Below are 57,439 nucleotides of genomic sequence, written 5' to 3'. Positions count from 1 at the left end.
GGAGGAACCAGGCCTGGGCCTCGGGCGGACTCACAGCCTCCATTTAGCCCTGGTAGGGGCGGTGGAGGCAATGCGGGGATCCCGGGGCAGGGCCGGCTCGCCCTGCTTCGCTCCCACCCGACCCGGGGTGGGTCATTGTCCGCTTCCGGGATGACGCGTGCCATGTCCGAACACTCCCCCGAAGCCGGGCAGCACTCCCGGACGGCGCCCGCGGGTCTCACGCCCCCTCCCGCACTGGCGCTAGAGTTGCAAACCCCAGGGTCCGCCATGTCCCAGCTCCTCCAGGACGTCCGCCTCTCCCTGCGCCGGATGCGGCGCGAGTTCGCCTTCACCCTGGTGGTCGTCGCCACGCTGGCGCTGGCCATTGGGGCCACCACCTCCGTCTTCAGCGTGGTGTACCAGGTGCTGCTGCGGCCGCTGCCGTACGCCGCGCCGGAGCAGCTCGTCCGCCTGTTCCAGTCGAGTCCCCAGAGGGAGCGCATGGGCGTGTCGCTTCACGCCCTCCAGGCGTGGCGTGAGCGCACACCTTCCTTCCTGGGACTGGAGGGAATGACGCTGCGCGACTTCACGCTCACCGGGGACGGGCCGGCGGAGCGCGTGCGCGCAGCGCGAGCGACGGCGGGGCTGCTGTCGATGCTCGGCGTGAGGCCCGTTTTCGGGCAGACGTTCGGCCCCGAGACGGAGGTGGCCGGGCGCGACCAGGTCGTCCTGCTGTCCCATGAGCTCTGGCAACGCCGCTTCGGCGGAAGCCCGGACGTGGTGGGGCGGACGCTGCTCCTCAGCGGCAAGGTCTACACGGTGCTGGGCGTCCTGCCCGCGGGCTTCCGCCTCGCTCCAGGCGTGGACGCGTGGACCCCGCTGGCCCTGGACCTCGCGGGAGGAGAGCGCCCGGAGGCCCTCTGGTTGCGAGCCCTGGGCCGCCTCCGTCCCGGCGTCTCGGTGGAGCGTGCGAGGGAGGAACTGGCGGGGGTGGCCGCGTCGATGGCTCACGAGGCGGCCTATGCGGAGGAGGCCCCCGGCGTGCGCCTGTTCCCCCTGCACGCGCAGGTGGTGGAGTCCACGCGAGAGCCGCTCTGGTTGCTGGCCGGCGTGGTGGCGCTGGTGCTGCTCGTGGCCTGCGCCAACGTGGCAAACTTGCTGCTGGCCCGGGCCAGCGCGAGGGAGCGAGAGGTGTCGGTGCGCGCCGCCCTTGGCGCGGGCCGCGCGCAGTTGATGCGGCAGTTCCTGGTGGAGAGCGTCCTGCTCGCGCTCGCGGGGGGCGCGGCGGGGCTGCTGCTGGCCCTGTGGGGCCTGGACCTGCTGCGTGCGCTGATTCCGGGCGAGGTACTGCCTCCCGAGTCGTTGCGGCTGGAGCCTCACATGCTGGCCATTGCCGCGGGGCTGTCTTTGCTCACCAGCCTCCTGTTCGGCCTGGTGCCGGCGCTGCGGGCCGCGCGTGCCGACGGGCGTGGGGCGCTCGGGGGCCTGCGGGGAGGCCGGGGTGCCACGGGGCAGGGGCGCGCTCGCGCCGTGCTGGTGGTGGTGCAGGTGGCGCTGGCGCTGGTGCCGCTGGTGGGGGCGGGGTTGATGCTGCGCACCCTCCACTCGCTGTACTCGGTGCCCCTGGGCTTCGAGCCTCGCGGTGTCACCGTCGCGGACGTGTTCGTTCCCAGGGAGAAGTACCCGGACGTCGAGTCTCGGCGCGGAGTCCTCGCCTCGGTGCTGGAGCGGGTGCGCGGGCTTCCGGGCGTGCAGTCCGCGGGCCTGGCCAGCACGGTGCCGCTGTGGGGACGTACCGGCCTGGCCTCGGTGCTGTTGCCCGGCGAGCCCGCCGCCGTGGCGGACACCCGGGAGCTGAGCCACTTCCGCACCGCGAGCGACGGCTACTTCGCCACCCTGGGCATGCCCATCAAGGAAGGGCGCGGAATCGAGGCCTCGGATGGTGCGGGCACGGCGCCCGTGGCGGTCGTCAACGAGACCTTCGCCCGGCGTTACTTTCCCGGCCGGAGCGCGGTGGGGCAGCGCGTGAAGCTGACGCTCGACGGCGAGTCCTTCCGCGAGGTGGTGGGCGTGGTGGGGGACGTCCACCACGACAGCGTCGACGAGGCGCCGGCCTCCGAGGTGTACCTGCCGGTGGGGCAGTTCGAGGTGCTGTACATGCTGCTCACCGTCCGGTCCACGCAGGGGCTGGACGTGCTGGCGCCCGTGCTGCGGCAGGAGCTCCGCGCGGTGGACCCTGACCTGCCGCTGGTCCAGCTCCGCTCCATGGTGGACCTGGTGGACGCGAGCCTCGGGAGCACGCAGGTGCTGGGCACGCTGCTGGTCGCCATGGCCGTGCTCGGGCTGGTGCTGGCGGGCGTGGGGCTGTACGGCGTGCTGGCCTACTCGGTGAGCCAGCGCACCCGGGAGCTGGGCATCCGCATCGCGCTGGGCGCGACGGACGGTCAGCTGGTGTGGCTGGTGGTGCGGCAGGGCGTCCGGCTCGCCGCGCTGGGCGTCGTCCTGGGGCTGGTGGGCGCGGCCATGCTCGCGCGGAGCCTGGCCAGCCAGCTCCATGGCGTGGACACGTTCGACGCGTTTACCTTCGGAGGGGTGCCCCTGCTGCTCGGGGCGGTGGCGCTGCTGGCGAGCTGGCTGCCCGCCCGCCGCGCCTTGAGCGTGCCGCCCAACGAGGCGCTCCGAGGGGACGGCTGAGCCACCGCGCACGGGCCCGGAGCCAGGCCCGCGCGCGTCACTCCCTCACGGTGTTACGGGCAGCGCACCACGCCGATGTCCGACTTGCGCGTCCCCGTGCCACCGCTGGCCGTGCTGCCCGAGTGGGCGCCGCAGGTGGCCCAGGCCCTCACCGCGGCGGGAGGGCTGAACGGGTTGAAGGGGCCCACCCAGAACGAGCCGCGCTCCACCTTCTCCGTGTTGCTGGCAGTGCTGCTGCCTCCGCTGAAGGCGGTGCCGAGCAGGTCCACGTAGGTGACGATCACCCGCATCGTGTGCGGCTCGCCCACCTGCCGCGAGCAGACCCAGGGGATGAAGCCCTTCCAGCAGAAGAAGCGCTCCGTCCGGGTGCCGCCGCTGACGCGCTCGGTGACGCTGCTGGTCCAGTTGAACAGCGTGTGCACGTTGATGGAGTAGCCGCGGATGCAGAAGCCGGAGGCGTTGCAGAAGGTGCCGGTGCCGACTGTCGCATGACGCAGGGCCTGCGCCGTGGGCCCCTCGCCTGGCAGGTCCTTGCCCTCCACGCCGCCCCTCGGCGGAAGTTGCACGTCGCCGCAAACCTCTGGACGCACGCAGACGGGCTCCCCTCCGACATAGATGTAGCCCTTGAGCCCCCCCAGGAAGGCGCCCACGGGGTTGACGACGTCATGGAGCGCCTTGGTCTCCGCGTCCGCGATTGCCGGTGCGCCGGCGATGACGTAGTCGCCGCTGACGCCTTCCAGCTCCCCCGTCTTGGGGTGGAAGTGGACGCGGGCGTTGAGCTTCTTCTGCGTGAACTCCGCGAAGGCCTTCCAGTCCTGGAACTGCAAGGGCTCGGAGCTCGCGGGCTGGAACACCACCTTGTCGCCGGTGGCGTCGAACTGGACGATGCCCGGCTTGTCGCTGTTGAAGAGGGTGGCGGTCGGCTGGCCCGGAAGGGCCTCCTCCGCGAAGGCGGTGACGGTGCCGGGCTCCGCTTCGGGCGGCGCCTCGTCTACCGTGCCCCCGCACGCGGTGGTGAGTGCCGTGAGCCATACGACGAGCTGCTTCTTGTGCTGGTACATGGTGTTTCCCCCATTTCCCGCGCGGATGGATGTGAGGCTTTTGCGCGGGCGGAGGCAGTATTGACGCATGTATCAGCGACAGCCAGTTTGTCTTTGACTTTCAGTACGACCCCGCTCGAGGGGGCCGTCCTGACTCACTCAGTCGAGAGGGGGGGGGGCTCCTGCCCGGCGGCGCCGCTGGCGTCGCGTGCACGGACAGGTGGAGTGATACCCACAACCCCGGCATGCCTGGCTTCACCTCTTGTGAATACCGTACAGTCCAGGATTCGCGGGGCGTTCAGCCGGTTCCGCGAGCCCTGGCTGGCAGTCGGGCACGGGCCCATTCCACGACGGCATCAGTGCGCGGTCCTTCCGCGCGGGTAAGAGGTCACGCTTGAACCGTACGAGCAAGAAGCTGCAGTCCTCCTGGCGTCTGTCGCTGGGCGGCGCCGCGCTGGCGATGTTTGCCGGCTGTGGTGACGCGAGCCCCGCGCCCCAGCCCCCGCCGGAGCCCACGGAGACGCCGCGCCTCGAGCAGGCACCGCACCCCGAGCGCCGCGGCATCGGCGCCGTGGAGCTGCCGCCGCGCGGCCCCTCGGCGCAGGTCATCATCGTGGACCCGCGCAGCTCGCTCATCATCACCGATGACATCATCGTGCAGAACTTCCCGCTGCAGCAGGTGATGCAGCAGCTGGTGACCCAGTCCGGCGTCCCGGGGCTCACCCCGCTGGCGCTCTTCCAGAACTGGTGGAGCACGGCGACGCCGCCCGGCTGTGTGCCGAACTTCAACAACTTCCCGTATCAGTGTCCTCGCATCGAGGGGAACCAGGCCACCGTCAATCCCTTCATCAGCCCCGGGGTGAACCCCAACGAGTACGTCCCCACCGCGCTCGTCAACCGCTTCGACCTGGCGCCACTCAGCGGGGACGACTGCGGCGAGTACCGCATCGTCTACGCGAAGCGCTCCGGCTTCACCAACCCGGGCAACCGCAACCTCCTCATCTTCGAGGCGGTGCTGCCCAACCCCACGCCGACCCTCGGGCTCGCGGGCTGTCAGCCGGTGGCGCAGTTCTGGGCGAACCTGAGCACCACGGCCAGCCCCGGCGCTCGCACCGCCATGCTCCTGAACTTCTACTTCACCGGCCTGCCGGGCTTCATGCCGGTGGTCCACTTCGAGAACTACGGCAACCGCGTGGGGCCTCCCATCAGCGGGCAGGTGCGCACCAACCAGTTCATGCAGCCGCCATGGACGCTGCGGGAGTTCAAGGTGACGCGCACGATGTGCGGCTCGGTGCCCTGCGCGCTGAACTTCCGGCCGGTGACGGTGGCGACCAACCCGGGTGGCACGCTGTTCGACCCTCTCTCCGGACACCCGCTGGCCCCCGCCTTCCAGAACACGGACTTCCCGGCGCAGGTGCCGAGCCTGGCCGTCAACGACATCAACCTGTTCAACCTGGCGACCACGACGCCGGTCAACAGCGGGCAGAGCAACGCGCAGGGCCCGGAGAACGACTACCTGTTCCACTTCGGCGGCGGGCCGAGCCCGTTCCGCACCAACATCCAGAACGAGCTCGCCCTGATTGGCAGCCCGCTGACGGCCCAGGACATCGTGGCGCGCTCGCTGGCGCTCTCGTGCGCGGGCTGCCACCAGATCAGCAACGGCGCCAACCTGGGCGGCGGCATCTTCTGGCCGCCTTCCGCGGGCTTCGTCCACGTGCTGGAGCAGACCGAGCCCGGCCCCTTCGGCCCGCGCTACCGCATCTCCCCGGCCCTCATGTCCACCTTCCTGCCGCACCGCAAGGCCGTCCTGGAGACGTTCCTCAATGGCAACTGCGGGGACACCGTCTGCCAGCCCTGGGAGACTCCCTCGGCCTGCTCGGCGGACTGCCCGTAGGACGGACGCCGCCGGGCCTCAGTGTGGGCTGACGTGGACGATGCAGCGGAAGCCGATGTGCGTCGTTCCACTCTCCACGGCCTGCGGGGAGCGCGCCGCGGGCCGGTAGCGGAGGCAGTAGTTCTGCGCGCACAGGTGGCTGCCTCCCTTGAGCACCCTGCGCGGAATCTTCACGTGCGGGGTGTGGGGATCGTAGCTGCGGTCGGAGGTGGAGGGGCCGCGCGGGTTGACGGGGATGCAGCACGCCTTGCCTCCGTTGCCCTGGTGCTGCTCCCGGAACCAGTCCGTGGTCCACTCCCACACGTTGCCGGCCATGTCGTGGAGGCCGTACGCGTTGGGGGGGAAGCTGCCCACGGGTGACGTGCCCTCGAAGCCGTCGGTGTTGAGGTTCTGCCACGGGAACTCGCCCTGCCAGATGTTGGCCATGACCTGGCCACCGGGCGAGAACTCGTCACCCCAGACGTAGATCTTCCGGTCCAGCCCGCCGCGCGCGGCGCGCTCCCACTCCGCCTCCGTGGGCAGCTCCTTGCCGGCCCAGGTGGCATAGGCCAGCGCGTCCTCGTAGCAGACGTGGACCACCGGGTGCCGCTCGCGCCCGTGCAGCGTGGTGCCCGGACCTTCCGGGTGCTTCCAGCAGGCCCCGGGGGTGTAGTCCCACCACTGCGTCAGGTCCTTCAGGCTGACGCGTTGGGGCGTCTTGTGGAAGACGAGCGAGCCGGGCACGAGCGCTTCCGGGGCCGCGCCCGGGTAGTCGTCGGGGTTCAGCGGGCGCTCGGCCACGGTGACGTAGCCGGTGGCCTGCACGAAGCGGGCGAAGTCGTCATTCGTCACCGGGTAGCGGTCCATCCAGAAGTCCGTCACCGTCACCTGGTGCGCCGGTCGCTCCTCGGGATAGTGGTGGTCCGAGCCCATCCAGTACGTGCCGCCGGGGATGAAGGCCATGTCTGGAAAGGGCGCGTCCTCGGGTACTCGCTCGTCGCTCCGGGGCCCCACGTCTCGCGCCGCGACTCCACTGCTGATGTCCATGCTCATCGCCCTGCCTCGTTGTGTCCGGAGAGAAGGGGCGCGCTCCGCCCCAGGCGGCAAGCTGCTCGCACGCACGGCGCGTCACCACCCGCCCGCCGGGGCGAGCGGGTGTACACGGCGGGCCACGCGGCTCCGCCCACGGGGCATCCGCTCGGCGTCATGGCAGTGGGGAAGGACGGGACCTACGCGAGCGCGCCCCGCTCAGGCTGGCACCCGGCCTGCCTGACTCCGGACGTGGGACGTGCCAACGAGGGATGCGAAGACCAGGCCCATGACGAGCTGCGCGGCCACCAGGAGCACGTCGAAGAAGCGCTCGGGGGTGGCGGACGTCCCGGGCTGGAGCAGCGCCAGCACGGCCTGGGTGCCGAGGAAGCCAGGCGCGAGCTGCAGCAACCCCGGCATGATGATGGTCGTCGCGGCTCTTCCCGGACGCCGGGCGTAGAGCAGGCCGGCGACGCCCAGCACGAACGCGGCGAGGATGGGGCTGCCACGCCCGCCGACGAGCAGCTTCGTCAGCTCCTGCGTTCCGAACGCCAGCATCACCGCGCCGACAATCCACGGAAGCTCGCGCTGCCGGCCCCCCATGCAGATGGTCAGCGCGACGCCGCCCAGCGCGACGATGGCCAGCACCACCGGCTCCGGCAGGGGAGACGTCTCGACTTGCGCGGGGAGGGCGGCGAATACGCCCCAGAGCCGGGTGGCGGCGACGATGCCCACGCCCAGCAGCAGGAAGCGCAGCAACCCATAGGTGAGACGCGCCAGGCCGGCTTCAACCGACTCGCTGACCAGCTCGAGCGACCCCAGCGTCACCACCATGGCGGGAATGAGCAGCGTGGCCCCACCGAACAGGGCGCGTGCGATGCCGAATGGGGGCAGCACGAAGGTGAGCCCGAAGGCGACCAGCGCTCCCAAGAAGGCCGCGAGGAAGCTCTTCTGGAGGTCGATGCGCATCGACCGGAGCGTGCCGAAGTGGATGACTCCGGCGAGGACGCCGATGAGGGCCGCGGCGACCATCTCCCACCACGCCCCTCCCACGCGCGCGGCGACGGCCGCGCTGTACACGCCATAGGCGGCGTAGACGAGCCACTCGGGATAGGCCCGGGGCAGGTGGACGATGCGCTCCAGCTCCGCGCGCGCGGAGGGGACTCCATGCTGCCCCGCCGCCACCGCGTGGGCGAGCGTGAGCATCTGGGAGGTGCGGCGGAGGTTCCAGTGCGGATTGAAGGGCAGGCGCTCCATGTCCATCCGCCGCCGCCCGCCCGAGACGACCTCCGTCGTCACCAGGCTCTGGAGGGTGAAGACCTCCATCCCCAGTCCCCACGCCTTCGCGGCGTCCTTCACGAGCGACTCCACCTTGGGGGCGGGCAGGTAGGCGAGGTGCAGCGCCCGGGCGAGGTCCAGCAGGAAGGCCACGGCGGCTTCCTCTTCGGCCGGGGAGAGGCGGGCGGTGGTGGCACTCATGCGAGGGACTCCCGGGACGGCCCCGTGTTGCTTCCACGCCGGGCCGTTCATGGCCCCACGGGGCAGGTCTGCTGAAGCTCCGTCCCCCGGGACGCGCCGTCATCGGCCCCGGGGAGGGGAGGGCCGGTGGAGCGGGCGATGCTCCCGGCCGGCCGGCGGTGGGCTCAGCGGGAGGGAGGCTCCAGCCGCGCCTCGTACCAGTGCCGTCCGTTCTTCAGGTGCACCTGCGTGTCGCCGGGCATGACCTCCACCCCCACGCTCTTGGTGCCCACCGTCACCAGCAGGATGGCCCGCATGTCGCCAGCGGCCACGTCCACTTGCCCCTCCAACTGGAGGTTCCGGGCCCGGGCCCGCAGCTCCCGCACCCGGGCTCCCGCTGCTCGCCAGGACACGTGGCCGGATACCTCCAGCCCATCGGCCTCGAACAGCGGAGACAGGATGGAGGGCAGCTTCCCCCGGGACGTCAGCAGCGCGACGAAGGGGAGCGCGTTGGAGAAGCTCCCGGTGAAGCGGGCCTCCAGGGCCCCCGAGGAGAGGGAGAGGGTGGCCTGCGGAAAGGACAGGCTTCCTTCCCACTTGCGGACATCCTTCCCCGGTACGTCCGCGGACACCTCTCGCAGTCGCAGGTGGGTGCCATCCAGCCCCAGGTGCTCGCCCCGCAGGCTGAACCGCCCGGCGTCGACCTCCAGGGAGGCCATCCCCTGCAGCCGCGTCTCCCCGCAGCGGGCGGACAGCAGGTCGGTGTCCACGTGCAGCCGGGCTTCGTTCCCACGTGCCCCGGGTTTCAGGTGGGCGTCGGCCTGAAGGAAGGCGCTGCCGGAGTCCAGTCGGAACGTGGGGGCCGTGCGGGCGTTGAGCGGGCGCAGGTCCACCGGGTGGCTGCGCGCCACATGCAGGTGGACCACGACGTCCCAGTGGGGCCGCGTGCCGGGAGCCTCCGGTGTCAGCTCGCGCGGCACTGCGTCGACGGAGACCGCCACCTCTGGAAGCTTCAGCAGCAGGCCTTCGGGGCCTTCCACCCGCACGGGCGTGAAGGCGAGCCGCAGCCGGGCGCGGGCCGGAGCGCCTTCCCTCGCCTCCACCCCACCGTCCAGCTCCCAGGAGGCGCGCGCGCGCACCGGCCCGAGGGCCAGCTCCGCGGGCGCACCGCGGCCTTCCAACCGGCTCCCCGGCAGCAGCCGGCCGTGCTCGACCAGGACGTCGGCCAGCAGCTCACCGCCCCCGCCGTGGAGCGACAGGTGCTCGGAGGCGGGCAGCCATGCGCGCAGCGCCTCCAGCGAGGCCACGGCGGCGCGCGCCTGGAACCGCCCGCGAGTGCCGCCGAGCAGCTGCATCCGCTCGCTTCCCTCCCGCGTGGCGTCCATGGTGAAGGCGGCCTGGGCCGCCTCCAGTGTCCCGACTTCGTGCCCCTCCACTTCCAGCGGGCCGCCCTCCAGCTTCAGCGCGTCCACCCTCAACGCGAGCCGCTCGCCGACGACGAGCCGCAGAGCGCCTCGCGCTTCTCCCTGTCCCCGGTAGCGCACCCCGTGCCAGACCAGCGCACGAAGCGCGTGGGCCTCCACGTCCCGCAATTCCACGTCCCAGGGCTTGTGCTCCTTGTGGGGAGGGAGGGTGTCCTCGGGGCGCGTGGGTCGGATCCCCGCGCGCACGCCGCGGGCTCGCAGCCCTTGAATTTCCACATGGCGGCGGAAGAGCGCGGACAGGGAGAGCTCCGCCTCCAGGGCGTCCACCTCGACCCGCCAGATGTTGCGTGGGTCCCGGTGCTCCACGGAGAAGCCCCGTGCATGCACCTTCCAGGGCCACGGTGCCCAGGCGGCGGTCCAGCTCATCCGCGTTGCATGTGTATCGCGGTGGATGAGCGATTGGACGAGGCCGGCGTTGAGCGCGACGTGGAGCAGCGCCTCCAGCAGCAGGATGACACCGAGTCCCCGGCCGAGCGCCCGCCTCCACCGGAATCGCGCCTGCCTGGCCATCGTCGCCGTCCGTCCCTGTCCGTGCGCGTGCTTCGCCCCGACCGGGGACGGAGGGAGCGCGGGCTCCGCCCCTGGCGGCAAGCTGCCTCCACGCCTTGCAGCAGGGAAGCTGCCCTCCGGGGAGGGCCCACGTCCGCGCCAGCACGCATCGTCCTCCGGGGAGGAACGGGCGGGCGGAGCCGGCGCCTCGTGAGGCACGGGGCCCGTACCCGCGCCCTGGGGCTCGGCCGCCTCGCTGGCCGAACAGATTGTCCATCCATGACGCAGCCCCCACCGTGGAGTGGAGGGCGCCCGCCGATGACCGCCCGCGGCCGGCCGACAGGGCTGGCTCCTTCTTCACGGACGGGATGCCGCCGGAACATGGACGCCACTTCCACACTCCCCGACTTCGCGCTCATGCAGGGTGGTCCGTTCTTCCGGCTGGAGTGCCGGGTCCACCTCTTCACACCCCAGCGCGACAAGGTGCTGGCACGTACGCTCGTCATCGTGGCGCTGGCCTGGCTGCCGCTCCTGTTCCTTTCGATGTTCGAGCGTGGCACGGCCCTGGGCCCCCTGTTCGGAGACCTTCAGATTCACGCCCAGCTCCTGGTGTCCATGCCCGCGCTCATCCTGTCCGAGCCCTATGTGAACGGGCGCATCCGGCTGGCGGTCCAGCAATTCCTCAGCTCGCACCTGGTGGGGGTGGGCAGTCGGCGGAGCTTCGAGCGCGCCGTATGCGTGGCAATCCGGTGGCGCGACAGCGCCTGGGTCGAGGCGGGCCTGGTGGCCGTCTGCCTTGGCCTCTCGTTGCTGGAGCGGATCGAACCCAACAGGGGCTGGGCCTTTGCGTTGTCGGGAGGCGAGCTCTCGCCGGCGGGCTGGTGGTACCTGGCAGTGAGCCGGCCGCTCTTCATCTTCCTGCTGCTGCGCTGGGTGTGGCGCGGCGTGGTGTGGGCGGGCTTCCTGTTCCGCGTCTCGCGGCTGCCCCTCGCGCTGATGCCCACCCATCCGGACACCATGGGGGGGCTGGGCTTCCTGCCCGTCTATCAAGCCTGCTTCGCGCCCCTGGTGTTCGCGCTGCAGATGGTGATGGCCGCGGCCACCTGGAGGACCCAGGCCGCGGGACTCGCCGCCGACCCCATCCCCCATATCATTCCCCTGGCCGTCATCGGGGTCATGGCCACCGTCGTGGTCTTCGCACCCCTGGTCTTCTTCATGCCCCAGCTCGTGAAGGCAAAGCGGCGGGGAGACCCTGCGTTCTCGGCGCTTGCGGCGTGGCACTCACGGCGGTTCGAGCGGAAGTGGTTTCACGAGCGCAGCAGCGAGGACGTGCTGGGCGCGCCCGAGTTCTCCTCGCTGGCCGACCTGGGGTCCACCTTCATCCTCGCACGGAAGATGCGCGTGTTCCCGTGGGACCCGCGCCCGCTGATGAGCGTCGCCGCCGCGGCGGTCCTGCCCATTGCGATCCTGCTGGTGATGGACCGGCATTTCCTCGAAGTCCTCAAGCTGCTCCGCCAGGGGCTGGGCTGAACCCGGGAGATGGGCATGCTGAAATCAATCGTCTTGTTCGCGCTGTCCAACGTCGTCGTCCTCTTCCTGTTCTCCGCGGGACTGGCACGGCACCCGGGAGAGCTGCGGGAGGCCTTCCAGCGGCCGGCGCTCTACGGACGGTCCCTGGCGGTGATTTTGGTGGTGGTGCCAATCCTGGCGTTCGCGGTGGTGTACCTGTTCCGCCTTCCTCCGGTGGCCGCGGGCGCCATCCTCCTCACGGCCATCTGCCCCGGCGCTCCCTTGCAGGTGAACCAGGCGAAGGCGCTGGGCGCCAGTGTGAAGACGTCCCTCAACCTCATCCTGCTGCTGGCCATCGGCTCCATCGTCACGGTTCCCCTCTGGATTGAGGTGGTGGATCGGTCCATGGGTCTCCAGCTCCAGGCCGGTCCTGAGCTGGTGTTCCGCCTCCTGCTCGTGAAGATCCTGCCGCCGCTGGCGGTGGGCATGGCCGTCCACCACTTCTTTCCGGAGGCCGCGAAGGTCCTGGCCGTGTGGGCCAACCGGGTGTTCATCGTGCTCCTGCTGGGCGTGGCGGTCCTTGTCATCTTCCTGGCCGGCCCGCGGCTATTGAAGCTGGGGTTGGGCCCGGTGCTGGCGCTGGTGGTGCTGGTCGTGGCCGCCACGTTCCTGGGGCACTGGGCCGGCGCGCCGCGTGCCGAGGACCGCAGGGCCGTGGCCCTGGCGGCCGGCTTCGCCCACCCGGTGCTGACGATGACCATCATCTCCCAGAGCTACCCGCGCTTTCAGGCGCTCGAGGTGGCGGCAGTGGTGGGCGCCATCATCCTGATTCGCATCCTGGCGCTGACGCCCTACAAGCTGTGGTCGAAGCGGCAGGGCCGCACGGAGCGCACCGGCCGGGTGCCTCCGGGCAGCGTGCCCACCTGACCTCCGCGGCGGTGGGCGCGCTGCTCACCCCTCCGGGGGCTTCTCGGGGCCCGCCATTCCGTCGCCGGCCCGCGTCAGCTCCTCACTCAGCTTCAGCAATCGCTGACGGTCCGCTTCCTGCTCCGCCGAGGGGACGGCCTCGTCCACCAGGGCGTGCAGCCGGTTCAGGCCGTCACGGATGAGCGCCCACTCCTCGCGCGAGTGCCCGGCCCGGTCGGCCAGGTAGGCCGTGACTCCATCCAGCGTCTGGGCATGAATCCGCTCGCTGCCTATCTTCTCCGTCACTCCCGACGTCTCGAGCATCCGCCGGGTCGGCTCCAGCACCCGGGACAGCATCAGCGTCACGTCGCGGTGCTCCAGGGAATCCTTCAGCTCGGCGAGCATGTCGGCGCCCGGGACGTCCAGGTCCACCGTCGCCTCCAGGTCCAGCAGCAAGGCGCGCACGCCCGGAGTCCTGTCCGCCCGGTCGATGATGGCGTCCCTCAGGGCGGTGGCGTTCGCGAAGAAGAGGCCTTCGTTGGGGCGGAGCACCAGCAGCCCGGGGATGGTGGCGGGCGTGGGCTGGCGCCGGACGTCGGCGAAGTCCAGCGTGCCCGGGGTCCGCCCCAGCTCGCTCACGCGGGGCTTGCTGGCACGCCAGACGAGGATGAGCACGGAGAGCCCCACCGCCAGCAGCAGCCCTGGCAGCACGTCCAGCACGAGCACGCCCAGCAGCGCGGCACAGGCCATCAGGAAGTCCGCGCGGCGCAGCCGGTACAGCCGGCGCAGCTCCGGCACGTCCATCATCCCGGAGATGGCCACCACGACGATGGCGCCGAGCGTGGCCTCGGGCAGGGTGCGGAACAGCGGCGTGAAGAAGAGGGCCACCAGCAGGGTGAGGCCCGCGGCCAGGATGGAGGACATCTCCGAGCGGGCTCCCGCCGCGTCGTTGGCCGCTGTCTTGGACAGGCTGCAGCCGATGGGGAAGCCCCGGAAGAGGCCCGCCCCCAGGTTCGCCGCGCCAATGCCGATGAGCTCCTGGTTGGCGTCCACCTCGTAGCGGTGCTTCGTGGCCATCATCCGGGCGGGGCCCACGGCCTCGGCGAAGGCCACCAGCGCGATGCCCAGCGCGCCTGGCAGCAGCGCGACCAGGTCCTTCCACGACACATCGGGGAGCCGGGGCCCGGCGAGTCCCGCCGGCAGCTCGCCCACCACCTTCACGCCCCGGGCCTGGAGCCCGAGCAACCCCGCAACGATCGTTCCCAGCACCAGCACCACCAGCGCGGAGGGAATCCGGCGTGACACGCGATCGATGCCTAGCAGCAGCGCGAGGCTCACCGCTCCGAGGATGGCGGTGACGAGGTGGGCCTGGGGCAGGTGGGTGACGAGGTGCCACAGCCGCTCGAAGAAGTTGCCCCCGCCGCCCTCCAGCCCCAGGAGCTTGGGCACCTGCTTGATGGCAATCACCAGCGCCAGCCCGAAGACGAAGCCGGTGAGGACGGACTCGGAGAAGAACTGCGACAGCCGACCGAGCCGTAGCACGCCCGCGAGGATGGAGATGACGCCCGCCAGCATGGCCAGGGCCGCGGTGAGGGCGATGAAGCGCGTGGAGCCGGCCGGAGCCATCGCCCCCACCGTCGCCGCGGAGAGCACGGCCACGGTGGCCGAGACGGCGACGATGAGCTGGCGCGAGCTGCCAAGCAGGGCATAGAGCACGAGCGCGGCCGGCGCGGCGTAGAAGGCCGTCTGGGGCGGCACGCCCGCCAGCTCCGCGTAGGCCATGCCCTCGGGGATGAGGAGCGCCGTCACCGTGAGGGCCGCCACCATCTCCCGCTTCAGCATGCGCGGGCGCCAGGCGGGCATCCACGCGAGGAAGGGCAGGTAGTGACTGAGGGGCTTCCGGTCCGCGGGAGGCGCGGTAGGAGAGGACGGCATGGGCGGCTCCTGGAACAGGTCCGCTTCAAGTTGTGGAGCAGCCGGCTGCGCGACAATCCGGCCGGTCGCCCTCGCGAGGAGGGAGGCGGTTGCCAGCAACGCCGTCCGCTACCTCCTCGCCCCGCGGGGCAGGGTGGATTGCGAATTTTCGGGGGAGTGGTCATCCCACGGCTTCACGGTGGACGGGGAAGGGCGGGGAGTCGGTATGGGGGCGCGGGCTTCGAGCTGGAGTGCGGCGCTGTGCGGGCTGGTGCTGGCGGGAGCCGTCGAGGCCAGCTCGCATGAAGACCTGGCCAAGGCGGTGCAGAACCCGGTGGCCAACCTCATCAGCGTGCCGCTGCAGGACAACGTGGACTTCGGCATCGACCCGGGTGACCGGGTGCGGAACACGCTCAACATCCAGCCGGTCATCCCCATGACGCTGACGGAGGACTTCAATCTCATCAACCGCATCATCCTCCCCGTCCTCTACCAGCCGGACCTGGCGGACGGGAGCGGCGGCACGTTCGGCCTCGGAGACACCTCGGCCACGTTCTTCGTGGCGCCCTCGAAGCCGGGGACGCTCATCTGGGGCGTGGGGCCCGCGCTGTTGCTGCCGACCGCCACCGATGACGTCCTGGGGACGGGGAAGTGGAGCATCGGGCCTTCGGCGGTGGCCCTGGTGCAGCCCGGCGACCTGTCCGCCGGCGTGCTGGCCAACAACGTGTGGTCCGTCTTCGGTGATGGGGACCGGGAGAGCGTCAACCAGCTCCTCGTGCAGTACTTCCTCACCTACAACCTGCCCGGGGGCTGGTACGTGACGTCCGCGCCCATCATCACCGCCAACTGGGAGGCGCCCTCGGGGGACCAGTGGCTCGTACCGTTCGGCGCGGGCGGGGGCAAGGTCTTCAAGGTCGGTCGCCAGTCGCTGAACGGCTCGGTGTCCGCGTACTACAACGCCGTGCGCCCGGACGTGCCGGGGGCCGCGCAGTGGCAGCTCCGTGTTCAACTCGCCTTCCTGTTCCCCAAGGGGAAGAAGGCCCCGTAGCCCGGCACCATCCGGGAACTCGCCACGGGGCCCTGGAGGAGAGAGGCGGATGACACCCTCCGACGACCTCACCGGCGCCTTCGCGCTCCTGTTGACGGGCGATGGAGGTGCACGCCCCGTTTCGCTCGACGACGCGCGGCCCGGGGACGGCCTGTCGTGGTTCCACTTCCCCCTGGAGTCGCCAGGGCTGTCACGGTGGCTCGAGGATCGCCTCGGTCTGCCGGAGCCGGTGCGGCGGCTGCTGCTCTCGGGCGCTACACACGTGCAGGTGGAGGCCATCGACCCCGATGGACTGGTCCTCCTGTTGCGCCAGCCGAGGACCCGCGCGGAGCCCGGCGTGAGGACCGGGCTGCGCGTGTATGCCACCCGCCACCTGTGCCTCACCCTGGCGGACCGGGAGGTGGCCTCCATCACGCTGTTGCGCCACGAGCTGGAGCAGGGGAGGGGCCCCCGCTCCACGGACTTCCTCCTCGGGCTCGCGGGCGCCGCGGCGTCGAGCCAGGTACTGCACGTCGTCGAGCTCGACGAGCGGATGGTGGACCTGGAGGCGCGGGTCGAGGCCCACGGGGCGGATGCGGCACAGCGGCTGCGCGACCTGCGGCGGGCCCTCATCGAGCTGCGCAGCGCGGTCTCCGCCAGCAGGGATGTCCTCATGCGCGTGGGCCTGCTGGACATCGACTGGCTCCGCGCGCAGCGCCGGCCCATGAAGGACCTGACCCGGCGCGCGGACAGCGTGCTGAAGGACTTGGACTCGCTCCTGGACCGCGCGCGCATCCTCCACGACGAGCTGAAGGCCCGGCAGGACGCGCGCATGAACTACACGCTCTACGTCCTCACCCTCATCTCCGGTGTCTTCCTCCCGCTGTCCTTCATCACCGGGCTGCTGGGTGTCAACGTGGGAGGCATCCCGGGCACGGCCTGGCCCGGCTCCTTCGTCGTGCTGTGCCTGCTGCTGCTGGCCCTGGCCGTGGCCGAGTGGTGGGCGCTGCGCCGCCGCAAGCTGGTGTGAGGCGTCACTTCCCCTTGGGCGGGAACTGCTCCAGGACATCCTTCACGGCCTCGCCGAGTCGCTCCTCGCGCCTCTGGGGCGAGGGGTTGTCTTCCAGCGCGGCCTGGGCCGTGCCGCGCCAGACGAGCTTGTTGGTGCCGGCGTCGACGACGTCGAGGATGAGCGTGCCCTCTTCGTACTCATCGACATAGGTCTGGGGGAAGGTGGCGCCCACCGACATGCCCGGCCCGTAGGGCGCGTACCAGGAGCCCCATCCATAGCCGTAGTACGAGTTCACCGTGTCCACATCCATCTTCTGGTCGATGGAGCCGTGCCAGCCGAACTTGAAGTCCGGATTCTCATCCACCTTCCGGTAGCCCCGGGACGCCAGCTGCGCATCCACCACCTTCTTCACCTGGGCCTCGGTGACGTCGTTGTAGATGCGAGGGTCCGCGCCCTCTGGCGCGGGCAGCCAGGCATACGTCTTGTAACCGTCCAGCTTGCCGACGGAGGCCGGGTCGTAGTGGGTGTTCGTCTCGATGCCGGAGCAGGCTGCCAACAGCAACAAGAGCAGCGGCACCGCAAGCCGGTGGTGCGGGGACATGACGCCTCCTGGGGGGCCCAGGTGGACCCGTGGGTTTCCTGACGTTGGGGGCGGGGACGCGAGTCCCCCAGGTGCACGGCTCCGGCCGCTCCCCTGGTCGGTACCGACTTCAGGGCTGGATCCGCCTCATGCCGGGAGGACTGTCCTGGGCCCGCGCGCGCGTCCACCCCGTGGGGCACTGGCCCGGGGCGTCACGCACCCTAGCTTCCTCGCACCCTGGATGCGCCAGTGGGGCAAGAGGATTTCATGAAGAAGAATGGCAAGCGGCAGGCGGGCAACGGAGAGGGTTCTCCCAACGACACACTCCAGCGCGAGGTGCTCCCCATACCGGACCAGCCCTACCAGGGCTTGCGTCCGTTCAGTGCCAGGGACCCGAGCGCGAAGTTCCCACCCATCGTCCCGCTGCGGCCTCCGAAGGGCGCGCCCAACGTCCTCGTGGTGCTGCTGGACGACGTGGGGTTCGGTGCCACCAGCGCCTTCGGCGGCGTCGTCAACACCCCCACCGCGGAGCGCCTGGCGGCCAAGGGCCTCAAGTACAACCGCTTCCACACCACCGCGCTCTGCTCGCCCACGCGCGCCGCGCTCCTCACCGGCCGCAACCACCACGCGGTGGGCTTCGGCGGAATCACGGAGACCGCCACCTCCTCGCCGGGCTACAGCTGCGTGCGCCCCAACCACTGCGCGCCGGTGGCCGAAGTCCTCAAGCTCAACGGCTACAGCACCGCGCAGTTCGGCAAGTGCCACGAGGTGCCCGTCTGGGAGACCAGCCCCGTGGGGCCCTTCGAGCGGTGGCCGACCGGCTCCGGCTTCGAATACTTCTTCGGCTTCATCGGCGGCGAGACGAACCAGTGGTACCCGGCGATCTACGAGAACACGACGCCCATGGAGCAGGACCGCACGCCGGAGCAGGGCTATCACTTCATGGAGGACATGACGGACCGGGCCATGGACTGGGTGCGCCAGCAGAAGGCGCTCGTGCCGGACAAGCCCTTCTTCGTCTACTTCGCCCCGGGCGCCACCCACGCTCCGCACCATGTCCCCAAGGACTGGGCGGACAAGTACAAGGGGCGCTTCGATGCCGGCTGGGACGCGCTGCGCGAGGAGGTCTTCGCGCGGCAGAAGAAGCTGGGCGTCATCCCCAAGGACTGTCAGCTCACCCCACGCCCCAAGGAAATCCCCGCCTGGGCGGACATGCCGGAGAAGCTGCGGCCGGTGCTCGCGCGGCAGATGGAGGTCTACGCGGGCTTCCTCGAGTACGCGGACTTCCACGTGGGACGGCTCATCGACTCGCTGGAGAAGATGGGCGTGCTGGAGGACACGCTCGTCTACTACATCATCGGCGACAACGGCGCCTCCGCCGAGGGCACCGTCAACGGCACGCTCAACGAGGGCTTCATCTTCAACGACATCCTGGGCGTGGAGACGCCTGAGTACCTCATCCAGAACATGCACAAGCTCGGCACACCCGAGGCCTACAACCACTACGCGGTGGGCTGGGCGCATGCCATGGACACGCCCTACCAGTGGACCAAGCAGGTGGCCTCGCACTACGGCGGCACACGCAACGGCTGCATCGTCCACTGGCCCAACGGCATCGAGGCCCGGGGCGAGGTCCGCTCGCAGTTCTCCCATGTCATCGACGTGGGGCCCACCATCCTGGAGGCCGCGAACCTGCCCCAGCCGGTGGCGGTCCACGGTGTGCAGCAGACTCCGATGCAGGGGACGAGCATGCGCTTCAGCTTCGACGACGCGAAAGCGCCGGAGCGGCATGAGACGCAGTATTTCGAGATGTTCGGCAACCGCGGCATCTACCACCAGGGCTGGACGGCCGTGACGAAGCACCGCACCCCGTGGGAGACCAAGGCGAGCGTGAGCCTCGAAGAAGACGTCTGGGAGCTCTACGACACGACGAAGGACTGGACGCAGGCGCGCGACCTCGCGACCTCGCGGCCGGACAAGCTGCGCGAGCTGCAGCAGCTCTTCCTCATCGAGGCCGCGAAGTTCTACGTGCTGCCGCTGGACGACCGCGGTGTCGAGCGCTTCAACGCGGAGCTGGCCGGGCGGCCCGAGCTCATCCAGGGCGACTCGCAGATGCTCTCGGGCTCCATGCGGCGGCTCGGCGAGAACTCGATGCTCAACATCAAGAACAAGTCGCACTCCGTCACCGCCGAGGTGGAGATACCGGCGGGCGGCGCGAGCGGCGTCATCATCACCCAGGGCGGCTCGTTCGGCGGCTGGTGCCTCTACGCGCGCCGGGGCCGGCTCAGCTACTGCTACAACTACGGCGGCCTGCGTCGGGACTACGTCGAGGCCACCAGCGAGCTGCCTCCGGGTACGCACCAGGTCCGCATGGAGTTCAAGTACGACGGCGGAGGCCTGGGCAGGGGTGGCGACGTGACGTTGTACGTCGACGGCAAGAAGGTGGGGCGCGGCCGGGTGGAGAAGACCCTGGCCTACGTGCTCTCCGAGGAGACGGCCGACGTGGGCATGGAGCATGGCTCCCCCGTGGCGGAGGGCTTCCACAACGGCGACAGCAAGTTCACGGGCCGGGTGAGGTGGGTGCAGCTCGACAAGGGCAAGGAGGACTTCGACCACTTCGTCTCGCCGCAGGAGCTCTTCAAGATCGCGATGTCCCGGCAGTAGGAGCCAGGAAAAGGCTCGTGGCTACCAGAGCGGGAAGCCACGAGCCGTCCTCGCCGCGTCAGAAGGCGAGGTTGACCTGCAGGGTGATGAGGTTCGTGGTGCCCGGGTCCTTCGCCAGCACGATGCCCGTGGCGGCGGCCGGGTCCGGCGTCTCCTGGTGCGCGACCTGGTAGCGCAGCTTGAGGGCCAGGTACGGCGCGTCCACGAACCACGCGAGCTGGGCCTCGGCGACGTAGAGCAGGTCGTCGTCCAGGTCCCAGCTCGCGTCCAGGTAGCTGAGCCGCACCCCTGCATCCAGCACCTTCTTGTAGAAGACATAGTCGGCCTGCACCCACGCGCCGAAGCTGGTGAAGCGGGCCACGCCTCCGGGCGGCTCGGTGCGGCGGAGGTACGCCTCTCCGAAGAAGCTGAAGCGCCGGGCCTGCACGAATACATCCGCCCCGCCCGTGGCGAAGCGGCGCACGCCCTGTCGCTCGATTCGGAAGATGCCGGCCTCCGGGTTGAAGTTCTCCTGGATCTGCTCCACCTTGCCGCCGGCGCCCTGCACGGTGAAGGAGACGTTGAGGGGAGGCTCCGTGTCACCCGACATGATGTAGGGCAGCTCTCCGTAGCCCGGCTTCCCCATGGGGAACCAGGTGAGCCGGGCGTTGAGCTGGTAGCGGCCGGGCTCCGACGTGACGGTGCGCAGCGGCGAGCCGCTGTAGATGCCCGCGTAGTATTCCAGGTGCTCCAGCGTGCCGAAGACGGTGAGGCCCTTGTCGCGGCCGGTCCAGAAGTAGTTGGCGATGGGGGCGAACTCGGGGAAGAGGATCTGCTGTGGCCCCCAGGACTCGTGTCGGCTCAGCGGGGTGTACTGCTGGCCCGCGCGAAGGCCGAGCGCGTCGATGGGCTGCACGTCCACATAGCTGTCCAGCACGTAGATGGGGAACGCCGCCATCTCCAGCGAGGTCCAGAAGCGGATCCACGGCCGGTAGAGGTTTCCCTTGAGGATGGGGCGCAGGAAGGAGAAGGCGGTACGGGACTCGGCCTCTCCGTTCAGGAAGACGGGCTCGATCTTGTACCCGGCCTGGAGCCCCAGGCTGAGCAGGTAGTTTCCGTCCGTGGACTGGAGGTGGAAGCCCTTCTCCCGGTCGAAGCCCCCCGTGAGCGACGGGCCGTCCTCCTTCGTCGCGTCGTCCTCCGCGGCCCACCCCGGCGACGGCGACAGCAGCGCCGACACCGCGAGTCCGCCCACCCAGCGTCTCCAGCTCATGCCCGTCTCCCCCGCCTGCGAGCACCGGGGGGCAACCCGTCCCCCGGGCCTGATGCGTGCGGCACGGTGGGGGCCCGGAGGCTCCGTGCCCATCAGACACGAGGGGCATCGTCTCCGGGGCGACGTGGAGACTGGCGAGGCGTGTCCCGGTGAATAGCGGCCATGCCCTCGGGGGCGGGGGAGGCCGCCGGGCGGGGGGACGCTGTCACGGGGCTCTTCGCTTGATGACCGAAGGAGAGATGGGGAAGCCACGCTGGCGCCGCAACGAACCGACGGCGGGGGCTGGGAGGCGGGAGGGGCCTCGGGCACACGGGCCGTCAGGTGCCATGCGCCGGGCCCGCCTGCCCTGGCGGAGTCTCGGCGCGCCTACCTTCGACCTCGGGGGAGTGGCGAAAGGACGGACGGCCATGCGACTCGACACGCGACATCCAGGCGGGAGCCCCGTGCACCGGCGCTGGGCCGCGGCTGGAGGCGGGTGGGGTTCGCGCCTGCGGCTGCTGTCGCTGGCGCTCATCGTCCCGGTGGTGGGGCAGGCGGCGGAGGCGGGCTCGGGCGACGCGAGGTCGCATGGGGTGCTGGAGCATGTCTTCGCGCTGCTCGGGCGTGACGCCTTCACCGCGCTCTTCCTGGTGGTGGCGCTGGGCTACCTGCTCGGCCGCGTCCGCATCCGGCGCATCAGCCTGGGGACCACCGCGGCCACGCTGGTGGTGGGGCTGGCGCTGAGCCTCATCTCGGTCTCCGTGTTCGGCGTGAGGCTGAAGGTGGATGCATTCGTCCAGACGCTCTTCTTCAACTTCTTCATGTACGCCGTGGGCCTGCGGGTTGGACCGCAGTTCTTCGCGGGGCTGGAGCGCGACGGCAAGCGCTTCGTCCTCACCACGCTGGTGGTGTGCCTGGTGGCGCCCGCGCTGGCGCTCCTGTGCGGCATCCTGCTCCGGCTGCCGGATGGCGCGGTGGCCGGCACGCTGGCGGGCGGAATGACGGCGTCGGCCGCGCTGGGGGCGGCCCAGTCGGCGGTGACGTCCGGGGCGGTGCCCGGTGGCGAGGGCGCGGCGGTGGGCGCCAACCTCGCGGCCTCCTTCGCCATCACCTACATCCTGAGCATGATTGGGTTCGTCGTGCTGGTGAAGTACCTGCCGCGCATGTTCCACCGGAACCTGGAGCAGTCGGCCCATGACATGGAGAAGGCGCTGGGCGGCGCCTCGAGCGCGCCCCCGCCCGGGACGGACAGCGCGTTCGACGTGGGCTACACGCCCCTGGTGGTGCGTGCCTACCGCCTCGAAAACCCGAAGGTGGAGGGCACGACGGTGGCCCAGGTGCATGCGGTGGCGCCCCGGGCGTCCATCGAGCGGGTCCGGCGCGAGGGCAGGCTGCTGACCCCGGGCGACGACTTCGCCTTGCGGCGCGGGGACGAGCTGGCAATCGCCGGTGAGGTGGGCGCGCTCATCCACCACCATGGCGAGGTGGGACCGGAGCTGGACGACCCGGCGCTGCGCGATGTCCCCGTGCGGACGGTGGAGTGCGTCGTCACGCACAAGGAATTGGCGGGGCTGATGCTGAGCGAGCTGGTGCCGCGGTTTGGCGCGGGCCTGTACCTGGACGCCCTGTTCCGCATGGGTGAGCAGCTTCCGCTGCAGCCGAACGCGCGGGTGAAGGTCCATGACGTGCTGCGGGTGACGGGCACGGAGCGGCGCCTCGAGATGGCGGCAGAGCAGGTGGGGGTGATGGTGCGGCCCAGCCTGACCACGGACATCGTCACGCTCGCGGTGGGCCTGGTGCTCGGGGCGCTGGCGGGCATGCTGGCCATCCCGGTGAAGGGCATCCATGTGGGACTGGGAACCGCGGCGGCGCTGCTGCTGGCGGGCGTCATCATCGGCACCCTGCGCGCCCGCAACCCGTCCCTGGGCGGCCCGGTGCCCGAGCCCGCGCGCGCCCTGCTGGAGGACCTGGGCCTGGCCATCTTCATCGCGGCGCTGGCGCTCAACTCCGGGCCGGACGTGGCCGGCTCCATCCAGGGCGGGACGCTGGTGCCGCTCATCATCTCCGGGCTCGTCGTCGGGCTGCTGCCGCCCATCATCGGCTACGCGGCGGGTCTGTACCTCTTCAAGCTGAACCCCGCCGTGCTGCTGGGCGCGGTGTGTGGCGCGCGCTGCAACACGGCGGGGCTGAAGGTGGCCCAGGACGAGGCGCACAGCGCGGTCCCCGCCATCGGCTTCGCGGTGCCCACGGCCCTGGGCACCGTGCTCATCACCATCGCTTCCTACATCCTGGTCATCGTGCGGTGAGCCGCGCCCGCGGCCGGCGCACGTGCGGGACGTGCGCCGGCAGGGGACTTCAGTGGTGGTAGCCGGACGCTTCTTCCCGCGTCATGGGCTTGCTCACCGGGTGCCGGCGGAAGTGCTCGATGCTGGCGGCCAGGTCCGAGACGAGCAGCGAGGCCAGGTCCCGGCTGACGCCGTGGCGCACCAGCACGCGCTGGACGACGACGTCCTGGATGTCCGCGGGCATCGGGTAGGCGGGCACCTGCCAGCCCCGCTCCCGCATGCGGTCGGCCAGGTCGTAGAGCGTGAAGCCCGGGTCCACGCCCTCCTTCAGCTTCCAGCACACGCCCGGCACGCCGCCCCTGCCGTCGTAGATGACCTCGAAGAAGTCGAGCTGCTCTATCGCCTTCGCGATGACGAAGGCGGTGTCCGAGCACGCCTGCTGCACGCGCCGGTAGCCCTCCTTCCCCAGTCGGAGGAAGTTGTAGTACTGGATGACGATCTGCCCGCCCGGCCGCGAGAAGTTCAGCGCGAACGTCGGCATGTCGCCGCCAAGGTAGTCCACCCGGAAGACGAGCTCGTCGGGCAGGTCCTCCTTGTCGCGCCACACCGCCCAGCCGCAGCCCAGCGGCGTCAGCCCGAACTTGTGGCCGGACGTGTTGATGGACTTCACGCGGGGAAGCCGGAAGTCCCACACCACGTCCCGGTGGATGAACGGCGCGATGAAGCCGCCGCTCGCCGCGTCCACGTGGATGGGGATGTCCAGTCCGGTGCGCCGCTGCAGGTCGTCCAGCGCGTTGGCGATGTCCTGCACCGGCTCATAGAGCAGGTTGAAGGTGATGCCCAGGGTGGGCACGACGCCAATGGTGTTCTCGTCGCAGCGCTTCAGCACCTCCTCCGGCGTCATCACCATCCGTCCGGGCGCCAGCGGCACCTGACGGAGCTCCACGTCGAAGTAGCGCGCGAACTTGTGCCAGCAGATCTGCACCGGCCCACAGATGAGGTTGGGTCTGTCGGTGGGCTTGCCCTCCAGCTCCCGCTTCTTGCGCCAGCGCCACTTGAGCGCCAGCCCTCCCAGCATCGCCGCCTCGCTGGAGCCGGTGGTGGACGTCCCCACGGTGTGGGCCGCGTCGGGCGCGTGCCACAGGTAGGCGAGCATGTTCACGCAGCGGGTCTCGATCTCCGCCGTCTGCGGGTACTCGTCCTTGTCGATCATGTTCTTGTCGAGGCACTCGTCCATCAGCCGGTGGACCTGCGGCTCGGCCCAGGTCTGGCAAAAGGTGGCCAGGTTCTGCCGCGAGTTGCCGTCCAGCAGGAGCTCGTCGTGGACCACGGCGTAGGCGTGGTCGGCGCTGTGCTCGTCCTCGGGCATGCGGTACTTGGGCATCGCGACGGACAGGTCGGGCGAGGCGTAGACGTCGTCGTTGAGGTGGTCCTGGACTTCTTCTCGTCCATGCAGGGGCATTGCGCCCTCCTTGGTGTGCCGCGTGAGCGGGTGTCACGGGATGAAGGTGGCGCCGATGTCTCCGGGGTGCGCGCCAGCCACGGCTGGCTGGAGGCAGGGCGGCGCGGGCGGAGGCTGGCCGCTCGTCGGCCCATGCGCTCCGGCGGCCCGTCCACACCGGGCATCCGAAGCAGTCCCTCCCTTCCCGCGCACCCTCTTGTTGTGGAGTGCACGCCGCGACACCACCGTGCCCCTGGAGAGGAGAGGTGTGTCCCATGTCCCTGCCCTGCTGCTGTCTCCGCCGCCAGTCGCTCTACCTCCACGCCATGCTCGCGCTCGTGCTGGGCTTCTCGGCCGCGGCCGGGGCACAGGCCGGCCGGGGGGAGCCGCTCCCGTCCTGGAATGACGGCCCCGCGAAGCAGGCCATCCTGGGCTTCGTCAGCCGCGTGACGACGGAGGGCAGCCCGGACTTCGTGCCCGAGGACGAGCGCATCGCCGTCTTCGACAACGACGGCACGCTCTGGCAGGAGCAGCCGGTGGTGCAGGGGGCCTTCCTGGTGGAGCGGGTCAAGGAGCTGGCGGCGAAGGACCCCTCGCTCCGGAACCGGCAGCCGTACAAGGCCGTGCTGGAAGGGGACTTCGCCTCCCTCAAGGGCGCGGATGAGCGGGAGGTGATGGAGCTGCTCGCGGTCACCCACACGAACCTGACGCGAGAGCAGCTCCAGGCCGAGGTCCGCGACTTCCTGCGAGCCTCGCGTCACCCGAAGCTCGGCGTGCCCTATACGCGGCTCGCCTACCAGCCCATGCGCGAGCTGCTCCAGTACCTGGAAGACCACGGCTTCCAGACGTGGATCAGCTCGGGCGGAGGCATCGACTTCATGCGCGTCTTCTCCGAGGAGCTGTACGGCATCCCTCCCGAGCGGGTCATTGGCAGCAGCGTGGAGGAGAAATACGGGACGCGCGGCGGCAGGAAGGAGCTGTGGCGCGAGCCCCGGGTGGACCATCTCAACGACAAGGAAGGCAAGCCGGTGGGCATCGACCAGCACATCGGCCGGCGCCCGCTGCTCGCGGCGGGCAACGTCCGCTCGGGGGGCGACATCGCCATGCTGGAGTACTCGCAGGGCCGCGAGGGGCCCTCGCTCCAGCTCATGATCAACCATGACGATGCACGGCGTGAGTTCAGCTACCAGGAGAAGGACGAGGCCTCCGTGAAGGCGGCGCGGGCCAACGGGTGGACCCTGGTGAGCATCCAGCGGGACTGGAAGGACGTCTTCGCTCCGGCACCGTGAAGACGGGAGGGGAAAGGGCTTCCCCTCCCGCCCGGACGCGGCGGTGGCGCCTACCGGCTGGTGATGCCGGCGGTGAGCTTGTCCATCACCTGGTCGACCGTGAAGCTCGCGGCCTTCTGCCTGGGAGGGAAGCTCTTGAAGGACTCCAGGAACTTCCCGACGATGGCCTGCGTCGGCACCGCCAGGAAGGCATGCTTGATGCACCAGTCGTAGTAGGTGTTCGAGGTGAAGTCCGCGCGCTCGAAGGGGTCGGTGCGCAGGTTGAAGATCTTCGGCATGCGCAGCACCGTGAAGGGCTCTCCCCAGACCTTGAGCGTTCCCGTGGCGCGCTGCTCCAGGAAGGTCATCTTCCAGTTGTCCATGCGCACGGCGACCAGGTCCCCGTCGTCGGAGAAATAGAAGAACTCCTGGCGCGCGGACTTCGGCTCCTGGCCCGTCAGGTACGGCAGGAGGTTGTAGCCGTCCAGGTGCACCTTGAACTTCTTCGCGCCCGCCTTGTGGCCCTTCAGCAGCCGGTCCTTGATGTCGGGAGCGCCGGCGGCGGCCAGGAGCGTGGGCAGCCAGTCGAGATGGCTCACGATTTCATTGGAGACCGTGCCCGCCTGGATGTGTCCGGGCCAGCGGATGAAGGCCGGCACCCGGTAGGCGCCCTCCCAGTTGGTGTCCTTCTCGCTGCGGAACGGCGTCATGCCGCCGTCGGGCCACGAGTTCATGTGCGGCCCGTTGTCCGTGCTGTAGATGACGATGGTGTTGTCGGCGATGCCCAACTCGTCCAGCAGGTTCAGCATGGAGCCCACCACCTTGTCGTGGTCGATCATCGTGTCGTGGTAGGCGGACTGCCACCGGCCCGCCTGGCCGCGGCTCTCGGGCTTCACGTGGGTGTACAGGTGCATGTGCGTCGTGTTGAACCACATGAACCAGGGAGCGCCGTCGGCGTGCCGCTGACGGATCCACTGCGTGCCTGCCTCGAGGAACTCGTCGTCGACGGTCTCCATGCGCTTGCCGGTGAGCGGCCCCGTGTCCTCGATCTTCTGCCCGCCCTCCGGATTGGCCCGGCAGCGAAGGACGCCGCGGGGGCCGAACTTCTGCCTGAACTCCGGGAAGTCCTTCGCAGAGGGATAGTCGTACCGCTCCGGCTCCTCCTCGGCATTGAGGTGGTAGAGGTTGCCGAAGAACTCGTCGAAGCCGTGCAGGGTGGGCAGGTGCTCGTCCCGGTCGCCGAGGTGGTTCTTGCCAAACTGGGCGGTGGCATAGCCGAGAGGCTTCAGCAGCTCGGCGATGGTGGGGTCCTCGGCCCGCATGCCATTCTCGGCGCCTGGCATGCCCACCTTGCTCAGGCCTGTCCGGAACACGCTCTGCCCGGTGATGAAGGCCGCGCGGCCCGCCGTGCAGCTCTGCTCACCGTAGTAGTCGGTGAACATCATTCCCTCTCGTGCGAGCCGGTCGATGTTGGGCGTCCGGTAGCCCATCATGCCGTGGGAATAGGCGCTGATGTTGTTCATGCCAATGTCATCACCAAAGATGACCAGGATGTTCGGCTTGTTGTTGTCCTTCGCTGCCATGATTGCCTCCTCCGTTGGGTTTGCCAGGTGCTCAGTGCGGTGAGTCCGTGGTGGCTTCGCTTCGGGCGTCGCCTGCCTCCTGGCGGGTGGCTGGGAACAGCTCCCTCCAGTCATCCTTCATGCTCACCACGGTCCAGTTCCGTTGCCGGGCCACGCGCAGGGCCTCGTCCAGCCGGCCCGAGTGGGACTGGCGGTCGTAGGCGTACTCGCGCTCCGCATCGTCATGGTGGAGGAGCAGCGCCAGATGCGGCCTGGCGCCAGCCTCCGTGTACTGGAACATCTGGAGATCGCCGTCCGAGTTGCCGAAGGCGAGGATGGGGCGCTGACCGATGTGCAGGTGGATGTTCACCGGCTTGCCCGGCCCGTCGTCTACGCTGCCAATCTCCGGGAGCTTGACGAGCACCGGTTGGCCGCCGCGCAGCTCGAAGCGCACCTGCCCGCTGCTGCCCACCACCCGCGCGGGCGGGATGCCGTAGACCTCCTCGGCGAACGTGCGCAGGAAGTCGATGCCGCCGCCAGAGACGATGTAGGTCGTGAAGTCGTGGGCGCGCAGGAAGGCGAGCAGCTCCAGCATCGGCTGGTAGACGCACTCGCTGTAGCGCCGGTGGAAGCGGGGATGCCGGGCGGTGCGGAGCCAGTCCCGGGCAATCTGCGCGAACGCGTCCGTAGTCATCCCGGCGTGTGTGGCCGCGATGATTGCCCCGACATCATGCTCCGTGAGCCCGGATGCCAGTCCGCCGCCCTCCAGGAGGGACTTGAACGGCTGCCGCTCCTTCCACTCCGGGTGCTCTGGAGCGAGCGCCCGGATGCGGTCGATGATGAACAGCCCCTGGAAGTAGAACGGCTGCTCGGCCCAGAGCGTGCCGTCGTTGTCGAACACCGCGATGCGCTGCTCGGGCGGGACGAACGTGGCCGCGCCCTCGGTGGTGACCGCGTCGACGAAGGTGAGCAGGGACTTCTTCGCGGCGCCGGTGTTCCAGGAGGCCAGTGGACTGGCGCGGGGCGTCAGGTTCTTGGAGCTGTCCAGCACCATGCAGTTGTCTCCGAGTTACGGCTGCAACCTCGGACACAGGGAGCACACGCCCCGGTCTCGTATCATCGGGCCGGAGGGCGGGAGCGCCGTGCTGCCGTGCGGTGGGTGGGCCCCAGGGTGTGGCTTGCGCCAGTACGGTGAACGATGGCCACGCCCTCCCGGACCCTGGCGGGCCACGGACGGCGTGCGCACCGTGCCCGGGCCGACGCGCGTCGCGGAGAGTAGTGGCGGTACACGCCTGGAGCGGCCCGGGAGCCCGGCGCATGTTCGAGTTGAAGGCGGAGACGGAGACGGAGCTCTGGGTTCGGCTCGTCCTGGCGGCCCTCGCCGGCATCACCCTGGGGCTTCCCTACCGCCGGCGGCCGGGAGGCGTCAGGACACATCTACTGGTGACGCTGGGCGCCGCGCTGTTCTGCACCACCGCGGTCCGCTTCGGCGCGCGCGCCGACGAGGATGTGCTCCGCGTGCTGCAGGGCATCACCTCCGGCATTGGCTTCGTGGGCGCCGCGAGTGTCATCAAGCGGCGCAACTACATCCTCGGCATCACCACGGCCGCGTCCATCTGGGTGGCCGCGGCCGTGGGCTGTGAGGCGGCGCTTGGCAGTCCCGTCCTGGCCGCCGTGTTCGCTCCCACCGTCGCCACCGTGAGCTGGCTGGTGGCGCTGGTGGAGCGCAAGGTCTTCCACCGTCGGCGCCAGGTGCGGCCCCCTCGGCCTCGAGGGAGCCGGCCTCCTCCTGAGCCCCGCTGAGACTGCAGGGCTCGACCAGTCCACCCGGCGACAGGACGTCAGAGCAGGAGTCCCAGGTTGATGGGCAGGTACTGGCCGTCCGCTTTCCGGGAGCCCTCCGGCGTGTCGAACTCCGGGCCGAAGATGTAGTGGTAGCGGGCCTCCAGGTAGACGCGGATGGGGCCGTAGAGCCGGTAGGTGACGCCCAGCCCGGCGTTGAGCCCGAAGTCCGTCGTGCTCCGCGAGCCGAGGACAGTCCCCGCGGGGACCACGTCGGGGTAGCAGACGAGCAGCCAGGGGTCGCAGTAGGGCACGACCTCCGCGCCGTCGAGGCGGGTCACCTCCACCCTGCGGTAGTACAGGCCCGGCCCTCCGGTGAGGTAGACGCCCAGGCGGCGGCCTGGGAGGAGGTTGACGATGGCGTTCAGGTCCCCGTACTGCATGAAGTGGTCACCGACGAGGCTGCTCTCGGTCAGGACGTCATCCTGCACCTCGTAGCCGCTGTACGAATACTCGGCCAGCAACCCCAGGCGGCTCGAGAAGTTGAGGCCAGCCCCGAGCTGGAAGCCCCAGCCCGCTTCGAAGCGCCCTCCTGCGTCGGAGATGGGGAAGGAGGGTCCGCCGCCCAGGCTGAACACGAAGCGGCTGGCGGCGGGCTCCTGTTCCACGAAGCCCGCTGTCTCGCTGTCGCTGGGAGCGTCCGCTCCCCGGGCAGCGGGGACGAGCAGGCACAACCCCAGAATCATCAGGGGCACCGAATGGAACCGACGCATGGTGCTTCCTCCCGGCACGGTGCCTGTCTTCACCAGATGTAGCGGAGGATGAGCTGCCCGTAGGCGAGCGTCGGATCGCCCGACTCCACCGTCTGGCCCTCCTCGCCGATGCCGCGTCGGCTGGCGGCACTGAGGGTCACCACGGAGCCCACGCCGAGCTGCAGATTGGGTCGGCCCGAGTAGTAGACGCCCAGCGCCACCGTGCTGGCCTTCAGCGTCTGGTCTTGCCGGCCAATCTCGTCCTCCTCGCCGGTGAGGAACTGGTACTCGCCCATCAAAGCCACGGGAACGCCGAGGGAGTTGAAGTCCGCCGCGAGGGCGAGCGAGAGGTTGATGCGGAAGGCGTTCGTATCCAGGGTGAGGCGCTGCCCCGCCTCCGAGTCGAACGGCTCACGCGTGCGCCACGCGTACTCGCCGGTCGCCGAGCCCTGCAGCGAGAAGACGGGGCCCAGGGCCTGGGCCACGTACCCGCCGCCGGTGACGGCCTGCTCCGAGGTGGGCTCCAGGAGGAACTGGCCCGTGTTGCCATCCACGATGTCCTCCAGCGTCAGCAGCGGGTTGTTCACGATGCTCCGGATGAGTGAGAGGACGGTGATCTCCTTGCCTTTGCTGTGGCCATACAGGGCCCGCAGGGAGACCTGCGTGCCGCTGGACTCGTTGCGCCACAGCCGCACCACCGCGCCCGCCTGGCCCACCAGGTTCACGGAGGCGCCATCCGTCAGGAGTGAGGCGGTGTTGGCGCCGGTGATGATGGTGCCCCGCGCGTAGCCGGTCAGCCCAAGCCAGGGGGTGATGGTCAGGCCCAGGTCGGCGGTCTGCTGGAAGCCGGTCAGCAGGATGTCCCGCGTGCCCAGCGTGCTGACGGGCAGGTCTGGCACGTCGTAGCGCGCCACACCCTCGCGGATGCCCACGTGCGTGGTGACGAACGCGGTCTGCTGGAGGATGGGGAACAGGAAGGTGTGCCCACCCAGCTTCCGCGTGTCCGCTGTCTCACAGGCCTCGCAGTCCACGGACGCCGCGGCGCCCCCGTTCTCGGTGGCTGGAGCGCTCTCCGCGGGAGCGGCGCCCAGGACCAGGCTCAGGCCCAGTCCCCATGCAAGGTAGATGGCTCTCATGGATGACAACGGTGGACAGGCCCCCCCACGCAGTCCATCGCCTCCGGGCGCCGCCGTTCGTCGCTGACAGCACAGGCCTCGCTTCACCGCGCGAACGACGGAGTCCTCACGTCGCTGGCCCATTGGGTGCGGTGTCCGACGCGGCCATCCCCCCTGGGGTCCACTTCACCGTGAGGCCACGAGACCTACCCTCTTTGATTCTGTTTGTCGGGGAGGGCGGCATGCCGTTGAAGGAATACGAGCCGGGAACAGCATTCACTGGAGTAACAGGCAGGACCATCGAGGAGTCCGAGCCCGCCTGGCCCAGGCCGTTGCGAGCCAGGAAGGGGGCGTCCAATGTCGTGTTCATCGTCCTGGATGACACCGGCTTCGGGCACCTGGGGTGCTATGGCTCGCCCATCCGCACGCCCAACCTGGACCGGCTCGCGGCGGGCGGCCTCCGGTACAACAACCTGCACACCACCGCGCTGTGCTCACCCAGCCGCGCCTGCATGCTGACGGGCCGGAACCACCACTCCAACGCCATGGCCTGCATCACCGAGGGGGCCACCGGCTATCCAGGGGCCAACGGCTCCATCCCCTTCGAGAACGGCTTCCTCTCCGAGCTGCTCCTGCCACACGGCTACAACACCTTCGCCGTGGGCAAGTGGCACCTGACCCCCGCCGAGCAGGTGAGCGCCGCCGGCCCCTTCGACCGGTGGCCCCTGGGACGCGGCTTCGAGCGCTACTACGGCTTCCTCGGTGGCGACACCCACCAGTACTACCCGGACCTCATCCACGACAACCACCAGGTGAGGCCGCCGAAGACGCCGGAGGAGGGCTATCACCTCACCGAGGACCTGGTGGACCACGCCATCGAGTTCATCGCGGACGCCCGGCAGGTCGCGCCTGACAAGCCCTTCTTCCTCTACTTCGCGCCCGGCGCGATGCACGCCCCCCACCACGTCCCCAGGGAGTGGGCCGACCGCTACAAGGGGCAGTTCGACGACGGCTGGGACGCCTACCGCGAGAAGGTCTTCCAGCAGCAGAAGCGGATGGGGGTGCTGCCGCCGGATACCCGCCTGTCCTCGCGGGATCCTGACGTTCAGGCGTGGGATGCGCTGTCCGCCGACGCGCGCCGCCTCTACGCGCGGATGATGGAGGTCTTCGCCGGGTTCCTCGAGCACACGGACCACCATATCGGTCGGCTCATCCAGTTCCTGGAGGGGACGGGCCAGCTCGACAACACGCTCATCATGGTCGTCAGCGACAATGGTGCCAGCGCCGAGGGCGGCCCGCACGGGTCGGTCAATGAGAACCTGTTCTTCAACAACGTCCCCGAGCGGCTGGAGGACAGCCTCCCCGCCATCGATGAGCTGGGAGGCCCCAAGTACTTCAACCACTATCCGTGGGGGTGGGCCTGGGCGGGCAACACTCCCTTCCGCCGCTGGAAGCGTGAGACGTACCGTGGAGGGACGAGCGACCCCTTCATCGTCCACTGGCCCAAGGGCATCAAGGCCCGGGGCGAGGTGCGTAGCCAGTACGCTCACGTGGTGGACATGTTGCCCACCGTGCTGGAGTGCCTCTCGCTGGAGGCGCCGAAGCAGGTCCGAGGTGTGACGCAGTCACCCATCCAGGGCGTCTCGTTCGCCCGGAGCTTCAACGATGCGAAGGCGGAGAGCCTGCATCGCACGCAATACTTCGAGATGTTCGCTCACCGGTCCATCTACCACGATGGCTGGCGCGCCGTCTGTCCGGTGCCCGGGCCGTCCTTCAAGGAGGCCGGCATGGACTTCGGTGAAATGGCCATCACCGAGGAGAAGCTGCGCGAGCTGGATGCGCACGGCTGGGAGCTGTACCACGTCGCCAAGGACTTCTCCGAGACGAAGAACGTCGCGGCGGAGCATCGCGACAGGCTCATCGAGATGATTGCGCTCTGGTACGTGGAGGCTGGCAAGTACGACGTGTTGCCATTGGACAGCCGCGGTGCCACCCGCCTGGCCGAGGAGCGTCCGCAGCTGGCCAAGGACCTCCAGCGCTATGTCTTCTTCCCTGGCACGTCGACAGTCTCCAACAAGATTGCGCCCCGCCTGCTCAACCGGCCGCACAGCATCACCGCCACGGTCGAAATCCAGAACGGGGCCGAGGGCGTCCTCGTGGCGCAAGGGGGGGCGTCCGGGGGGTACTCGCTCTACGTGAAGGACCACCGGCTGCACTACGCCTACAACTACGTGGGCCTGGAGCACCACCATGTGGCCTCCGATGTGACGATTCCGGAGGGCCGCCATGAGCTCCGCTTCGAGTTCGAGCCCACCGGCAAGCCGGACATCGCCCACGGCAAGGGTGCTCCGGGGCGGGCGCAGCTCTACATCGACAGCAAGCTGTCGGGTCAAATCCAGCTGCCGGTGACCATTCCGCTCGACATCGGCATCACCGAGGGCCTCACCTGCGGCCGGGATGAAGGCTCTTCCGTGACGACGGACTACCGCACTCCGTTCCCCTTCACCGGGAAGCTGGAGCAGGTGGTGGTCGATGTGTCCGGCAACATCATCGAGGACAAGGCGGCTGAGATGCGCAACCTCATGGCCCACCAGTGACGGTCCGCGCCCCGCGCCGGTAGGAGGTCTTCGACCTCTCTCCGGCGCGGGTGTCGTCGGTGCGCCGCTCGCCCCGCCCGGGAAGGATGGGTGTCCTTTCGCCCCGGACTGGCCACCCTGTCCGAGGTGCGAGAGCCGCCCGCGGCCGATAGGCGCCGGAGGGCATGGAGCCCGAGGGCGGTCCGCACGGCACGGGAAGGTGGAGCGGCATGGCATCGCAGGAAAAGAAGAGCAAGACGTCAGGCAATGGCCACGGGCGCGGCGGCAACGGCAAGGGTGAAGGGCAGGGCAAGCCGAACATCCTGGTCATCTGGGGAGATGACATCGGCCTCTGGAATGTCAGCGCGTACAACCAGGGGATGATGGGCTACCGCACGCCCAACATCGACCGTATCGCCAAAGAAGGCGCGCTGATGACGGACTGCTACGGGCAGCAGAGCTGCACCGCGGGCCGGGCCGCCTTCATCACCGGAATGAACCCGCTGCGCACGGGGCTCACGACCATCGGCATGCCGGGAGCGGCCTACGGAATCCAGGAGGGCGACCCCACCATCGCGGAGCTGCTGAAGCCCCTGGGTTACACCTGCGGTCAGTTCGGAAAGAACCACCTCGGAGACTCGAACCGGTTCCTGCCCACGGTGCACGGCTTCGACGAGTTCCACGGCAACCTCTACCACCTCAACGCGGAGAACGAGCCGGAGTGCCCGGACTACCCGAAGGACCCGGCCTTCAAGGCGAAGTTCGGTCCGCGCGGCGTGCTGCATTGTCATGCCACGGACCGCGACGACCCCACCGAGGATCCTCGCTGGGGCCGCGTGGGCCGGCAGCGCATCGAGGACACGGGCCCGCTGACGAAGAAGCGGATGGAGACGGTGGACGAGGAGTTCCTGGCCTCCTCGCTCTCCTTCATGGAGCGCGCGGTGAAGGACAACAAGCCCTTCTTCATCTGGCACAACTCCACGCGCACCCATGTGTGGACGTACCTCCAGGAGAAGTACCGCAACAAGACGGGCAAGGGGCTGTACGCGGACGCCATGACCGAGCTGGACGACCACGTCGGCGCGCTCCTGGGCAAGCTCGACGAGCTCGGCGTCGCCGACAACACCATTGTCGTCTTCTCCACGGACAATGGCGTGGAGAAGATGGGGTGGCCGGACGGCGGCAACGCCCCGTTCCGGGGGGAGAAGGGCTCCACCTGGGAGGGCGGCGTCCGCGTCCCCTGCGCCGTGCGCTGGCCGGGCGTCATCGAACCGGGCCGCGTCATCAACGACATCTTCGCCCACGAGGACTGGATGCCGACGTTCGTGGCGGCGGCGGGCGGCCCCGAGGACCTGGCCGAGAAGTGCAAGCGGGGCCATCAGGTGGGGAACAAGAAGTTCCGCGTCCACCTGGACGGCTACGACCAGCGCGCCTTGCTGGCCGGAACGGAGCCTGGCCGGCGCCACGAGTTCATCTACGTCCTCGACAGCGGCAACATCGCGGCGGTGCGGTACGACGACTGGAAGGTCGTCTTCAGCTACCAGGACGGCGAGGGCCCCGACATGTGGTTCAGCGGCAAGCGCTTCAATCCGGCCTGGCCGTACATCTTCAACCTGCGCTCCGATCCATTCGAGTACGCGACGCACTCGGGCCTGTACACGCAGTGGTACGGCGAGCGGATGTTCCTCTTCGTCCCGGCCCAGGGGTTGGTGAAGAAGTTCGCGGAGAGCCTCATCGACTTCGTGCCCAGCCAGGCACCGGGCAGCCTGAGCATCGGGCCCTTGAAGGAGCGCGTGAAGGAGAAGATGCGCGAAGCCCAGAACGAAGGGAAGTCCGAGGTGGGTGACCAGGTCATGTCGCTCGCCAATGAGGTGGAGCAGGCCATCCGCCGCTTCCAGCAAAGCCACGCCTGAGCAGGCCGTCCGCGACTTCAGCGGCGGATTGGGGCCCGGGAGCACGAGCGGTTTCGTGCTCCCGGGCCTTGCTGCTTCAGACGCGGCGCCACCCCCGCGCGAGCAGCGCGGCGATGATGATGCCTCCCACCAGCGCCAGCGCGAGCAGGCCGAGGAGCCACAGGAACACGCGGTCCACCAGCCCGGCGGCACGGTCGAAGGCATGGTCCGTCCACGCCACGGCCAGGCCATCCAATTGCTGGAGGGTCGCGATGCGCTCGGAGCGGAGTCCGTCCATCACCGCGGCTCGCTCCTGCCCCACGCCCGCGAGCACGGCCTGCCGCTCACCGGAGATGAAGGTCTGTACCGCCATGCGCTCCTGGTTCAGCGCGTCCACCACGGCCGCCCGCTCGCGGGCCACCAGCGCGGGGGTGTTGGCGGCCAGTCCTCCAAAGCGGTCGAGGATGTCCACCGTGCGGTTCAGCTCGCCCACCACCGCGTGCAGGGCAGGGGCCTCGGCCACCGTGGACATTATCTCCGCCGTCGCCAGCTCCGCCTGCCACCGGGCCTGCCGGGGCAGGCTGGAGGCATAGAGGTCCACCCGCGCGGTGATGTCGCGCGTGTCCTCCAGCAGGGCCGCTGCGGCGCCCAGCGGGCGGATGCGGGACCTGTCCGTGAGGTTGGCCAGCAGCGGCGCGGTGGACACCCGTGAGTGGACGGGCCCGGTGAGCGGATTCTCCGCGGCCCACTGGTGCACGCGCTCCCGGGCCTGGGAGACGTCCTCGTTGCCGGAGAGCTCCCGCCAGATGATCTCCACCTCCGCTTCGGCCTTCCGCAGCGAGTTCTGCGCCTTTTCCACCAGCTCGGGAGGAACGCCCTCGGCGCGTTTCGGGAGCACGTCCTGGAGCTGGGCCAGCAGGGCCCAGGCGTCGGCGAGGGCGGCCACCGGGTCTGGTTGGAAGAGCACGGCCTGCATCGTGGGCACCGCGTCGGTCTTGAACTCCAGCATCCGGAGCTGCAGCAACTCCGAGTCGGATTTCGCGGCGATGTCGTCCGCCGCCGTCTCCAGCATTCCCGGGAGTCGGCGGGCCAGGTCCCGCACGCGGACACGCAACACCCCCACGGACAGGCCCGACTCGCCCACGCGCTGCTGGAGCTCGGTGCGGGGTGCCGTGGTGGCGCACCCGGACAGGACGGTGGCCAGCACCGCCACCAACAAGAGGCGCGAGGAGGAAGGGGCGGGGGACATGGCGCGTGGCCATCCTGCGCATCCACGCACGTTCCGCCGAGTGCCCCGGGGTGCGGAGGGCCGTCGTGGCCTGAACGATGGCGGGGGACGGCCCTCGCACGCACGGAGGATGCCCGGGCGGCGGGGGCTCCTTCCTTCCGTTGCCCTTCCCGTGGGGACGGGTGGCATTCCGGGCGCCGCTCCACACCCTGGGGGAGAGGCTTCAGCGGCAGGGTGAGGGGGCGACACTTGGCGATGGGGCTCTGGACGGGACGCATCTGGCAGGGCGCGCAGCGGGTCGTCCCCGGCCTGCGGCTCGCGATGGACTACCCGAGGCGATGGCTGCGGCCGGACTTCCTCTCCGCGCTGACCATCGGGGCCATGCTCGTGCCCCAGGGCCTGGCCTACGCGCAGATTGTCGGCGTGCGTCCCGTGGCGGGCCTGTACGCGGGCGCGGCGGGCATGCTGGCCTACGCCCTGTTCGGCCCCTCGCGGCACCTCATCCTCGGCCCCGAGGCGGGCGCGGCCATCCTCACCGCCACCGCGCTCGCCCCGCTCACCGTGGGAGCCGACCCCGCGCGCTACGCCTCACTCGCCGCGCTCCTGGCGCTGATGGTGGCGGGCCTCAGCCTCCTGGCGGGACTGCTCAAGGCGGGCGGGCTCGCGGACTTCCTCTCCAAGCCCATCCTCATCGGGTACACCAACGGCGCCGCGCTCATCATCATCGGCAGCCAGCTCGCGCGAATGGTCGGCCTGGAGCGCAAGTCGGACGCATTCTTCGGACAGGTGTGGGAAGTGGGTATGGGGCTCCCGCGCCTTCACGTGCTCACGCTGCTGTTCGGAATGGCCATCATCGCGGCCCTGGTCCTGCTGCGGCGGTTCCTCCCTCGCATCCCAGGGCCGCTCATCCTGGTGGTCCTCACCACCGCGGTCGCCCAATTGTTCCAGCTTCGCCACGGCGGTCTCCAGGTGGTCGGCACCGTCGAAGCGGAGCCCCCGGCCTTCGGCTTTCCGGCACTCAGCTTCGCGGATGTGCGCGCGCTGCTACCGGCCGCCTTCAGCATCGCGCTGGTCAACTACGCCAGCTCCGTGCTGACAGGTCGCATCTACGCGGACCGGAATCACTACCGCCTGGACAGCAACCAGGAGTTCTTCGGGCAGGCCGCGGGCAACCTGGCCTCTGCCCTGGTCCAGGGCTTCCCGGTGACGGGGAGCGACTCTCGCTCCGCCGTCAACGACGCCATGGGCGGGCGCTCCCAGCTCGTCGGAGTCTGCGCCGCGGTGTTGGTGACGGTGTTCGCGCTGTTCCTCACGCCGCTGCTGGAGAACCTCCCCCTGGTGACGCTGGGGGCCATCGTCATCGTCGCCGCGGTGTATCTGATGGACTTCGCGTCCGTCCTCGCGCTGTGGCGCGTGCGCCGCGTGGAGGCCTTCCTGGCCGTGGCGACGATGCTGGGGGTGCTGCTGCTGGGCATCCTCCAGGGCATCCTCATCGCCGTGGCGCTGGCGCTGGTGGACCTCGTCCGCCGCGCCGCGCATCCCCACGACGCGGTGCTGGGCAGACGGGAGGGCATGCCCGGCTGGCTCGACCTCACCCGGCACAAGGAAGCCCGGGCGATTCCCGGGCTCATCGTCTATCGCTTCGACGCGCCCATGTTCTTCGCCAACGCGCGCCATCTGCGTGAGCGGGTCCGAGAGCTGGTGGCCGCCTCCCGCCATCCCGTCGAAGAGGTCATCCTGGACGCGAGCTCGGTCTACGACCTCGACGTCACCGCGGCGGACGGCCTGGAGAAGCTGCGCGGCGAGCTGGAGGAGCGGGGCATCGTCCTGGTCATCGGCGACGCCAACGCGCCCCTGCGCATCATGCTGCGGCGCACGGGACTGATGGACCGGCTGGGAAGCGAGAACGTGTTCCTCACCGTGGAGGAAGCGGTGCTCCGGTTCCTGGAGACGCATGAGGCGCGGACAGCGGCAGGCGGCGAGAGCGGGGCGTCGCCTGTTCCGCCCGCCGTGCATTGAGGGCGCGGGACCAGCGGGGGCTCGCCTCCCTGGCTGCCCTGCGGCAGGCGCAGGCTGTCCGCCTGCCGGCACGGTCCTTATCTAGAAACCGGCATGCTGACTCCGCCCTCTCATCCTGGCCTGGCGATGCGCGAGAAACATCCCGCCCAGCAGGGGGATGGACGCGGCCGGCTCCCGCCCCAGCGCGAGAAGCTGCTCCAGGCGCGCATCAAGGACCTGTCGCTGCGGCTCGCGGGCACGCAATTGGAGCGCGACATCATCCAGCTCCACGCGGAGCTGGAGTCGCGCGGCATCTCCTTCAAGCCGCAGTGCTACCTGTCGGACGAGTGGGGCTGCCCGTCCGGTGTCCCCGTCATCGGCGTGCCCTTCTACCTGGCGGACGCGGACCTGCACTCCATCGAGGAGGAGCTGGGCGGCGGCGTGGAGACGGAGGAGGAGATCCTCATGTACCTCCGCCACGAGGCCGGCCACGCCTTCAACTATGCCTACCGGCTCTACGAGACGGACGAGTGGCGCAAGGTGTTCGGCGACTACTCGCGGCCCTACCGAGACGACTACAAGGCCCGGCCCTTCTCGCGGCGCTACGTGCACCACATCTCCGGCTGGTACGCGCAGAAGCACCCGGACGAGGACTTCGCGGAGACCTTCGCCGTCTGGCTCACCCCCAACAGCGACTGGCGCAAGCGCTACCAGGGCTGGGGGGCGCTGAAGAAGCTCCAGTACGTGGAGGACACGGTGGCGCGGCTCGGCCGGGCGCAGCCGCTGGTCCAACTCGCCGAGCCGGACCTCACCACCGAGGAGATGGAGGGCACCGTCCTGGACCACTACCGCCAGCGCGAGCTGGACGAGAAGGTGGACCTGGAGCTGCGTGACGCCTTCGACCAGTCGCTGGAGGACATCTTCTACGGCCCGGGCGAGGCACCCGCCCGCGCGGAGACGCTGGTGCGCTCCGAGCGCCAGCGCCTGCTGGCCACGGTGAGCCGCTACACCGGCGTGAGCCGCAGCGTGGTGCGCGCCCTGCTGGACCACCTCGCCGAGCGCTCCGCCGCGCTCGGCCTCACCCTGCACCCTGATGACAGCCGCGAGGCGGCCATGCACATCGCCTCACTGGTGACGGCGCTGGCGATGAACCACCTCTACACCGACCGCTTCTACGAGGAATGACCATGGCGTCTGGCCCCCTTCGCATCGCGGTCCTCCACTACCAGCCCAAGGGAGAGGAGCCCGACGCCGTCGTCGGGCAGGTGCGCGCCGCCCTGAAGGAGGCGGGCCACACGACGGTGGACGTCGGCGTGGACGAGAGCGTCACCGACCTCATGCGCAAGGTGGCCTCCAGCCGGGCGGACCTGGTCTTCAACATCTGCGAGACGTTCGCCGAGGACTATCGGCTGGAGGTGAACGTGGCCGCCGTGCTGGAGCTGGCGCGCGTGCCCTTCACGGGCTCGGGCACGGCGGGGCTGCTGCTGGCGCAGGACAAGATCCTCACCAAGCAGCTCCTGCAGTTCCACGGCGTGCTCACCCCGCGCTTCGCGACGTTCGACGGGGACTCCTTCCAGACGAGCGCGGACCTCAAGTTCCCGCTCGTGGTGAAGCCGGCCCGCTCGGACGCCTCCATGGGCCTGGGCGTGGAGAAGGACATGGAGGGGCTGGCGCGGCGCGTACGGAAGATTCGCGAGGAGTACGACGACGAGGCGCTCGCGGAGGAGTTCATCGAGGGGCGGGAGATGTATGTGGGCGTGCTCGGAGACCATGCCCGGCCGGACGTGCTGCCGGTGGTGGAGCTGGACTTCGGGAGGCGCTGGAGCCGCAAGCGGATGAAGATCGCCAACCGGGAGGTGAAGTTCGCCCCGGAGACGGAGGGCAGCCCCCGGCTGGTGCTCCCACATGACCTGTCCGACGAGCTGCGCGGTCGCATCGAGCGGGCGGCGGTGACGGCCTTCCGCGCGCTCAAGCTGCGCGACTACGCCCGCATCGACTTCCGCGTGTCCACCCGGACCAACGAGCCGTACCTCCTGGAGGTGAACCCCAATCCCTACCTGGAGGCGCAGTGCGAGGTGGCGCTCGGCGCGCGCGAGCGGGGCATGTCCTATGCGGCGCTCGTGCAGCGAATCGTCGAGGCGGCCGCCCGGCGCCACGGCCTGTCACGAGGCAAGGCCGCCCATGCGTCGCCCTCGGGTTCTGGACACGCCACCGCGCACTGAGCTGCTCCGGCACGGGGGCCGGGCGTCCGGGAGCGCGGAATACCGCGTGCACGTGCCGGTTGAAGGGAGAGGGGCGGAGCGTTATAGCCGCGCCTGCACGGCTGCTCATGGTGAGCGTGTCGGGCCCGGACGAGGCGCGCCGTACCCGGTCAGGACAAGACGACGCGAACACGGGAGTCGTGCGCCATGTCCTGGATCCTTCTCATCATCGCCGGGCTGCTCGAGGTCTGCTGGGCCATCGGTCTCAAGTACACCGAGGGCTTCACCCGCCCCATTCCCAGCATCCTGACGGGGGCGGCCATCGTCGCCAGCATGGTGCTGCTGGGCCTCGCGGCGAAGACGCTGCCCATCGGCACCGCCTACGCGGTCTGGGTGGGCATCGGCGCGCTCGGCGCGGCGGTGCTGGGCATGGTCCTCTTCCATGAGCCCGTCACCCCGCTGCGCATCTTCTTCTTGTCGCTGCTGCTGGTGGCCATCGTCGGGCTGAAGGCCACGAGCGGCGCGGGCGACGCGCACTGAACCGATACACTTCTTAATGGGCGCGCACCGGGGGCTGGCGCTAAGGGAAGGCCCCATGAGTGATGAAGTCGCGGCCCCCGGGCGCCGGCAGGGCAGTCGGAAGTGGAGGTTCGCCCTGCTGGGCGTCGCGTTGCTGGCCTCGGTCGCCACGCTGCTGGCCTGGACGTCCACCGGCCACTTCCAGGCCTTCGGCGCGGCGCCCACGGGCTCCCGGCTGGAGCGGATGCGCGCCTCGCCCCGGAACCGGGACGGCGTCTTCGTGAACACCACCGTCAACCCCGCCGTGCGCAACCGGCCGGACCTGGGCACGTTGAAGGAGCTGGCCTTCGGCAGCCAGCAGCGGACGCCGCCGGGCCCGCTGCCGATGGAGCGCGACGTGGCCGCGGCCCTGGCGAAGCCCCCGGAGAGCGGGCTGCGCGTGACGTGGCTGGGACACTCGACGATGCTGGTGGAGCTTGACGGCTTCCGCATCCTCACCGACCCCGTGTGGGGCGAGCGCGCCTCGCCGTCCACGCTGGTAGGCCCCCAGCGCTTCCATCCGCCACCGCTGCCGCTGGACGCGCTGCCGGACGTGGACGCGGTGCTGCTGTCGCATGACCACTACGACCACCTGGACATGCCCACCATCCAGGCCATGGTGCCGCGAGGCTGGACGTTCTACGTGCCCCTGGGCCTTGGCGCGCACCTGGAGCAGTGGGGCGTGCCGCCCGAGCGCGTGGTGGAGCTGGACTGGTGGCAGGAGGTGTCGCTGGGCGATGGGCGCCTGCGCATGGTGTCCACGCCGGCGCAGCACTTCTCCGGGCGCGGCCTGTCGGACCGCAACCGGACGCTGTGGACGTCCTGGACGCTGCTCGGGCCCCAGCACCGCGTCTTCTTCAGCGGGGACACGGGCCTGACGCAGGAATTCGCCGAGGTGGGCCGGCGCTTCGGCCCCTTCGACCTGGCCATGTTCGAGGTGGGCGCGTTCCACCCGTCCTGGGGGGACATCCACCTGGGGCCGCACCAGGCCCTCCAGGCGCACGAGCTGGTGCGCGGGCGCAGGCTGCTGCCCATCCACTGGGGCACCTTCTCACTGGCCATCCACGCGTGGGACGAGCCCGCGGAGGTGCTGGCCGCCGAGGCCCGCAAGCAGGGCGTCGCGCTCGTCACCCCGCGCCTGGGGCACCCCGTGGAGCTCACGGGCGACGTCCCCTCGGCACCCTGGTGGCGTGAAGTCCGCGCGCCCTGAGCACCGTCCGTACACGGTCGAAATCGTGGCCGACGCCTGGGGGCAGGTCTCACACCTGCCGCGTGACACGTACCGTCCGGGGCGTCAGCGCTCGCCGTCGCCCGAGCGGGCCTCGGCGAGCGTGGGCGCGGGACGGAAGCGGGGCAGCAGCCTCGCGGCCAGCTCGGACATGGAGCGCGCCGGGTGGGCACCGGGCTCGGGGATGCGCGAGGTCAGCAGGCCCGCGCCCAGCCGGGCCACCGAGGACAGCACGAACAGCACGTGCAGGTTCACCCAGACCTGGCCGCCCAGTATGAACTGCGAGGGCAGGGCGGCGGCGATGGCACCTCCCAGCGCGGCGGCGGCGGAGTAGGCCAGCCCGCCCGCGGTGGCGAAGGCGGCGAGGTAGAAGGGGCGGCCCTTGCGCGGGGCCACGGTGAGGGGCAGCGCGAAGATGGCCAGGCCATGGCCGCTCCAGAGCGCGCCGGCCAGCAGCACGTCGAACAGCAGCGGCCACAGGGTGCCCGCGGACGGCAGCAGCCAGAGCACGGGGATGGCGCTGATGCCCAGGGAGCACGCCATCAGCACCGGCTGCGCGCCCACCTTGTCGATGACGCGCCCCCACAGCGGTGCGGTGAGGATGCGCATCCCCGCCACCGCCGCGGCGTGCAGCGCCATGATGACGAAGGTCATCTTGAGGTTCTGCAGGCTGTGCAGCGCGAAGAAGGGAGCGGACACGCCCACCGCCGCGTTCCAGGCCACCTGGTACGTCAGCACGCGCCGGGCCACCGGGTCCTTCAGCGGCACCAGCGCGCCCTTGAGCTCCAGGCGCGGGGCGGTGCCCGGCGGGGCCGGGTCATGTTGCGTGGCCATCAGCAGCGTCGTCACCACGCCCATGACGCAGGCGCCCAGGGCGAGGAGCGGCAGGCCCAGGCCCACGCCCTCGGGTGGGCGCAGCCGGTCCATCAGCAGGCCCGCCGTGAGGGAGGCCAGCGTGCCCGCCAGCGTGGTGAGCGCGGTGCGCCGGCCGAAGAAGCGGCCTCGCACGGAGCGCGGCACCAGCTCCCCCATCCATGCCACCCAGGCGTTGTTGCCCACCACGCCCAGCAGCGCCGAGGCGCCGGCCACCGTCAGCAACAGGTGCTGCTGCGCGGGGAAGGACAGGCCCAGCCAGGGCAGCACGGCCAGGGGGAACATGACCAGGCGCGACAGGCACACCGCCGTGAGCGCCACCCGCCGGTGCCCGAAGAAGGACGTCAGCCACGCCGCGGGGAACTGCACGAACTGGGCGAAGAAGGGCAGGGCGGTCATCACCCCCACCAGGAAGGGCCCCAGCTTGAGGGCGATGGCCCAGGCCGTGAGCACCGTGGCACCCGCGCACGCGGTGAACACCTCCGCGAACATGCCCTCCGCCACGGACGCGCCCAGGGTGCGGCGCAGCCGGCCGACGGCCGGGGTGGACGTGGGGCCCGGCCCGTCCGCCGGAGGCGCGCCCAGCAGCGGCGCGGCCGAGCCCGGCAGGGACGTGCCAGGGCGGAACAGCGGGACGGCGGACGCGAGCGAGGCGAAGCTGCTCAGGAGGTGACGGCGGAAGGCGGCGGGGCTCAACGCATTCCTTCTTCAATGGTGATGGGGCCCCTCGTCTGTCGCACAGGCACCCCGGGCCCTCAATCCGCCCCCCGGTGAACCCCTCGCGCACGCCTGCCTCCCAGGCGGGCACCGGCCGCGTATCCCACCTCGCCCGCCCGCCTGGAGGGGGACGCTGGATTCAGGTGCAGTTCACGCGGTCTTGAACTATATGAACGGACGAGGAGACGGCGCACATGGACCTGGCTCGGGAGCTGACGGACTTTCTGGGGGCGGTGGAGCAGCGGCTCAACAGCACGCTGGTGGATGGCGATGCCGGTCCGGATGTGAAGGGCGACACCCTGATGGAGGCGGCCCGTCACCTGTGCCTGGGCACCGGCGGCAAGCGGGCGCGGCCCATGCTGGTGCGGCTGTTCGGCGGCGCGGTGGACGTGAAGCCGGAGCGGCTGGTGGACGTGGCGGTGGCGGCCGAGCTGATCCACTCCGCCAGCCTCCTGCACGACGACGTGGTGGACGCGGGCATGTTCCGCCGCGGCCGGCCCACGGTGAATGCGCGCTGGGGCAACATCGTGGCGGTGATGAGCGGTGACCTCATCCTCTCCACCGGCCTGTACCAGCTGTCGCTGCTGGACTCGCGCCTGACGCGCAGCGCGCTCTCCGTCGTCTCCGAGATGACCCGCGCCGCCATCGCCGAGGTGGAGGCCCGTGGCGACCTGGACCTGCCTCTCAACCGGCTGCGCTTCATCGCCGAGGGCAAGACGGGCTCGCTGTTCGGCTGGTGCGGGAACGCCGCGGCCGCGCTCGCGGACAACTCCGAGGCCATGGAGCGCTTCGACGGCTTCGGCCGCCACCTGGGCGTGGCCTTCCAGATTGCCGACGACATCCGGGACATCCTCGGCACGGACGTGGGCAAGCCGCGCTACGCGGACGTGCACTCGCGCACGCCGTCCATGCCCATCCTCCTGGCGGTGGCCAAGGACGAGTCCCTGCGCCGCAAGCTGAAGGACGCGTGGGCCTTCTCCACGATTACGCCCGAGCGCACGAAGGAGATTGGCGCGGCCATCGAGGCCACGGGCGCGGTGGATGCCTCCATGGCGCGGATGAACGTGGAAATCGAAGCGGCGCTGGACAAGCTGGGCCACTTCGCCCAGGAGCCGGCCGGCGCGGAGCTGGTGGGCTGGGCGCGCAAGCTGTCCGCCGGCATCGCCGAGCAGGTCCAGGGGCGGGCTGCATGAAGGGCTACCTGTGGACGGGGGGACCCGGGAGCCCTACATCCGATGCGCCAGCAGTGGAGGGTCGGCTGGCGTCGTGGGAAGCCATCGCGGTGGACGCGGTGGGCAATGTCATTGAGTTCTGGGGCTTCAAGCGCAACCAGGGCCGCGTCTGGGCCCTGCTGTACCTGCGCGGTGAGCCCCTCACGGCGGGCGAAATCGAGCGCGAGCTGGACCTGTCCAAGGGCGGCGTCTCCATGCTGCTCCGGGACTTGGAGCGCTGGGGCGTCATCCAGCGGGTGCGGCTGCCGACGGACTCTGCATGGCGCTACGCGGCCGAGACCGACCTGGTGCGCATGGTGACGCACGTCATCGAGGAGCGCGAGGCGGGCTTCGTGGCGCGCATCCGCGCGGACCTGGCGGAGGCGCGGCGGCTGGCGGAGTCGGTGGGCAACCTGCCGCGCGAGCGGCTCCAGCGGCTGGAGCGGATGACCACGCTGGCCGAGCACGTGGAGCGCGCGCTGAGGCTGTTCATCAAGACGTCGCGGCTGGACGTGTCCGGAGTGCTGGCGGTCTTCCGTGACGAAGCCGGGGCGCCGCGCCGCTGAACGGTGTAGAGGAGGGCGGACATGGACTCGCACTACGACCAGGTGATGAAGGCGCGTGAGGGGGCGGACCCCTCGGCCACGCGGCTGTATTTCGCGTACTCCACCATCCTGGACCGGGCTGCTTTCGACGAGTGGAAGCAGCAGCACAGCTACGCCTTCTTCGAGCTGCCCGAGGGGCGGCTGGCGGAGGCGGTGGACGTGGACCTGGTCTACGACTTCCCCTCGCGCTGGTGGGGTGGGCGGGTGGCGGGGCTGACGGACGCGGCGGGCCGGACGGTGTACGGACGGCTGTTCGAGATTCGCGGCCAGGACTGGCCCATCGTCCAGCACAAGGAAGGCTTCGTGACGGGGATGTGCGTGGAGCGCTCCGTGCGGGTGCGCGTGGACGGGCAGGAGGTAGAGGCCACGGCGTTCGTCACGAACCCGAGGCGCACCTCACAGGACGGCCCGGTGAGCCCGCGCTTCGTGGAGGCGCTGGTGCGCGGCGCCCAGGCCGCGGGCCTGCCCTCCGAGTACGTGGAGCGGCTGAAGCGCGGCGAGTAGCCCGGGCAACCGTGCGGCGGTAGACAGCGGCGTGCCCCCCGGGCTTCCCAGGCGGCCGGGGATGCGCAGCTTCCGGCTCGCCCATGTTCCTCTTCTTCTCGAACAAGCTTGGCTGCTTCGGCAGCATCCTCGTGTCCGTTGCCCTGAGCGCGGTGCTGTACTTCCTCTTCCTGCGCTGAGCGGGCCGACAGCTCACGGCTTCCCGCGCCAGAGGTCGTCCGAGTCCTCTTCGCCGATGGGGTGCACCTTCACCACGCGCCCGTCATCCTCGGGGGTGCTGCGGACCTGCTCCGACTCGGCGGGGGTATGAGGGGCCCGCTCGGAGAAGTTGTCATTCTGGAGGTGGCGCTGGCGTTGCTCGCTCGTCCCTCCGTAGCCCTCGACGATCTTCTTCTTTGCCATCTCCCTGCCTCCAGTTGAGCGCCAAGCCCAACGCTGGGGGCGAGGGGAGGGGGTAGCAAGCGTCACACGGCACGCGGCCTCGGGCCCCTGGATGCACGCCTGCTGGGGGAGCCGCAGCCGATGGCGTCTCCAGCCGGCAGCCATGCCGCCGCCCTGGCTCGCCCCAGTGGGCAGGTCTTCGACCGCTCCTGGTCATGATCGCCATGCCTACATGAACAGACTGTCAGCTAGGGACTTCCGATCGCGCGCTGCTACGGGAACGGGCTTTCAGTGAATGGCACTGATTTTGCGACATGCCGTGCCTACATGAACAGGTCTTCAGTCATTTTCCAGGCCCTCTCCACGGCCTCCGTGAGCACCTCCGGCGAGACTCCGCAGGGCCAGCGCGACGTCGCGGACCGGCAATGCCTACCTGAACGAAATATCAGGCAGTTTCGTGGGGATATGGAGTGCCGTGCCTACATGAACGGACTCTCAGTCATTTCCCGGGGGCGTCCTGAGCGAGGTGAGTCCTCAATCACAGTCAAATAAATACATGTATCAATTATGTCTTTATTGTATGTGTTTGGGTTCGGAGTACGAGGTCACTTTCCTTCAATACGCACGGGAAGCCGGCGCCTAGCTTCGGTCAGACACTTCACCTGAGCCGAAGAGGCATTTATGAGCATCTTTCTTTCCATGGCGGCCTTTGCCCTGGCCGCATCGATTTCTCCTGGGCCCGTGAACATCGTGACCTTGAGCACCGGCGCCCAGTTCGGCTTGCGCGCGGCCATGCGGTACGTGATTGGCGCCACGGTGGGCTTCACGCTGCTGCTGGTGCTGTTGGGCCTGGGGCTGTACGAGATCCTGGAGTACTGGCCGTTCCTGACGGCTGCCATCCGCGCGGGCGGGGTCGCGTTCATCCTGTACATGGCCTATCGGCTGGCGGTGGATGACGGCGCGCTCGGCAATGCGAAGGCTGGGGCCGCACCCACCTTTCTCCATGGCGCAACCCTTCAGTGGCTCAACCCCAAGGCCTGGCTGGCCTCTGTGGCGGGAATGGGCGCCTTCGCGGCGAACAGTGAGCCGCTGCGCGTCTGGCAGTTCGCGGCGGTGTACTTCGTGGTCTGCCTGGGCTCGATGGCTTGCTGGGCCTACGCGGGGACCTTCTTGCGCACCTATCTGGCGAACCCCGCGCGGGTGCGCCTGTTCAACCGGGTCATGGCCGCGCTGCTCGCCGGCTGCGCCATCTACCTGCTCCTGTCCTAGCGAGCTCGGCTCTGGCCCTGGTATTGCCCTGGTGTGGCTGCCAGCAGCTGTTTGAACGCACGCTGAAGGTGGGCCTGGTCCGCGAAGCCAGCCTCATGGGCTACATCGGCAATCCGACGGCCCCGCTTGAGCTGGGCTCGAGCGAACTGGACGCGGCGGTTGACCAGGTAGGCATGGGGCGTCATGCCGAAGCGCTTCTTGAACGCACGGATGAGGTAGGACGCGGACAGCTCCGCGGCCCGGCAGATGTCATCCAGCTTGAGCGGGCGCGTGCAGTTGTCGCTGATGAAGTCCGCTGCACGCTCGATCCTGAAGTTCACCTGCCGCAGCGGTGATGCCGAGGGATTCAGGAACTGCTGCGTCTGCGCGAAGAAGGTGACGGCGGCGCTGTGCTTCTGGAGGGACTCGGACCCGGGGGCGGTCAGCACGTCGTAGAACCGATTGAACGCCGCGTAGAGCCCGGGCTCGGTCGTCAGGGTGCAGGCAAAGGGGTGGTAGCCCTGATTTTCGTTGAGCCCCAGCTCATGCTGGAGGCTGGCCAGCCAACGCGTGTCCACATGCAGCATTCGATAGGACCAGGGCTGGTCATGGATGGGGTTGCAGGCATGTACATCGCCCGGATTCATCACCACCACGGCCCCGGCGCCCACCGGCATGCGGGCGGCCTGGTTCAGATAGGTGCTCCGCCCGCCGGTAATCACGCCGATGGAGAAGGTCTCGTGGAAATGCCGGGCGTAGCAGACCTTGCGCCCATCGTGGACCTCCCGCGCCTCGATGAAGGGCAGCCGGTCATCGCGCCAGAACCGGGAGACGGCCGCCGTCTTCGACCCCGGGTTGCCACGGCTCACCTCGTTCATCCGGTCTCGCTCCTGGGCTCGCGTGGCACGCCTCGGGGAGTCTTCACCGAAGTGGGCAGCTTCCTCAAGGCTCAGTGAGGCGCCGCCACGTCCGCGGCTGCGACGGGAGTCCCCGTGCTCCGTGACACCTTGGGGAAGAACAGCCCCGCGGCAAAGGCCGCCACGGAGAAGGCGCAGATGAGCCAGAAGTTGATGGTGAGTCCCGTTCCGAGCGCGTGGCTGAGCGTCTTGAGCATCTCCGCGGGCACCCCCTCGCCATGCGCGGGACCGAGCAGCGCGTTGGCGGCGGAGACCGGGATGCTCGGGTCCTTGAGGAGCTGGGACACCATGACGCCGCCCATCAGCCCCACGCCGAGCACGCCGCCGATGGTGCGGAAGAACATGTTGCTGGCGGTGGCCACGCCGCGCAGCTCCCAGCCCACGCTGGTCTGGACCGCGATGAGCAGGGCGGTGGACGCGAAGCCCAGCCCCACGCCGAACAGGCCCATGGCGAGCTGCAGGAGGAGGACGGGGGAGTCCGGCTTGAGCAACAGCGCCATCAAGCTGGTGCCCACCACCGTCAGCCCGAGTCCCCCCACGATGAGTGGACGGAAGCCCATCTTGAGCAGCAGGCGCCCCGCGAACACGCTGGCGACCGGCCAGGCGACAATCATCGGGGTGATCATCCCGCCCGCCAGCGTGGGCGAGCCCCCGAGCACGCCCTGGACGTAGAGCGGCACGTAGGTGGTGGCTCCGAACATCGCCGCGGAGAAGAGCGCGCCGGCCACGGAGGAGATGGCGATGGCGGGCTGCTTGAAGAGGGACATCGGGATGAGCGGCTCGGACGCCTTGCGCTCCACCAGGACGAACGCGAAGAGCAGGACGGCCGCCAGGGGCAGCGCCCACAGGTTCTGCCCGATGCCCTGGACGCCGAAGAGCAGCGCCACCACGCCGCCGGAGAGCAGCGCCGCGCCCGCGTAGTCGAGCTGCTGCGGCCGGTGCTTCACCTGCTCATGGAAGAAGGTCATCAGCAGGAGCGAGGTGGCCACGCCCACCGGCACGTTGATGAAGAAGACCCAGTGCCAGGAGAGGTACTTCACGATGAGGCCGCCGGTGAGCGGACCCACCAGCCCGGCGACGCCCCACACGGCGCTGAAGGCGCCCTGCACCTTCGCGCGCTCCTCGAGGGTGTAGATGTCTCCGATGATGGTGAGCGAGACGGGCTGCATCGCTCCCGCCCCCAGCCCCTGCAGGGTCCGGAAGGCGATGAGCATGTTCATCGACGTGGAGAGTCCGCTGGCGATGGAGCCGACGAGGAACAGGCCGGTGCCGAAGAGGAGGATGGGCTTGCGGCCGTACAGGTCCGACAGCTTCCCGTAGATGGGCACGGTGATGGTGGAGGACAGCATGTACGCGGTGAAGACCCACGCGTAGTTCTGGATGCCTCCCAGCTCGCCGACCACGGTGGGCATGGCGGTGGAGACGACGGTGACCTCCAGCGCCGCCATGAAGAGGCTCAGGGCGAGGGCCAGGGTGGTCAGGGGACGGTGGGTCTTTCGCATGCTGTCGGGTCGGCGCCGGAGACGGGCCGGGCCCTTCTAACGGGTGCGGGCGAGAGCCGCCACCGCCAAGCAGGTAGCCTCCGACGTTCCACACGGCGTCAACGCGGCGGCTCGCTCAGCGAGTGTCCGTACCACCCTCGGCTTTTTCCCGGAGCACACGGGCTGCCCGTTTGATGGCGGCCCGGATGCGCACGTAGGTGCCGCACCGGCAGACGTTGTCGCTCATGGCCGCGTCGATGTCGGCATCGGTCGGGTCGAGGTTCTTCCGGAGGAGTGAGACGGCGGCCATGATCTGCCCGGGCTGGCAGAAGCCGCACTGCGCGACGTCTTCGGCAATCCACGCCTGCTGCACGGGATGGAGCCCCGGACCGCCCAGGCCCTCAATCGTGGTGACCTGGGTGCCCGCCACGCCGCTGACGGGCTGGATGCAGGGGCGGAAGGCCTCGCCATCCAGGTGGCTGGTGCAGGCGCCGCACACGCCCACGCCGCAGCCGTACTTCGGGCCTGTCACGCCCAGCAGGTCTCTCAGCGCCCAGAGCAGCGGAAGGTCCGCGGGCGCTTCCACCGACACCGTCTGGCCATTGAGGATGAACTGGTAGGCCGGCATGGTCAGGCTCCTGCATCGAGCAGCGGAAAGCGGGTGGGCATGGTGCCGGTCGCCCGGGCGATGGCATTCGTCAGTGCTGCGGCGGCGCTGGGGTAGCCGAGCTCCCCCACGCCACCGACGCGGTCGTCCGAGCGGACGAGGTGCACCGTGATTTCCGAGGGCGCGTGCCGCATGCGGAGCCACCGGTAGTCGGCGAAGCTGCCCTCGCGCACGGCGCCCGAGTCGATATGGATGCCCGCGCTCAGCGTGGTGGAGAACGCGTCGATGGCCGCGCCCTGGAGCTGGGCCTCGATGCCCTTCGGGTTGATGGGTAGGCCCACATCGGCGGCGATGACCACGCGCAGCACGCGGGGAGCCTCGCCGGTGATGTCGACCTCGACGAGGTGGGCGATGGCGCTGTCCCACTCTTCGAGGACGGCAACGCCTTGAGCGACTCCGGGCGGCAGCGTCCGGCCCCAGGCGCCTTCGAGCGCGACCTTCGCCAGCACGGCCTTGAGCCGGTTCGACGTGAGCTGGGAGCGGCGCAGCTCCACCGGGTCTCGCCCGAGCTCGCGGGCGAGCTGGTCGATGAAGACCTCGTTGGCCACGCCCACCTGGCTGGTGAAGACGGAGCGGAACGACGCCGTGGGGATGGGGAGGGAGACCTCGCGAAGCTCCTGGCCCACCAGTCCGAAGCGATAGGGCACGTGCTGCGTGAGCTCGAAGAAGAGCTTGCTGGTCACCTCGGGAAGGACAGTGCCGGCCAGGGCGGTGATGGCGTCCCCGAACCCATGGGGGAACTCCACGGTGGGAATGGCGGCGCGGTGGTTCCACCCGAGGATGGAGCCGCTCGCGCCCACATACGCGAGGATGCGGTGGTGGCTGGCGGGCCGGTAGCGGCCGTGTCGCATGTCATCGTTGCGGCTCCACATCAGCTTCACCGGCCGTCCGAGCGCGCGCGAGGTGAGCGCGGCCTCCACGGCGGCCTCGGCGAAGAACCGCCGACCGAAGCCGCCACCGGCCCGAGCCGTATGCACGGTGACGCGCTGAGGGGTGAGGGCCCAGCCCAGCGCCGCCGCGACCTCGCGCCGCACGAACTTCGGGTCCTGCGCGCCCAGCCACAGCTCGGCGCTGTCACCCGTCACCTGGGCGACGCAGCTCTGCGTCTCCATGGGCGCGTGGGCGAGGTAGGGGAAGTCGAAGCGCCCTTCCAGGGTGCGCGCCGTGAAGAGCGGCGGGAAGGGGCGCGCGCCGATGGCATCCCGCAGGCGCGCGCGGATGTCCGCGTCGGACAGGTGGCTCGCGGGGCCGGGAGCCCAGGAGATCTGCAAGGCGTCTCGCGCAGCGAAGGCCTGTGCGTAGTTCCCCGCGGCGACCGCCACTCCCGACGGCAGGCGTGCCACGCCCAGGACACCCGGCATCGCCAGCGCGGCCGAAGCGTCGAAGTCCCGCACCGTGCCTCGCAGCGTGGGCGGGCGGGCGACGACCACGGGCACGGCGTTGGGGATGTCCAGGTCGAGGGTGTAGTGCGCCGCCCCGGTGACGATGTCGTGGGCATCGATGCGGCCCGTGGGCTGGCCGACCACCGTGTACTCACTCGGGTTCTTCGGTAGCGGAGAGACGAGTAGCAGCAGCACGGCCGCGGCGTCCTCGGCCAGCTCGCCGTACCCCGCGCGGCGGCCATCGGGAGCAATCACCTCTCCATTCGCGGTGGTGAGGGTGTGCGCGAGCGCGTGCCAGCGGTTCGCCGCCGCGGTGACCAGCCGGGCGCGGGCCGTCGCGGCCGCGGCGCGGATGGGGCCCGAGAGGTAGCGCATCGTCGAGGACAGGCCGGTGAGCTGGATGACCCAGCGCGAGTCCGCGTCGGCGGTGTGCACCTCCACCGAGCCGAGGCTGGCATCCAGCTCCTCGGCCACGAGCATGGCCACACTCGTGGTGATGCCCTGGCCCATCTCGGTACGGGGCAGGGTGGCGTGGATGCGTCCATCGGTCTGGATGGCGATGTAGAGGTTGAGCGCGGTCTCGTCGGCCGCAGCCTCGGGTACCTCGGCTCGAGCGGCGTCCGCCCGTGGGATGTCGAGCCCCAGCCGCGCCGCGACCACCAGCGCCGGCGAGGCCACCACCCACGTGAGGAACCGGCGACGGTCCACCACCACGGAATCAGCCTCGTTCTCGTTCGGCCTGGGCGTGTCCGCCATGGCGAGAGCATGGCACACGCTCCGGAACAGCGAGAACTCCGATCCCGCAACGCCCGCGAGCTTCAAACTCCTGTCGCGAGGTGAACGTGATGCGTGGAGCAGCACGAGGCCACGTGGTAAGGCTCCGGGCATGACCGTTCGGCAGTTCGACGTGGTGGTCCTCGGCTCCGGTCCGGGTGGAGAAGGGGCCTCGATGAAGGCGGTGAAGTCCGGCCGCCGCGTGTGCTCGGTGGAACAAAGTCCCTTCGTGGGAGGGGCCTGCACCCACACCGCGACCATTCCCTCCAAGGCCCTGCGCCACGCCATCCAACGGCTCGTGGACGTGCAGGGGGACCATCCGGAGCTACGAGCGGAGCTGGCGCGCACCACCACCCTCAAGGACATGATGCGCGTGGCCTCCTCGGTGGTGTCCCGCCAGGTCCAGCTGCGCAGCACCTTCTACGAGCGCAACCGCGTGGACCTGGTCGTGGGCCGGGCTCGCTTCCTGGACGCCCACACGGTGGAGGTCGCCGAGCCACGCGGCTCCCAGGAGCTGCTGTCCGCGAAGGCGTTCGTCATCGCCACCGGCTCGCACCCGTACCGTCCGCCCGGGGTGGACTTCGGCCATCCGCGCATCTTCGATTCGGACACCATCCTGCGGCTGCGAGAGCCACCGCAGACGATGATCATCTACGGCGCGGGCGTCATCGGCTGCGAGTACGCCTCCATGTTCCGGATGCTCGGCGTGAAGGTGGACCTGGTGAACACGAGGGACCGGCTGCTCTCGTTCCTCGATGACGAGATCTCCGACGCGCTCTCCTACCACCTGCGCGAGCAGGGAGTGCTCATCCGCCACCAGGAGGAGATGGCCCAGGTGGAGGCGCGAGGAGACGGCGTGGTGCTCCACCTCAAGAGCGGCAAGCAGCTCAAGGCGGACGCCTTCCTGTGGGCCAACGGGCGCACGGGCAACAGCGCCGACCTGGGACTGGAGGCACTGGGAATCGCCATGGACTCGCGAGGCTGCATCCAGGTGAATGACGCGTACCAGACCTCCGTGCCCCACATCTACGCAGTGGGCGACGTGGTGGGGGCTCCTTCACTGGCGAGCGCCTCGTATGACCAGGGCCGCTTCGCCGCCACGCACATCGTCGAGGGGCGGCTGGAGCACAAGCTGGTCAAGGACATCCCCACCGGCATCTACACCAGCCCGGAGATCAGCAGCCTGGGCCGCACCGAGCGCGAGCTGACCAGGGCCGGCGTGCCCTACGAGGTGGGTCACGCCTTCTTCAAGAGCCTGGCGCGCGCGCAGATCACCGGGCGCACCGTGGGCATGCTGAAGCTGCTGTTCCACCGGGAGACACGGGAACTCCTCGGCATCCACTGCTTCGGGGACAACGCCTCGGAGATCATCCACATCGGCCAGGCCATCATGGCGCAGGACGGCCCGGGCAACAGCATCGACTACTTCATCAACACCACGTTCAACTACCCGACCATGGCCGAGGCCTACCGCGTGGCCGCGCTCAATGGCCTCAATCGCCTGTTCTGACGCGGGGGCGGACGACGTCCATGTCCGGTTCCCGCGCGGGCGTGTGCGCTCACACCCGCGGGGGGACGTGAATCACGGAGGTGGGGGCTCGGACCTTCAGTCCACGGCAGCCTGGTCCACATAGAAGACCACGCGCCCGCCGAGTGACGGGCTGGTGGAGCCCTGGTAGCCCTCGGTCACCGTCCACAGGTTGGTGCCGCTGCCGGTGGCGTGCATGCCCTCGGGCATCCGGGCCCACCTGCTGTCTCCCGACAGGTACGCGGTGCGCGACGCGCCCGTGGACACCTTGAAGAGTGCGCCGCTGTAGCGGGTGGAGCTCAGCCAGTACGACGTAGTCGCGGTCGTGGTCATGATGGGCGCCACGCCCTGCACATTGGGCTCGTTCATGATGTACGCCCGCTCGGGTGCCGCAGCGCCATTCACCGTCTTGAGTCGGTTCGTGGTGGCATCCACCGGCCAGCGGTAGAGCCGCCCGCCGAGCCCCGGAGTGGAGTCGTCATATGGGCACTGCGCATCGCTGCTGTTGCAGTACTCCCCGGAGAGCACCACGTCCGTGGTGCCGCGCGTGTCCTTGCCCAGGAAGGAGAACTTGGGACGGCAGGGGCTGGTGAGGGTCGACGGCACCACGTACGCGCTCACCTGCGGCAGCACGTACTTGTAGCCATAGGCGCACCACACCGAGTTGACCTTGCCAATCCGCGTCTCACAGGTCGCGCTGGCGTCCACCTCGCGAATCTGCGTGAGGTCGAACACACGGAACCCCTGGGAGGTGTCGGCCAGATAGAGGTAGTTGCCGTACCAGGCCAGCCCCCCGCCATGCACGGGCACGGCGGTGAAGTTGCCGGAGCTGGTGGGCCGAACCAGGAGGACGTGGCGGTAGTTCACCGCACTCAGGGACATGTCCGAGATGTCCGCCACGGAGATGCGCACGCCCTTGTCCGGGCTGGTCGCCGCGTAGTGCCAGGAGACGATGGCCACATTGGTGGCACCGGACACGCCGGCGGTGAGCGCCTGGGGCACCCAGTCCGTGGTGGCCATGTCGCCATCGTTCCAGCGGAAGCCTCCCTTGTAGCCCACGGCGGGTGGGTGGTTGGTGCCTCCGAGGACGGGGCCCACGCGGTTGAGGTCGCCGAGCACGCCTGGCATTCCGACCGCGGGCCCCACTGGCGTCATGTAGGAGGCGGCGCTGCTCCAGGTGTTCTGGTCCTGCAGGCGAAGGCAGCTCGCATCGTGCGCGGTCAGCGGCGCGCCCTCCGTGAGAGCCTGTTGCGAGGTGCCGGAAGTATCCTCGAGCTCCTGCTCCGGGGCAGAGCCACACCCCGCGAGCCCGACTCCCGCGACCCACATCACGACGCCAAGAACCCGAGCCCTCATGTGGAAATCATTCACGAGCGTGTCTCCTGAGCAGAATGCAGCGTTTCACCGGAATCCAGCTCTGTAGCCCGAAAGCGGACCTGCCAGAAGGCGGGCGAGCGCTCTGTTCCTTCAGGCCCGGCGAGGAAGCAGCCCAGGGGACTCAACCCGGACGCAGTCACGGGCAGGGGCGATGACGGAGGGGCGGAACAAATGAGTCCGCGGAAGCGGTTGACTCACAACGCGGCGGTGGTAGAAGCCGCGCCCCTTCTCCGAAGGAGCAGCTGGCCGGAAGCCGTGGCCAGTCAGCTCCCGAAAAAGAGCGGGAAGAAAGAGTCAGCAGGAGGCGGTTGACTCACAACGCGGCGGTGGTAGAAGCCGCGCCCCACTCGACGGACCCGCTGGCGGGCAGCAGCAGCCAGATGGATCCGTAGAGCGCAGGACGGAAGAAAAGAGTCGGCCGAAGCGGTTGACTCGAAACGCGGTGGTGATAGAAGCCGCGCCCCCACGACGAAGCCCGCGCACTGGCGCGGAAGGGACTTCGGACGTGGTGCAGCCCCGACAAACAGAATACGGCGGTCGACGAAGCAGGTTGACTCACAGCGCGGCGGTGGTAGAAGCCGCGCCCCCGACGAAGAAAAAGCCCGGGAAGAAACAGGGCGAGGAACTCGGAGGGAGAGTCAACGAAGCGACGGTTGACAGGGAAGGCGGCCAAGCGGTAGAAGCCGCGCCCCCTCGAAAGAAAACAGCGGAAGCCACTGGGCGGCGCTGAGGACTTCGAGGACGCCACGAGAAAGCGAAAGCAGAAGTTGCAAGCGGACGCGAACTCGAATAGAAAATGCAGCCCCGCCGGTTGAAAACGGCAGGCAGCAAACGCAGCAACGGTAACAAAAAGTCGCAAGCAATTCAAGCGACTCGGTCTTTGAAAACCAAATAGCAAGCCCAAGTAGAAGACAGATTGCGGAAACCGCAGTCAATTCTTTGACGGTGCCAGCCAGGTCGCGCTGAGAAGCGCAGCCGGCAGCACCGATATGAATCAGC

Annotated in this window: 44 protein-coding genes and 1 riboswitch (1 of these 45 cut by a window edge); of the genes, 22 read left to right on the top strand and 22 right to left on the bottom strand. The window is 69.7% G+C overall.

The features are described from left to right. On the bottom strand, positions 1-43 hold the start of the coding sequence (locus tag G4D85_RS47720; RefSeq protein ID WP_164021679.1) for a DUF2716 domain-containing protein. 563 nt of this gene lie to the left of the window's left edge; the window shows 43 of its 606 coding nt (coding positions 1-43); the start codon lies at positions 41-43; its stop codon lies beyond the left edge, outside the window. Between the two features lie 224 nt (positions 44-267). Here G4D85_RS47720 and G4D85_RS47715 point away from each other — a divergent pair, with 224 nt between their 5' ends. After that, positions 268-2,673, top strand: coding sequence for an ABC transporter permease (locus G4D85_RS47715; RefSeq protein WP_164021677.1), 2,406 nt, complete (start codon positions 268-270; stop codon positions 2,671-2,673). 53 nt (positions 2,674-2,726) lie between these two features. Here the strand turns inward: G4D85_RS47715 and G4D85_RS47710 are convergent, their stop codons facing one another. Next, on the bottom strand, positions 2,727-3,734 hold the full coding sequence (locus tag G4D85_RS47710) for a hypothetical protein (protein WP_164021675.1): 1,008 nt from the start codon (positions 3,732-3,734) through the stop codon (positions 2,727-2,729). A 373-nt stretch (positions 3,735-4,107) separates the two neighbouring features. On the opposite strand from G4D85_RS47710, the gene G4D85_RS47705 reads away from it, so the two are divergent. Then, a complete protein-coding gene (locus G4D85_RS47705) occupies positions 4,108-5,607 on the top strand; it encodes a hypothetical protein (protein WP_164021673.1) in 1,500 nt (499 codons plus the stop codon). Between the two features lie 18 nt (positions 5,608-5,625). Here the strand turns inward: G4D85_RS47705 and G4D85_RS47700 are convergent, their stop codons facing one another. The 3 genes from G4D85_RS47700 to G4D85_RS47690 all read right to left on the bottom strand — a co-directional run bounded on the left by G4D85_RS47700 (position 5,626) and on the right by G4D85_RS47690 (position 10,067). After that, positions 5,626-6,639, bottom strand: coding sequence for a formylglycine-generating enzyme family protein (locus G4D85_RS47700; RefSeq protein WP_164021671.1), 1,014 nt, complete (start codon positions 6,637-6,639; stop codon positions 5,626-5,628). A gap of 195 nt (positions 6,640-6,834) precedes the next feature. Beyond that, complete coding sequence (locus G4D85_RS47695) at positions 6,835-8,094, bottom strand: threonine/serine exporter family protein (RefSeq protein ID WP_164021669.1); 1,260 nt, start codon at positions 8,092-8,094, stop codon at positions 6,835-6,837. A gap of 164 nt (positions 8,095-8,258) precedes the next feature. Continuing rightward, the gene (locus G4D85_RS47690; RefSeq protein ID WP_164021667.1) at positions 8,259-10,067 is read right to left on the bottom strand and encodes an AsmA family protein; all 1,809 of its coding nucleotides are present in this window, start codon (positions 10,065-10,067) and stop codon (positions 8,259-8,261) included. A gap of 360 nt (positions 10,068-10,427) precedes the next feature. On the opposite strand from G4D85_RS47690, the gene G4D85_RS47685 reads away from it, so the two are divergent. Continuing rightward, complete coding sequence (locus G4D85_RS47685; protein WP_164021665.1) at positions 10,428-11,576, top strand: hypothetical protein; 1,149 nt, start codon at positions 10,428-10,430, stop codon at positions 11,574-11,576. Positions 11,577-11,591: 15 nt separating this feature from the next. Then, complete coding sequence (locus G4D85_RS47680) at positions 11,592-12,482, top strand: bile acid:sodium symporter family protein (RefSeq protein WP_164021663.1); 891 nt, start codon at positions 11,592-11,594, stop codon at positions 12,480-12,482. A 24-nt stretch (positions 12,483-12,506) separates the two neighbouring features. Here the strand turns inward: G4D85_RS47680 and G4D85_RS47675 are convergent, their stop codons facing one another. Next, positions 12,507-14,396 carry a SulP family inorganic anion transporter gene (locus tag G4D85_RS47675; RefSeq protein ID WP_164021661.1) on the bottom strand — a complete coding sequence of 630 codons (1,890 nt, stop codon included), beginning with the start codon at positions 14,394-14,396 and terminating at the stop codon, positions 12,507-12,509. Positions 14,397-14,601: 205 nt separating this feature from the next. Between G4D85_RS47675 and G4D85_RS47670 the strand changes: the two genes are divergently transcribed. Both G4D85_RS47670 and G4D85_RS47665 read left to right on the top strand, forming a co-directional pair. Next, the gene (locus tag G4D85_RS47670) at positions 14,602-15,423 is read left to right on the top strand and encodes a neuromedin U (RefSeq protein WP_205526031.1); all 822 of its coding nucleotides are present in this window, start codon (positions 14,602-14,604) and stop codon (positions 15,421-15,423) included. 49 nt (positions 15,424-15,472) lie between these two features. Beyond that, complete coding sequence (locus tag G4D85_RS47665; RefSeq protein ID WP_164021659.1) at positions 15,473-16,432, top strand: CorA family divalent cation transporter; 960 nt, start codon at positions 15,473-15,475, stop codon at positions 16,430-16,432. Positions 16,433-16,436: 4 nt separating this feature from the next. Here G4D85_RS47665 and G4D85_RS47660 read toward each other — a convergent pair whose 3' ends face one another. Further along, positions 16,437-17,015: a DUF4136 domain-containing protein gene (locus G4D85_RS47660; RefSeq protein WP_164021657.1), complete on the bottom strand. Its 579-nt coding sequence runs from the start codon at positions 17,013-17,015 to the stop codon at positions 16,437-16,439. Between the two features lie 246 nt (positions 17,016-17,261). On the opposite strand from G4D85_RS47660, the gene G4D85_RS47655 reads away from it, so the two are divergent. Beyond that, positions 17,262-19,658 carry an arylsulfatase gene (locus tag G4D85_RS47655; RefSeq protein ID WP_164021656.1) on the top strand — a complete coding sequence of 799 codons (2,397 nt, stop codon included), beginning with the start codon at positions 17,262-17,264 and terminating at the stop codon, positions 19,656-19,658. A gap of 58 nt (positions 19,659-19,716) precedes the next feature. On the opposite strand, the gene G4D85_RS47650 is transcribed toward G4D85_RS47655, so the two are convergent. Beyond that, positions 19,717-20,910, bottom strand: coding sequence for a porin family protein (locus G4D85_RS47650; RefSeq protein WP_164021654.1), 1,194 nt, complete (start codon positions 20,908-20,910; stop codon positions 19,717-19,719). A gap of 407 nt (positions 20,911-21,317) precedes the next feature. Between G4D85_RS47650 and G4D85_RS47645 the strand changes: the two genes are divergently transcribed. Then, entirely contained in the window at positions 21,318-23,195 is a 1,878-nt protein-coding gene (locus tag G4D85_RS47645; RefSeq protein WP_164021652.1) for an aspartate:alanine exchanger family transporter, read from the top strand. 49 nt (positions 23,196-23,244) lie between these two features. Here G4D85_RS47645 and gad read toward each other — a convergent pair whose 3' ends face one another. Beyond that, positions 23,245-24,636, bottom strand: a complete 1,392-nt coding sequence (gene gad / locus G4D85_RS47640) for a glutamate decarboxylase (protein ID WP_164021650.1) — start codon at positions 24,634-24,636, stop codon at positions 23,245-23,247. A 254-nt stretch (positions 24,637-24,890) separates the two neighbouring features. Here gad and G4D85_RS47635 point away from each other — a divergent pair, with 254 nt between their 5' ends. Then, entirely contained in the window at positions 24,891-25,904 is a 1,014-nt protein-coding gene (locus tag G4D85_RS47635) for an HAD family hydrolase (protein WP_240359940.1), read from the top strand. Positions 25,905-25,954: 50 nt separating this feature from the next. On the opposite strand, the gene G4D85_RS47630 is transcribed toward G4D85_RS47635, so the two are convergent. Both G4D85_RS47630 and G4D85_RS47625 read right to left on the bottom strand, forming a co-directional pair. Then, complete coding sequence (locus tag G4D85_RS47630; RefSeq protein WP_164021648.1) at positions 25,955-27,466, bottom strand: arylsulfatase; 1,512 nt, start codon at positions 27,464-27,466, stop codon at positions 25,955-25,957. A gap of 31 nt (positions 27,467-27,497) precedes the next feature. Then, positions 27,498-28,499, bottom strand: a complete 1,002-nt coding sequence (locus tag G4D85_RS47625; protein WP_164021646.1) for an HAD family hydrolase — start codon at positions 28,497-28,499, stop codon at positions 27,498-27,500. A gap of 263 nt (positions 28,500-28,762) precedes the next feature. Here G4D85_RS47625 and G4D85_RS47620 point away from each other — a divergent pair, with 263 nt between their 5' ends. Next, positions 28,763-29,248 carry an MgtC/SapB family protein gene (locus tag G4D85_RS47620; protein WP_164021644.1) on the top strand — a complete coding sequence of 162 codons (486 nt, stop codon included), beginning with the start codon at positions 28,763-28,765 and terminating at the stop codon, positions 29,246-29,248. A gap of 38 nt (positions 29,249-29,286) precedes the next feature. On the opposite strand, the gene G4D85_RS47615 is transcribed toward G4D85_RS47620, so the two are convergent. Beyond that, positions 29,287-30,000, bottom strand: coding sequence for an outer membrane beta-barrel protein (locus G4D85_RS47615; protein WP_164021642.1), 714 nt, complete (start codon positions 29,998-30,000; stop codon positions 29,287-29,289). Positions 30,001-30,029: 29 nt separating this feature from the next. Beyond that, a complete protein-coding gene (locus tag G4D85_RS47610; RefSeq protein ID WP_164021640.1) occupies positions 30,030-31,115 on the bottom strand; it encodes a hypothetical protein in 1,086 nt (361 codons plus the stop codon). Between the two features lie 341 nt (positions 31,116-31,456). On the opposite strand from G4D85_RS47610, the gene G4D85_RS47605 reads away from it, so the two are divergent. Continuing rightward, complete coding sequence (locus tag G4D85_RS47605; RefSeq protein WP_240359939.1) at positions 31,457-33,691, top strand: arylsulfatase; 2,235 nt, start codon at positions 31,457-31,459, stop codon at positions 33,689-33,691. A 209-nt stretch (positions 33,692-33,900) separates the two neighbouring features. Beyond that, entirely contained in the window at positions 33,901-35,583 is a 1,683-nt protein-coding gene (locus G4D85_RS47600; RefSeq protein ID WP_164021636.1) for an arylsulfatase, read from the top strand. Between the two features lie 76 nt (positions 35,584-35,659). Here G4D85_RS47600 and G4D85_RS47595 read toward each other — a convergent pair whose 3' ends face one another. Further along, positions 35,660-36,811: a chemotaxis protein gene (locus G4D85_RS47595; protein ID WP_164021634.1), complete on the bottom strand. Its 1,152-nt coding sequence runs from the start codon at positions 36,809-36,811 to the stop codon at positions 35,660-35,662. 234 nt (positions 36,812-37,045) lie between these two features. Here G4D85_RS47595 and G4D85_RS47590 point away from each other — a divergent pair, with 234 nt between their 5' ends. From G4D85_RS47590 to G4D85_RS47570, 5 genes are all read left to right on the top strand, one after another. Further along, positions 37,046-38,809 (top strand): SulP family inorganic anion transporter, encoded by a 1,764-nt coding sequence (locus G4D85_RS47590; protein WP_164021690.1) that lies wholly within the window; start codon positions 37,046-37,048, stop codon positions 38,807-38,809. A 93-nt stretch (positions 38,810-38,902) separates the two neighbouring features. Further along, positions 38,903-39,973, top strand: coding sequence for a putative zinc-binding metallopeptidase (locus tag G4D85_RS47585; RefSeq protein ID WP_205526030.1), 1,071 nt, complete (start codon positions 38,903-38,905; stop codon positions 39,971-39,973). A 2-nt stretch (positions 39,974-39,975) separates the two neighbouring features. Beyond that, the gene (locus G4D85_RS47580) at positions 39,976-41,010 is read left to right on the top strand and encodes a D-alanine--D-alanine ligase family protein (RefSeq protein WP_164021630.1); all 1,035 of its coding nucleotides are present in this window, start codon (positions 39,976-39,978) and stop codon (positions 41,008-41,010) included. Positions 41,011-41,119: 109 nt separating this feature from the next. Continuing rightward, a riboswitch (guanidine-III (ykkC-III) riboswitch) is annotated at positions 41,120-41,179 on the top strand. A 17-nt stretch (positions 41,180-41,196) separates the two neighbouring features. Continuing rightward, a complete protein-coding gene (sugE, locus tag G4D85_RS47575; RefSeq protein ID WP_164021628.1) occupies positions 41,197-41,529 on the top strand; it encodes a quaternary ammonium compound efflux SMR transporter SugE in 333 nt (110 codons plus the stop codon). Between the two features lie 55 nt (positions 41,530-41,584). Further along, the gene (locus tag G4D85_RS47570; protein ID WP_164021626.1) at positions 41,585-42,757 is read left to right on the top strand and encodes an MBL fold metallo-hydrolase; all 1,173 of its coding nucleotides are present in this window, start codon (positions 41,585-41,587) and stop codon (positions 42,755-42,757) included. An 84-nt stretch (positions 42,758-42,841) separates the two neighbouring features. On the opposite strand, the gene G4D85_RS47565 is transcribed toward G4D85_RS47570, so the two are convergent. Then, positions 42,842-44,344 carry an MFS transporter gene (locus tag G4D85_RS47565; protein ID WP_164021624.1) on the bottom strand — a complete coding sequence of 501 codons (1,503 nt, stop codon included), beginning with the start codon at positions 44,342-44,344 and terminating at the stop codon, positions 42,842-42,844. 215 nt (positions 44,345-44,559) lie between these two features. On the opposite strand from G4D85_RS47565, the gene G4D85_RS47560 reads away from it, so the two are divergent. From G4D85_RS47560 to G4D85_RS47550, 3 genes are read left to right on the top strand one after another with little or no spacing between them, the layout of a single operon-like run. Then, positions 44,560-45,558 (top strand): polyprenyl synthetase family protein, encoded by a 999-nt coding sequence (locus G4D85_RS47560; RefSeq protein ID WP_164021622.1) that lies wholly within the window; start codon positions 44,560-44,562, stop codon positions 45,556-45,558. After that, entirely contained in the window at positions 45,555-46,142 is a 588-nt protein-coding gene (locus tag G4D85_RS47555; RefSeq protein WP_164021620.1) for a GbsR/MarR family transcriptional regulator, read from the top strand. The genes G4D85_RS47560 and G4D85_RS47555 overlap by 4 nt, the downstream gene beginning before the upstream one ends. Positions 46,143-46,163: 21 nt before the next feature. Further along, positions 46,164-46,685 carry a gamma-glutamylcyclotransferase family protein gene (locus tag G4D85_RS47550; RefSeq protein WP_164021618.1) on the top strand — a complete coding sequence of 174 codons (522 nt, stop codon included), beginning with the start codon at positions 46,164-46,166 and terminating at the stop codon, positions 46,683-46,685. Between the two features lie 192 nt (positions 46,686-46,877). Here G4D85_RS47550 and G4D85_RS47545 read toward each other — a convergent pair whose 3' ends face one another. Beyond that, on the bottom strand, positions 46,878-47,087 hold the full coding sequence (locus tag G4D85_RS47545; RefSeq protein ID WP_164021616.1) for a hypothetical protein: 210 nt from the start codon (positions 47,085-47,087) through the stop codon (positions 46,878-46,880). Between the two features lie 660 nt (positions 47,088-47,747). Between G4D85_RS47545 and G4D85_RS47540 the strand changes: the two genes are divergently transcribed. After that, a complete protein-coding gene (locus G4D85_RS47540) occupies positions 47,748-48,335 on the top strand; it encodes a LysE family translocator (RefSeq protein ID WP_164021613.1) in 588 nt (195 codons plus the stop codon). Here the strand turns inward: G4D85_RS47540 and G4D85_RS47535 are convergent. From G4D85_RS47535 to G4D85_RS47520, 4 genes are all read right to left on the bottom strand, one after another. After that, positions 48,332-49,192 carry an AraC family transcriptional regulator gene (locus tag G4D85_RS47535; RefSeq protein WP_164021611.1) on the bottom strand — a complete coding sequence of 287 codons (861 nt, stop codon included), beginning with the start codon at positions 49,190-49,192 and terminating at the stop codon, positions 48,332-48,334. The two genes, G4D85_RS47540 and G4D85_RS47535, sit on opposite strands and share 4 nt — an antisense overlap. Before the next feature lie 71 nt (positions 49,193-49,263). Then, a complete protein-coding gene (locus G4D85_RS47530) occupies positions 49,264-50,733 on the bottom strand; it encodes an MDR family MFS transporter (RefSeq protein WP_164021609.1) in 1,470 nt (489 codons plus the stop codon). Positions 50,734-50,848: 115 nt separating this feature from the next. Next, positions 50,849-51,340 (bottom strand): (2Fe-2S)-binding protein, encoded by a 492-nt coding sequence (locus G4D85_RS47525; protein ID WP_164021607.1) that lies wholly within the window; start codon positions 51,338-51,340, stop codon positions 50,849-50,851. 2 nt (positions 51,341-51,342) lie between these two features. After that, positions 51,343-53,517 carry a xanthine dehydrogenase family protein molybdopterin-binding subunit gene (locus G4D85_RS47520; protein WP_164021605.1) on the bottom strand — a complete coding sequence of 725 codons (2,175 nt, stop codon included), beginning with the start codon at positions 53,515-53,517 and terminating at the stop codon, positions 51,343-51,345. A gap of 130 nt (positions 53,518-53,647) precedes the next feature. Between G4D85_RS47520 and sthA the strand changes: the two genes are divergently transcribed. Continuing rightward, positions 53,648-55,045: a Si-specific NAD(P)(+) transhydrogenase gene (gene sthA / locus G4D85_RS47515; RefSeq protein WP_164021603.1), complete on the top strand. Its 1,398-nt coding sequence runs from the start codon at positions 53,648-53,650 to the stop codon at positions 55,043-55,045. 96 nt (positions 55,046-55,141) lie between these two features. Here the strand turns inward: sthA and G4D85_RS47510 are convergent, their stop codons facing one another. Next, positions 55,142-56,191 carry a hypothetical protein gene (locus G4D85_RS47510; RefSeq protein ID WP_240359942.1) on the bottom strand — a complete coding sequence of 350 codons (1,050 nt, stop codon included), beginning with the start codon at positions 56,189-56,191 and terminating at the stop codon, positions 55,142-55,144. A gap of 887 nt (positions 56,192-57,078) precedes the next feature. After that, positions 57,079-57,439: hypothetical protein (locus G4D85_RS49090; RefSeq protein WP_205526029.1), on the bottom strand; the 361-nt coding region annotated here is incomplete at its 5' end.

It is taken from the genome of Pyxidicoccus trucidator (assembly GCF_010894435.1).
GTDB lineage: Bacteria > Myxococcota > Myxococcia > Myxococcales > Myxococcaceae > Myxococcus > Myxococcus trucidator.
Note: the sequence above shows the minus strand (reverse complement) of the source record. Positions and strands in the feature narration are given on the sequence as shown.

Excerpts from the sequence above, each read along its gene's own strand:
- gad (WP_164021650.1), bottom strand. The coding sequence starts at position 24,636 with ATGCCCCTGCATGGACGAGAAGAAGTCCAGGACCACCTCAACGACGAC.
- G4D85_RS47535 (WP_164021611.1), bottom strand. The coding sequence starts at position 49,192 with ATGAACGAGGTGAGCCGTGGCAACCCGGGGTCGAAGACGGCGGCCGTC.
- G4D85_RS47620 (WP_164021644.1), top strand. The coding sequence starts at position 28,763 with ATGTTCGAGTTGAAGGCGGAGACGGAGACGGAGCTCTGGGTTCGGCTC.
- G4D85_RS47545 (WP_164021616.1), bottom strand. The coding sequence starts at position 47,087 with ATGGCAAAGAAGAAGATCGTCGAGGGCTACGGAGGGACGAGCGAGCAA.
- G4D85_RS47650 (WP_164021654.1), bottom strand. The coding sequence starts at position 20,910 with ATGAGCTGGAGACGCTGGGTGGGCGGACTCGCGGTGTCGGCGCTGCTG.
- G4D85_RS47695 (WP_164021669.1), bottom strand. The coding sequence starts at position 8,094 with ATGAGTGCCACCACCGCCCGCCTCTCCCCGGCCGAAGAGGAAGCCGCC.
- G4D85_RS47600 (WP_164021636.1), top strand. The coding sequence starts at position 33,901 with ATGGCATCGCAGGAAAAGAAGAGCAAGACGTCAGGCAATGGCCACGGG.
- G4D85_RS47715 (WP_164021677.1), top strand. The coding sequence starts at position 268 with ATGTCCCAGCTCCTCCAGGACGTCCGCCTCTCCCTGCGCCGGATGCGG.
- G4D85_RS47630 (WP_164021648.1), bottom strand. The coding sequence starts at position 27,466 with ATGGCAGCGAAGGACAACAACAAGCCGAACATCCTGGTCATCTTTGGT.
- G4D85_RS47530 (WP_164021609.1), bottom strand. The coding sequence starts at position 50,733 with ATGCGAAAGACCCACCGTCCCCTGACCACCCTGGCCCTCGCCCTGAGC.
- G4D85_RS47685 (WP_164021665.1), top strand. The coding sequence starts at position 10,428 with ATGGACGCCACTTCCACACTCCCCGACTTCGCGCTCATGCAGGGTGGT.
- G4D85_RS47635 (WP_240359940.1), top strand. The coding sequence starts at position 24,891 with ATGTCCCTGCCCTGCTGCTGTCTCCGCCGCCAGTCGCTCTACCTCCAC.
- G4D85_RS47700 (WP_164021671.1), bottom strand. The coding sequence starts at position 6,639 with ATGAGCATGGACATCAGCAGTGGAGTCGCGGCGCGAGACGTGGGGCCC.
- G4D85_RS47655 (WP_164021656.1), top strand. The coding sequence starts at position 17,262 with ATGAAGAAGAATGGCAAGCGGCAGGCGGGCAACGGAGAGGGTTCTCCC.
- G4D85_RS47540 (WP_164021613.1), top strand. The coding sequence starts at position 47,748 with ATGAGCATCTTTCTTTCCATGGCGGCCTTTGCCCTGGCCGCATCGATT.
- G4D85_RS47555 (WP_164021620.1), top strand. The coding sequence starts at position 45,555 with ATGAAGGGCTACCTGTGGACGGGGGGACCCGGGAGCCCTACATCCGAT.
- G4D85_RS47570 (WP_164021626.1), top strand. The coding sequence starts at position 41,585 with ATGAGTGATGAAGTCGCGGCCCCCGGGCGCCGGCAGGGCAGTCGGAAG.
- G4D85_RS47525 (WP_164021607.1), bottom strand. The coding sequence starts at position 51,340 with ATGCCGGCCTACCAGTTCATCCTCAATGGCCAGACGGTGTCGGTGGAA.
- G4D85_RS47670 (WP_205526031.1), top strand. The coding sequence starts at position 14,602 with ATGGGGGCGCGGGCTTCGAGCTGGAGTGCGGCGCTGTGCGGGCTGGTG.
- G4D85_RS47665 (WP_164021659.1), top strand. The coding sequence starts at position 15,473 with ATGACACCCTCCGACGACCTCACCGGCGCCTTCGCGCTCCTGTTGACG.
- G4D85_RS47615 (WP_164021642.1), bottom strand. The coding sequence starts at position 30,000 with ATGCGTCGGTTCCATTCGGTGCCCCTGATGATTCTGGGGTTGTGCCTG.
- G4D85_RS47595 (WP_164021634.1), bottom strand. The coding sequence starts at position 36,811 with ATGTCCCCCGCCCCTTCCTCCTCGCGCCTCTTGTTGGTGGCGGTGCTG.
- G4D85_RS47610 (WP_164021640.1), bottom strand. The coding sequence starts at position 31,115 with ATGAGAGCCATCTACCTTGCATGGGGACTGGGCCTGAGCCTGGTCCTG.
- G4D85_RS47660 (WP_164021657.1), bottom strand. The coding sequence starts at position 17,015 with ATGTCCCCGCACCACCGGCTTGCGGTGCCGCTGCTCTTGTTGCTGTTG.
- G4D85_RS47675 (WP_164021661.1), bottom strand. The coding sequence starts at position 14,396 with ATGCCGTCCTCTCCTACCGCGCCTCCCGCGGACCGGAAGCCCCTCAGT.
- G4D85_RS47710 (WP_164021675.1), bottom strand. The coding sequence starts at position 3,734 with ATGTACCAGCACAAGAAGCAGCTCGTCGTATGGCTCACGGCACTCACC.
- G4D85_RS47560 (WP_164021622.1), top strand. The coding sequence starts at position 44,560 with ATGGACCTGGCTCGGGAGCTGACGGACTTTCTGGGGGCGGTGGAGCAG.
- G4D85_RS47510 (WP_240359942.1), bottom strand. The coding sequence starts at position 56,191 with ATGCCAGGCGTGCTCGGCGACCTCAACCGCGTGGGCCCCGTCCTCGGA.
- G4D85_RS47550 (WP_164021618.1), top strand. The coding sequence starts at position 46,164 with ATGGACTCGCACTACGACCAGGTGATGAAGGCGCGTGAGGGGGCGGAC.
- G4D85_RS47590 (WP_164021690.1), top strand. The coding sequence starts at position 37,046 with ATGGGGCTCTGGACGGGACGCATCTGGCAGGGCGCGCAGCGGGTCGTC.
- G4D85_RS47680 (WP_164021663.1), top strand. The coding sequence starts at position 11,592 with ATGCTGAAATCAATCGTCTTGTTCGCGCTGTCCAACGTCGTCGTCCTC.
- G4D85_RS47520 (WP_164021605.1), bottom strand. The coding sequence starts at position 53,517 with ATGGCGGACACGCCCAGGCCGAACGAGAACGAGGCTGATTCCGTGGTG.
- G4D85_RS47625 (WP_164021646.1), bottom strand. The coding sequence starts at position 28,499 with ATGGTGCTGGACAGCTCCAAGAACCTGACGCCCCGCGCCAGTCCACTG.
- sthA (WP_164021603.1), top strand. The coding sequence starts at position 53,648 with ATGACCGTTCGGCAGTTCGACGTGGTGGTCCTCGGCTCCGGTCCGGGT.
- sugE (WP_164021628.1), top strand. The coding sequence starts at position 41,197 with ATGTCCTGGATCCTTCTCATCATCGCCGGGCTGCTCGAGGTCTGCTGG.
- G4D85_RS47690 (WP_164021667.1), bottom strand. The coding sequence starts at position 10,067 with ATGGCCAGGCAGGCGCGATTCCGGTGGAGGCGGGCGCTCGGCCGGGGA.
- G4D85_RS47585 (WP_205526030.1), top strand. The coding sequence starts at position 38,903 with ATGCTGACTCCGCCCTCTCATCCTGGCCTGGCGATGCGCGAGAAACAT.
- G4D85_RS47645 (WP_164021652.1), top strand. The coding sequence starts at position 21,318 with ATGCGACTCGACACGCGACATCCAGGCGGGAGCCCCGTGCACCGGCGC.
- G4D85_RS47580 (WP_164021630.1), top strand. The coding sequence starts at position 39,976 with ATGGCGTCTGGCCCCCTTCGCATCGCGGTCCTCCACTACCAGCCCAAG.